This window comes from Muribaculum sp. An289 (assembly GCF_002159555.1).
Taxonomy (GTDB): domain Bacteria; phylum Bacteroidota; class Bacteroidia; order Bacteroidales; family UBA932; genus Merdivivens; species Merdivivens faecigallinarum.
This window is the reverse complement of record NZ_NFIV01000006.1, coordinates 1-57,671: the sequence shown is the minus strand read 5'-3', so window position 1 is coordinate 57,671 and position 57,671 is coordinate 1. Positions and strand designations below refer to the sequence as shown.

Here is a 57,671-nt window from a genome sequence, read left to right as displayed (position 1 = left end):
GGGCGCCGAATCCGAATTACATAATCTTGTCAATATTCACAGGCCTTTGTGGTAAAAAAACGGCAATTATCTTTATCTTTGCACATAAAGAATCTAACATTCAGACAACCGAAATGAACGACAAATATTCACTGCCCAAGGACGGAGGACTTATCACAAAGGACATTCCCGAAGACCTGCTTCACAGATATGAGAAAATCCCGGTGACAATCTTCGAACACGAGCAATCGGCGATGCTTTACGTGGCCGACATCGTCTGCGAATCCATAAAGGCACACGAAAACGAGTACAAAGGTTCCAGGCCTTTCGTTTTGGGCCTCAGTACCGGCAAGACCCCCATAGGCCTTTACAGGGAACTTGTAAACCGCTATGAAAGAGGGGAAATCGATTTCAGAAACGTTGTCGTATATTCTCTGGACGAGTTTTATCCGATACAGAAAGAATCTATGCAATGCCGCAACTACTATATAAGGTATGAGTTCCTGAACCTGGTGAACATCAAACCGGAAAACATCCATATACCGGACGGCGGCATCAGGCCGGGCGATGTGACGAAATACTGCGAACGATTCGACAAGTCCTGCAATATCGATTTGATGCTCATGGGTACAGGGCAGAACGGCCAGATAGGCTTCAACGAGCCCGGCGCCTACGAGAAATCGAGGACAAGGCTCGTACAGCTGTCGCACAATACCAAAAAGACACAGTCCATTTTCTTTTCCGGCATGGACCGGACACCGGACATGGCCATAACCATGGGCATAGAGACCATACTCCGCTCGCAGAGAATCATACTGATGGCCTGGGGCGAAGAAAAGACCGACATAACTAAAAGCATTGTGGAAGGCGATGCCACCAACCAGAAACCTGCCACCCTGCTCCAGCGGCACGACAACATAGAAGTAGTTGTCGATGAAAACGCCGCCGGAAAACTGACACGCATCGCCACACCGTGGCTTGTCGGGAAATGCGACTGGACTCCGAAATTCATGCGCAGGGCAGTAGTCTGGCTCTGCGGCGAAGTGCAGAAACCGATACTCAAACTCACGCACAACGACTACATCGAGCATTCCCTGGGGGATTTGCTTGAAGCCAAAGGCCCTTACGACAAAATCAACATAGACGTATTCAACGACCTCCAGCACACAATAACAGGCTGGCCGGGAGGCAAACCGAACGTCAACGACCCTTTCAGGCCCGTACCGTCCACCCCATTCCCGAAAACGGTACTCATTTTCTCGCCGCATCCGGACGATGACGTGATATCCATGGGAGGCACATTCATCAGGCTCGTGGAACACAAGCACAACGTACACGTAGCATACGAGACCTCGGGAGACCTCGCCGTTACGGACGACGTAGTGCTCCAGCACCTTGACACCGTAAGGGAAATCGGCCTCGGCGACAGGTACGACGAAGTGAAAAACATAATCGCCTCAAAGAAAAAGGGGGATTCCGAGCCGCGGGCGCTCCTCGACCTGAAGGCCGGAATCAGACGTGCGGAAGCCAAGGCCGCCGTAAGGTCATTCGGCCTTGACGAAAGCCATGTGCATTTCCTGAACCTGCCGTTCTATGAAACGGGAAGCATAAAGAAGGGCGCACTTACCGATGCCGACATTGAGATAATAGTCAACATCCTGCGGGAAATCAAGCCGCATCAGATATACGCCGCCGGAGACCTGGCTGACCCTCACGGGACACACAGGATATGTATAGAAGCCGTCCTTGCTGCCTTGAACATAGTAAAGGACGACGAATGGCTTAAAGAATGCCACATGTGGCTTTACCGCGGGGCATGGATGGAATGGGATTTGGGAATGGTGGACATGGCCGTTCCGCTCTCTCCGGATGAAATGCTCAAAAAGAGATACGCCATCTACAGGCACCTTTCGCAGAAAGACATAGTGCCATTCCCGGGAAGCGACAACAGGGAGTTCTGGCAAAGGGCCGAAGAACGGACACAGAACACGGCCCGGCTGTACGACAAATTGGGTATGGCCGAATACCAGGCCCTGGAAGTATTTGTTAAAATGTTTTAAAAAAACCAGTATATGAGACTAATCATCAAGAACGACCAGAAAGAAGTCGCCGTATGGGCGGCTTCGCACATCGTAAAGAGAATCAAGGAAAAAGCGGCAACGACAGATGCACCCTTCGTCCTCGGACTTCCTACCGGCTCGACCCCTATAGGGACATACGAAGAACTGATACGCATGCACAAGGAAGGGGCCGTCTCATTCAGGAATGTGATTACCTTCAATATGGATGAATACGTAGGCCTTCCCGAAAGCCATCCGGAAAGCTACCATTCATTCATGCACAGGTATTTCTTCGACCATATCGACATACCGGCCGAAAACATCAACATACTCGACGGAAATGCAAAGGACCTTGCGGAAGAATGCGCCCGCTATGAAGAAAAAATCGTCAGGGCCGGAGGCATCGACCTGTTCATGGGCGGAATCGGCGAAGACGGACACATAGCCTTCAACGAACCGTTCTCGTCATTGAACTCCCGCACAAGGGTGAAAACGCTGACACAGGACACAATCATCGTAAATTCGAGATTCTTCGGAGGGGACATCACGGCCGTGCCGAAGCAGGCCCTTACCGTAGGGGTGGGCACTATAATGGATGCCCGTGAAGTGCTGATACTCGCCCTCGGCCACAAAAAGGCCGTTGCCGTACAGCATGCTGTAGAAGGACAGTACAACCACGTATGGACGGTTTCAGCCCTACAGATACACCCGCACGGCATACTGGTGTGCGACGAACCTGCCGTAGGGGAACTGAAAGTGAACACATACAGGTACTTCAAGGACATAGAGTCCGGCAAATAGTCCCGGGCCGGCATAACCGGACCGGCATAACCGGGCCGAAGCCAAGGCCCTGCATGACAAAAAAAACCGGAGCCGCACAAGCCATTATGGCTATAAGCGGCTCCGTTTTTTTTTCGTAACCCTATTATTCTTCCTTGTTTGCCTTGACCTTTATCTTGTCGAAGCCCTTTCCGTATACACCCATAACAGTTCCGGCGGAAAGGAAAGCCTCCGGATCTATCGATTTGATCATACGCAGTATCGTATTGAGTTCCGCCTTGCGTGCCATCACCATGAGGACTTTGTTGTTTGTCTTGGTATACCATCCCTCCGCATCCATCACGGAAACCCCGCGGTGCATATTTTCCGAAATCCTGTCGGCGATTTCATCGTATTTTTTAGAGAAGATGAATATCTGCACCGACTGTTTGGAACCGGACAGGTACAAATCCACCGTATAGCTGCAACATGCTATCAGTACGAAACCGTAGGTCACAACGGCTATCTTTTCGCCCCAGGTCATAGGATTTCCCTCGGAGTTCGTCATAGGGACAATCAACGATGACAGGACGATGAACACATCTATCGCAAGAATCATCTTGCCAGTAGAAATATTGTGGTATTTTGCAACCATAAGCGCGACTATGTCCGTACCTGCCGTACTTCCGCCCTGCGAAATGGCAAGCCCTATACCGAAGCCGGACATCACGCCGCCGATTACCGTAGCCACGAGTTTTCCGTTCGACTTGCCTATCAGGTCTATGATTTCCGACGGGATGATTTCCGGAAAGAACTGGAACATCAGTGTCGTGATGATAACCGCATAGACCGTCTTTACACCGAAACTCGGTCCGAGGACTTTCAGAGCAATGGCAAGCAGGACGAAATTGACTACGAAGAACGTATACGAAACTTTGATAAGTCCGCCTGTAGCATACTGGATTACCGCACCTATACCGGAAACCCCTCCGCCGACAAGGTTGTTAGGAATGAGGAAGACCGTCCAGCCGAGCACATAGACCAACAGGCCTAAAGCTATCAGAAGGTATTCTTTTACACCTTTCAGGATTTTTTGTCTGCTTTTTTCCATATTTTCTTAACTCCTGTCTTGACTTCTTCGAAACCCTGGCCGAACACTTCCGTAGCCGAACATACGGAAATGAACACATGCTCGTCCAGTTCCTTTACCTTACGTGTTATCTCGGGCATCTGGTTTTTCTTGACCACTACTATCAGCACCTTGCCGTCCTGCTTGGAATACCAGCCTACCGAAGGTACCGCCGTGACACCCCTGCCCATTCCGAGCAGCATGTCCGCGATTTCATCGGCACGCTTTGAAAACACGAGTATCTGTACAGTAGACCTCGAACCGACCATGATGTAATCCAGAGCCGTAGAGAATGCGATTATCGTAAGGTAACCGTAAACCATTTCCTGGAGTCCCTTCCCCGGAACAAGTATTATGGAAGATATGATGAGCAACTCCACTATCAGGTATACCTTGCCTTCGGTTATGTTGAAATATTTCCTTATGACCAGGGCCACGATATCCGTTCCTCCGGTGCTGCCTCCAACCAGGAAGGTCAGGGCTATGCCCGCACCGCTTATCGCACCCCCTATCAGCGCATTGAGAAAATCCTCCTGTATAGGGCTAACCCAAACGCCTTCAAAGACTTTAAGGAATATGGAGGCCATGATGATTGCATAAATCGTCTTGAAACCGAATTTTGTCCCAAGTACGAAAAATCCCACGCCTAACAAAAGGATGTTAAGCACCAGATAGGTAGCCGGGATAGGTATGCCGCCCGTCACCCCATCGCCTCCGGTAGCGAAATTCAGCACCGTCGCTATACCCGTAACGCCGCCACTGAAAAAACCTTTCGGAATCATGAATGCCTGCCACGCAAAAGTATACATGGCAATGCCAAGGGTAATCACAAAATACTCAAAGAGAGTTTTCAGGATTTTAGACTGTTTCATCTTATTTACAATAATTTTAATTTTTCCACATCAGCAGACTATGTTCACTATCTTGTCCGGAACAACTATTATTTTCTTGACACTGGCATCTCCGAGATATTTGGCGAAATCGGCGCTGGCCTTGACGGCTTCCTCCACCTCTTCCTTCGGCAATCCCTTGGCAAGGGATATCTCGAATCTGCGTTTTCCGTTGAAAGACACCGGATAAGTCACATTGTTCTCTACAGTATATTTTTCCACATACTCCGGGAACTGCGCGAACGAGATGCTTTCACCATGTCCGAGACAGCTCCAGAGTTCCTCCGAAATATGAGGGGCAAAAGGAGACAGGACGATGATGAAAGGTTCCAGAATGCTCCTCTTGCGGCATTTCAGCTCGGATAATTCGTTCAGGGCTATCATGAAGGCGCTGACCGAGGTATTGAAGGAAAATGCTTCGATGTCCGACTGCACCTTGCCTATCAGCCGGTGCAGGGCCTTGAGCTCGGCAGCCGAAGGGGCCTCATCGGTCACGGCCAGGGCATCACCGTCGAAGAAAAGCCTCCAAAGTTTCTTCAGGAATCTGTGGACACCGTCTATTCCCTTGGTATCCCATGGCTTGGACTGCTCCAGAGGACCGAGGAACATCTCATACAGACGGAGTGTGTCCGCCCCGTACGTATCGCAGACCACATCCGGATTTACGACATTGTACATGGACTTGCTCATCTTCTCTATCGCATGGCCGCATATATACTCGCCGTTTTCGAGAATGAACTCCGCATCGGCAAAATCCGGCATCCAGTGCCTGAAAGCCTCCGTATCGAGCCTGTCGTTCCTTACGATATTGACATCCACATGGATTTCGGTAGTGTCATACGAATCTTTCAGATTGTAGGATACGAAAGTATTCGTGCCCTTTATCCTGTAGACGAAATTCGAGCGTCCCTGGATCATTCCCTGGTTCACAAGCTTCCTGAACGGCTCCTTCTCGCAGACATATCCCAAATCGTACAGGAACTTGTTCCAGAACCTCGAATAAATCAGATGGCCCGTAGCATGTTCCGTCCCGCCTATGTACAAATCAACGTTACGCCAGTATTCATCCGCCTCACGGCTTACCAACGCATCCCCGTTGTGCGGGTCCATGTATCTGAGATAATATGCGCTGCTACCTGCAAAACCGGGCATAGTGCTCAGTTCGAGCGGATAACCTTCATAAGTCCAGTCCTTTGCCCTTCCCAAAGGCGGTTCACCGGTCTCGGTAGGACGGAAACTGTCTATTTCGGGAAGTTCCAGAGGAAGCCTGTCCTCAGGCAAAGGAGTTGCAATCCCGTCCTTGAAATAAATCGGGAAAGGCTCTCCCCAGTATCTCTGACGTGAAAATATGGCATCACGCAGACGGTAATTGACCTTCGCCTTGCCTATTCCGTGTTTTTCCACATATTCGATGGCCGCCGGGATTGCATCCTTGACATCCATGCCGTTCAGAAAACCGGAATTGCACATCTTTCCTTCCTTGGCATCGAAACTGGACTCCGACACATCGCAGCCCTCTATCAGAGGTACTACCGGAAGCCCGAAAGCCTTTGCGAAGGCATAATCCCTGCTGTCATGCGCCGGAACGGCCATGATGGCCCCCGTCCCGTATCCTGCAAGCACATAGTCCGACACCCACACGGGCACCTTCTCCCCGGTAAGCGGATTTATCGCATAGGACCCGGTGAAAACGCCGGTAACCTTCCTCGTCTCGGAAATCCTCTCCCTCTCAGTCCTTTTCTTTACGGCATCCAGATACTCCGACACCGCGGCCTTGTTTTCAGGCGTAGTCAGCAACTGCACCCAATCGCTTTCAGGCGCAAGGACCATGAAGGTAACACCGAAAACGGTATCCGCCCGGGTGGTAAAAATGACCATGTCATATTCCTGTACGCCGTTGGAAACACGGAAAACGAGTTCAGCACCCTTGCTGCGCCCTATCCAGTTGCGCTGCATGTCCTTGAGCGAATCCGTCCACTCCAAGGAATCGAGGTCGTCCAAAAGCCTTTCGGCATAGGCCGAAACCCTCAGCTGCCACTGCTTCATCTTCCTCTGCTCCACAGGGAAACCTCCCCTCACGGAATATCCGTCCTTCACCTCATCATTGGCAAGCACCGTACACAGGCCCGGACACCAGTTCACCGATGTCTCGCCCTGATAGGCTATCCTGTATTCCATCAGTATGTCCGCACGTTCCTTCTCCGAAAATCCGCGCCATTGCTCTGCCGTAAAAATCTCTACACGGCCGCAGGCGGCATCTACACCGGCATTCCCTTCGGTTTCGAAGATATGTTCGAGTTCGGAAATCGGACGTGCGCGGCCCGCCCCCTTGTCATACCAGTGTGAAAACATTTTAAGGAAGGCCCACTGGGTCCATTTGTAGTATTCGGGGTCGCATGTACGTATCTCGCGCGACCAGTCGTAGGAAAATCCTATCCTGTCCAGCTGGCTGCGGTAACGCTCTATGTTGCGCACGGTAGTCAGGGCCGGATGCTGTCCCGTCTGTATGGCATATTGTTCAGCCGGAAGCCCGAATGCGTCATAACCCATCGGGTGCAGGACATTGAAGCCGCGCAAACGTTTGTAACGGCTATAGATATCGCTTGCTATGTATCCCAAGGGGTGTCCGACATGCAGGCCCGCCCCGGAAGGGTACGGGAACATATCCAACACATAGAATTTGGGCTTCGAGGCATCTTCCTTCACCTTGAAGGTTCCGTGCTCCGCCCAATATGACTGCCATTTGCGTTCGATTTCCTTAAAATTGTACTCCATTTACGTAAGATGTAAGGGTTTCGGCCGCAAATGTAGCAAAAAAATCAAACAGTTTTTCAAAAACCGAAGCGCCCCTCGTTTCCTTTACTGAGTCTGAATTCCACCGGAATAGTAATCTTCGTGCGTACCTTCGTCCCTTTTATAGTACCGGCCTTCCATTTAGGGGACACGGACACGACCTTCACGGCCTCATCGTCCAGCAGAGGGTCCACTCCCTTTTCGACCGTGACATTGGTAAGCTCCCCGTTTTTCTCTATGATGAAACTGATTGTGACAACGCCCTGTATGCCTTTGTCGACAGCCTCCGAAGGGTATTTGAGATAAGCATATACCCATTCGTTCATGAATTTCGCCAAATCGGTATTGTTGAAAAATTTGGGCGGCACATCGCAGTCGGACATCCTGTACACCCTCTCATCGCTGTCGGGAAGGTTGAACCTGAACGGTTTTTCCCTGTTGGCAGCCGAAAGCACGAAATCGTAAATATAGTCCGAAGCATAGGACATTGTCCTGTAATCTATGAGGTTCTCCGTATCGCGCACCGTATTGTACTCGGGATGCGGACCGGTAGTGAACAGCACGGACGGGATTCCGTCATGCAGGAAAACCCGGTGGTCCCCAGTATAGAAATCCTGGGTTATCAATTCGGGATGCAGCGGCTTCAGCTTCCGGGACTGGTCCTCGATGAATGCTTCCACATCGCTGTTGGATGCCGCATAGACATAAAATCCGTTTCCGTCCCGCGCCCCCATGCCAAGCATGTCGAGATTCACCATAAGGTCTATCCTGTCCTTGTCGGGAAAAGACATATTGAGAAAATACCAGGCTCCGGCATGCATCTGCTCGGAGGCCCCGAAAGCGACGAAAACCAGGCTGCGCCTGAACATGAAATCATTTTCGGAGACGATACGGGCCAGTTCCACAAGCATGGCGACCCCGGAAGCGTTGTCATCCGCTCCCGGATAAATCTGCCGCACCTCCTTCCCGTCAACAGTCAGCACATTCTCGCCGATGTTGTCCAGATGGGCACCTATTACTATATAACGGTCCTTCAGTTCCGGGTCGTATCCTGGAACGATTCCGACTATATTTCGCGAAACGAGCCGTCCGTCGGGAAGATCCAACGAAAACTCGTCCCCTTCTACACCGTCCTGCATTTCAAGGCCGGAACTCTCGAAAGCATTCCACACGTATGCCGCTGCGGCCTTTTCGTACTCGGACCCGGAAGCCCTCCCGTGCAAAGAGTCGGAAGAAAGGTAGACGACATGTTTCCTCAGAGCCCCGTCGATATTGAAATCCTGTGCGGACAGAGAAAAAACAGTGAGTGCAGCCGTGGCCGCACCCACCATGAATATTCTTAACGTATTTTCAAGCATGACAAACTAAATTATCCGTTTTCCACGCTTCAAAATGCAGGCCAGTTTCAGAAACCGCCCTGTCCCCATCTTTTTCATCCTTATTTCTTATAGAAAGGAGGCCTTACCACTACGGCTTTCAGCATCCGTCCCCTTACATTTATGAAAATCTCGGAGCCCTGCTTGTGGAGAGGAGCCGCAACGTACGCCATTCCTATTGCCTTGTTGAGATACGGAGCCATGCTACCGGAAGTCACGTGCCCTATTTCCTTGCCCTCGGCATTGCATACAGGATAACCGTGACGGGCTATTCCTTTGTCAACGAGCTCGAAACCTACGAGACGGCGCACTACAGGCGCTTCCTTCTGTGCCAGAAGAAGTTCCCTGTCGAGGAAATCGCCTTTCGTGTCGGCAAATTTGGTTATCCATCCGAGAGAAGCCTCTATAGGGGAAGTCGTATCGTCTATATCGTTGCCGTAGAGGCAGAAACCCATTTCGAGCCTGAGGGTATCCCTGGCACCGAGTCCTATAGGCTTGATTCCTTCAGGTTCCCCGGCCTTGAATATGGCGTCCCAAAGCTGCATGCCGTAAGCGTTGAGGGCATAGACCTCGCATCCGCCCGAACCGGTATAACCGGTGGTGGACAGGATTACGTCAGGAATACCGGCTACTTCCAATACCTTGAAAGTGTAGTATTCCATATCCATGATGTTCTCCTTGCAGAGCTTCTGCATCACCTCCATGGCCTTAGGACCCTGTATAGCAAGCTGGCAGATTTCATCGGAAGCGTTCCTGAGCTCCTTTCCAGGAGTCAGACCGAACCTTTCGCTGAAAGAGCAGAGGTGGTTCCAGTCCTTTTCCACATTCGCCGCATTCACGACAAGCATGAATTTTTCATTGTTGAAGCAATAAACGATTACATCGTCCACGATTCCGCCTTTCCCGTTAGGAAAACATGAATACTGGGCCTTTCCGGGATACAATGCGGACACATCGTTGGATGTAAGATATTGCAGGAAAGCGAGCGCATTCGGTCCTTCCACAAAGATTTCCCCCATGTGGGACACATCGAAAACGCCGACTTTCTCGCGCACCGTCTTGTGCTCCGGAATGATTCCTTCATATTCGACCGGCATATTGTACCCTGCGAAAGGAACCATTTTCGCGCCGAGCGAAATGTGTTTTTCAGTAAATACTGTTGTCTTCATTTTGAGTTATTTTTATAATTAATTGTATTTTTGAGTATTCCATACTATCCAGAAATCAGGGGGAAAATAGTCCTTTCCCCTCACCTCATCGATTTTCCCGAGGATTTCCGCGGCACTCGAAGACGGGAAAAGGGCCACGCCGGTAGCGCCGCTTTCAAAAGGCACGAGCATCGGGGAGTGTCCGTCAGAGGATATCCTCGCAAACAGCCTTTCCGCATTGGCCCTGTTGTTGAAATATCCCATCATCAGGCAGAAACGGCAGTCGGGAACCTCGGAAGGGCGCACCTTCAAATCGGAAATCCGCTTGAAGACGGCTCGTCCGGACTCCATCGCCTCACGGACACATACCGAATCCGACACCCACGCTTCCGCCAGCCCGGCACGCCTGACCGAATCGTCCTGCTGAGCGAGCCTTTCGGCTTCGAGCCGTTCAAGGGCGGCCTCGCGCTTAGCCGACAGTTCGCCGAGTTCATCCCCGGTCGGCCTTCCGGCAAGGACACGGAAAAAGTCGCATCCCGACAGAAGCAGGAGCGCTCCGGCGGCAAACAACGCCTTGAAGATTATGGTAGATGTCGTTTTCATCCATTGCATTTACGGTTCCGCAAAAGTAGCCATATTTACGTTCTTTTCAAAAAAATCATTTATCTTTGGGGATATTAATGCACAAAAGGGAAAAGTGAACAGGTTCAAGGCATATATCCAGAGATTGACGAACATTTCGGATCACACGGACATTCCGGCTGCGGTCTCCAACATCAAGGGCAACATCAATTTCCGCGGCCCGAACGTCTGGATTCTCGTATTTTCCATCATTATCGCATCCGTAGGCCTCAACGTGAACTCCATTCCGGTAATCATAGGAGCAATGCTCATATCCCCGCTCATGGGGCCTATTTTCGGATTGGGTCTCGGCCTCGGCACCAACGACACGGCGCTGATCAGGGATTCGCTGAAGAATCTCGTGATAATGATTGTAATAAGTGTCATCGCATCCTGCCTGTATTTCCTCATTTCCCCTCTGGACCTGGACAAGCCGACGGAACTTCTGGCGAGGACCAACCCGACAATATACGACGTGCTCATAGCGCTTTTCGGAGGATTCGCCGGCATCTTTGAAATATCGCGCCGCGAAAAGGGGACGGTAATGTCCGGGGTAGCGATAGCCACGGCCCTCATGCCTCCGCTCTGTACTGCCGGATACGGGATAGCAAGTGGCAAAGTGCTGTATTTCATAGGAGCCTCCTACCTGTTTTTCATCAACTGCGCCTTCATAATCCTCGCCACGTATTTTTCCGTAAGATACATGAAATTCCCATCGGTAAAATTCGCTGACCCGAGGTCGATGAAACGCACCAAACGCCTGATAAGTGCCGTCGTGGTGATACTCATCGTACCGAGCGTGCTTTCCGCGGTTTCGGTCATCAGGCAGAACAATTTCGACATAGCTGCCGACGATTTTCTCAAGGAAACCGTATCGATAGGCGACAACTATATCTACAATCACAACATAGAACACCACAAAGGCTCAAAACTCGAAATTTTCATGGCCGGACCGCCGCTCACTACCGAAAAGAAGGAAAGCCTGTATGAAAGGGCGGCTGGATTCGGAATCGGGCGGGACCAGCTTGTCATAACCGAAAGCACGGGCAGCGCCGGCGGGAACGACATGAACGAAGAGTTCCTGAAAAGCCTTTACGACATAACCAATGACGAAATCCAGAAACGCGAAAATCTGATTGCGGAACTGGAGGCCGAATTGCGGAAGGTCGAAGACAGCGAAATCCCATACGGGCAGATTGCAAGGGAAATCGCCACACAGATACCCGGCATCACTTCGCTCGCCATACTGAAAGGCGCGAGCGTAGACATGGGGGACGACTACACTACTGAAGACAGAACATACGTTCTCATAAGCTGTGGAAACGACAGTGCGCCCAATATGGAACGGCTGCGCGAATGGCTGTCCGTCAGACTGAACGAGGAGAACCTGTATGTCATGAAAGTCGACAGGAACGTTATCGACGGCATAAAGGAGAAGGATTCGAAATGATGATTGCCGGATTGTTCCTATTGCTGTCCCTGCTTCCCTTCCATCCTCCTTGCACCCTGTCTTACAAGCCGGAAGTACAGCACTGCGACAGCATCAGGCCTTTCGTACAGATAGACCACGCCCGTCCGGACACCGTAGACATCACATTCCTCGGGGACGTGATGATGCACGAAGCCCAGATAGAGTCCGCATACAGGGACGGCGGATATGATTTCAGCGGATATTTCGACAACATCGGCGGCCTTGTTTCCGGTTCCGACCTCACTGTGGCCAACATGGAATTTCCCGTAGGCGTGGAACCTTATACCGGTTATCCGTGTTTTTCCGCCCCTTACGGGATACTTGAAGAAGCCGCATCGCAGGGGATAGACATAATGCTGTCTGCCAACAACCATATATGCGACAAGGGAGCCAAAGGAATAAAATCCACATTGGACAGTTTCCGGAAACTGAACGCAGAATACGGGACGTTGAACACCGGGGTGTACAGAGACCGGGAGGCACAGGAGAAAGCATATCCGCTAATCATAGAAAAAAACGGCATCAGGATAGCCTTGCTGAATTTCACATACGGCACGAACGGGATTCCGGTACCTGCTCCGTACAGGGTGAACGATACGGACACCCTCGAACTCAAGGCTGCATTGGAAAGGGCCGCATCCGACTCTGCGGACATAATAATAGCCCTGCCCCATTGGGGTACGGAATACAGTCCGGTGCATGACCGGCATCAGGAAAGGCTCGCCTCCTGGCTCATGAAAAACGGGGCCGACGCAATCATAGGCACGCACCCTCACACTCCGCAGGACTGCTCTCTGATCGACGGCAAGCCTGTCATATATTCGCTCGGGAACTATATCTCCAACATGTCCCTGAGCGGCACGCAGATAGGGCTTGCCGCCACAGTCAGGATTGTCAGGAGGCACGGGCATGAAGCGGCAATAAAATCGGTTTCGCTCGAATATCTGTGGAGCAGCCGCGCCGGCTTCAAGGAAAAAGGCTTCACTACCGTAATCATCGACGAAATGGAGGGAAAGCGCGACGAGTGGCTCAACACCCATGATTACGACAGGATGATGTCGGCACGCAAGAAAGCGGAGAAAACGGCGGGAACGGCGGAAAACATTTTATTAAAATTATAAGGAAACAAACAACACGGAAAATAAATGGCCGAAACAAAAAAAATCATTCTGAAAGAAATCGACCCAGTGGAAATATACGGGGCGAACAACAAAATACTCGAAACCGTATGCTCATATTTTCCGGAGCTCAAAGTAGTCGCCCGGGGCGATGAAATCATGCTCGACGGAAAAGCCGAAGACATTTCCGGTTTTGAGGGTGCAATCCGGCATCTGATTGAAAAACGGCTTGTAAAACGGAGCCTCACTGCCTATGATGCGGAAGAATACCTCGATTCTCCGGAGGGAGGAGGCAAACCGGAGATACTTCCGGCGGACTCCGTAATAGTATACGGCAATGACGGCAAAGCCATAAAGGCAAGGACTCCGAACCAGATAAAAATGGTGGAAGCATTCTATGCCAACGACTTGATTTTCGCCCTCGGCCCGGCAGGTACGGGAAAGACCTACGTTGCCATAGCCCTTGCCGTAAGGGCGCTGAAAAACAGGGAAATCAGGCGCATCGTACTCACCAGGCCCGCAGTGGAGGCCGGTGAAAGGCTCGGCTTCCTCCCGGGAGACCTGAAAGAAAAACTCGACCCTTACCTGCTTCCGCTTTACGATGCCCTCAAAGACATCATACCCGCAAAGCGCCTTCAGGAATTCATCGAAGACGGCACGATTGAAATAGCCCCCCTCGCCTACATGAGGGGACGCACCCTCGACAGGGCCTGTGTGATTCTCGACGAGGCTCAGAACACCAGCCTCGGGCAGCTCAAAATGTTTCTCACAAGAATGGGGAACGATGCAAAGTTCATCGTAACCGGAGACGCCACACAAATAGACCTCCCTCAAAAAGACTCATCAGGGCTTCTCAAAGGAGTCGGGCTTGTTGAAAAAATCAAGGGAGTCAGCATAATCAGATTCGACCACAGGGATATCGTAAGACATCCGCTCGTAGCGAAAATCGTCAAGGCCTTCGAAAAACACGGTGCCACCGAATCATCGGCTTTGGGCGAATCACCAGCTTCCGCCGGCACCTCCACCTCCGAAGCTGCCTCCGCCGAAGCCTCCGAAACCGCCTGAACCGAAGCCACCGGAACCGCCTCCGAAACCTCCGAAGCCGCCGAAGAAAATCGGTCCTCCCGAAGAACGTCCTCCTCCTGTAAAGGTATCGGAACCTCCGCCGTGCCGTCTGGAGGAAAACGCCCCTCCGAAAATGACAATCATCAGTATCAGGAAGACAAGAGCCCCGATGATGCCCGCTCCGGAATCATCGCCATCCCTGTCAATGTCCGAAACCGATATCTCACCGGATGCCAGCTTCATCAGAATGGTTACGGCTTCGCAAACCCCGCCGTAATAATCGTTTTCCCTGAAATGCGGAATCATCGCATTATCGACGATTCTGCGTGCCGCCGCATCTGGAATCGCCCCTTCAAGCCCGTAGCCTATGGAAATGAAGGCCTCCCCCCTCCCGTTCCCGGTCTTGGGTTTGACGACCACCACTATCCCATTGTCGTATTCCGCACTGCCGACACCCCACTCCTCACCGACTTCTATCGCATACGAAGCTATGTCCAGACCTCCCAGGTTGTTTACGAAAAGGACGGCTATCTGATTGGAAGTACTGTCATTGAAGGCCACGAGCGCCTTCTCTAGAGTATTCCTCTGCTCGGGCGACAGGACAGAAGCGAAATCGTTCACTAACCGCTGGGGCTCAGGACGGGCCGGAATCTGTGCATACAACGGGAAAACCGCGGCCATCACCAATATGGCGGCCGCCACGGCAACAATACGGCTTCCCTGCCTACTTCCCGAAAGAAACCTCATCGCTCTGTTCATTTATATCGTTACTACGGTAAGGGAAAAATTCCTTGAGATTGTCCCCTGTCGAGATTATTGCCCCTACAAGGCCGCCGGTAAAATCTCCCGCCCTGAACCTTTCGGCCATAAAGCGGTAAGTATCATCCCAGAAACCTTTCGGGACGACGGCATCGATGCCGGTGTCACCCACGATTGCAACCTTATGGGACTTTATCGCCAGATATATCAGCACGCCGTTACGGGCAGCCGTCCGGTACATTTTCAGTTTTCCGAATACCTCGACAGCACGCTCATAAGGGTCTCCCTTGCATACGGACTCGATATGCACCCGTATTTCACCGGAAGTATTCAGCTCGGCCTTCTTTATGGCCTCGACTATGCTATCGCACTGTTCCTTTGTCAGAAATCCGGCAGCCGACATCTCGTGGAAGATTAAAATTCAACCTGAGGAGCGACTTCCGCGCCTTCCACCGCCTTGAAATAACCCTTCTCTTCAAATCCGAAGATATTGGCTATGATATTGCTCGGGAAACGCCTTATCATCGTATTGTAGGACTGCACCACCTCATTGAACTTCTTGCGTTCCACGGTTATGCGGTTCTCAGTACCTTCGAGCTGTGCCTGAAGGTCGAGAAAATTCTGGTTCGCCTTCAGGTCGGGATACTTTTCCACTACCACCATCAGACGTCCGAGAGCGGAACCGAGGGCCGTCTGGGATTCCTGGAACTGCTCTATGCTTGCAGCATCGAGCCTGTTCGGGTCTACGGTAACCTGGGTCGCCTTCGCCCTTGCCTCTACAACTTCCTGAAGCGTGCTGCCTTCATATTCCGCATACCCTTTGACCGTAGCCACAAGGTTAGGAATCAGGTCGGACCTGCGCTGATATACGTTTTCAACCTGCGACCACGCGCTCGACGTAGCCTCATCGGCCGTAACAATCGAATTGTACGAATTTTTCACCCACAAAAAGACGGCAAGTACGATGACCGCCACAATAATCCACGGAAGAGCCTTTTTCATGTTCCTTCTTATTTTTTAAAAATTTTCAATCACTAAAATTTTTCAATCATTAAAATTTCCAATCATTTTATCCTGTCCGTCGGAATCCGTCGGGACATCATCAGTTGCCGCTGTTCCTGACACACCTTACATTAGCACGGAAATCGCCGGTGCCGTAACTGATTTTCAAGTCGGAATCGGTATAATAAATATAATGGTACAGTCCTCCGTTTTCATACGCATCAGCAGACCAGAAGACCGCATATTCACTGAATCCTATGAATTCGCCCATGCTATGATAGCCACCCGGAAGTGCGCTGAAACCGCTTTCATTGCCCGGTTCGCAATCCGGAGAATATTCCCAGATTTTCTCCCCGCAGAAAAGCGCATCGGCCATCAGGGCTGAAGAAACTCCGAAATATTCCTTGCCGGAATCCTCTCCGCCGGTTTCCGAAGTGAACGACAGCGCCAGGGTGGCCCAATCCTCCTCTGTCGGAACATGCCAGCCCTCAGGGCAAATCGCCCCTCCTTCATATTCCGAAGACATGATTTCATCATAAGTATAATAACCTCCTAAGACCGACCACATTACGGAATTTTCAAGATATGACAGTCCGGCGCCCTTGTATGCAAGGTTTGTAATGAACCAATCGGTCCCGCCTACCGTCACATACCTGTATTCCCTTCCGTCCCTTGGGTCGATAAATACCTGCATGCCTGGAATCTCGCCTATATAAAGCGAGGTATTGAACAGCGTATCGATGACATTCACATATTTCGTAGTCGGATTGTCGTAATATCCCTCGCAGAACGCCGTGCACCTCAGCCTGTATTTTCCTGTCTCGTCTCCGAATTTGAAACGGAACACATCCGTAGTATCGTTCTCGTCCACAATGCCTTTCAATGTCCAGAAATATCCGAGACCTTCTTCAGGCTCGGTAACCCCGCCGGCTTCGAGGGCCCACTCCGAGCCAATAGCCACATAATCGTCTATGTCTATTATCGGGTCGCCCTCCATCATGAGGTCTACATCCGACAGGTCATCCTTCTTGCACCCCGCCAGGACCGACAGGGAAAGCAAAAATATAATAATATGTCTCAGATTCATCTCTTTGTAAAATCCTTGTCCTTAGTTCATATATCCGTCGCCGGGCATCCGCCGTTCCGACATCCCCCGGACACCCGTCCGGTCCAACATCCCCGGGCACCTGTCCTGTTCGACATCCCCGGGCACTGTCCGGCCAATACAATGCAAAGTTCTAAAAAATTCCGTTCCGCACAAAAAAAACCGTATATTTGTTTGTTCATGGATGTACGGCACGGCTGTTTTCAGTTTTCATGCAGGCCATCGCATACGAAAATCATGCCTCCGTACGATATAAAAACTTTGTAATACGATATAAAGACTTTGTAAATGAAGAATATATTTGCATTCCTGGCAATTTTGGCCATAACAGTCTCCTGCGGGGGAAACGAGGACTACTACAACATTGAAGGATACGCCCAGGGAGGCACATACAGGATTACCCTGCGGAGCGACCTGAAAAAATGCAAGGAATTGCAGGAGGGCGTGGAACGGATACTTGCCGACATAGACAACTCCATCTCGGGCTACAACCCTTCTTCCGCACTGTCCATGTTCAACGGAAATTTCAACGGGAACAATGAGGGACCTTGCCACACATCTGACAGCGGAGTGGCCGGCAGCGGGATGTCCGGCAGCGAAGTGCCCGGCCGGAATCCGATACTTACAGACATATTCGCATTGTCGGAAAGAATCTACCGTGAATGCGGAGGATATTTCGATGTATCTTCCGGAGCACTTTTCGATGCCTGGGGTTTCGGCTTCAAAGAGGGGACATTCCCGGACATGGCAGACATAGATTCGATAATGGATTTTACCGGAATGGATAAAATCATATTCCGGGACGGCCGCCTCGTAAAGACCGACCCGAGGGTAACGCTCAATTTCAACGCGATAGCCCAGGGCTACACCTGTGACATCATTGCCGGATATCTTGCCGGGGAAGGCATAACCGACATGCTCGTAAACGTCGGAGGCGAAATCTTCTGCCGGGGCGTGAATCCGTCGGGAAAGGAATGGACCATAGGCATCGATGCGCCCATAGACGGAAACATGGTAGCGGGAGAAAAACTCCAGACCGTCATAGAGATACCCGTCTCGGAAAACGGGACAGGAGTCGTAACTTCCGGGAATTACAGAAAATTCTACATCAAGGACGGAAAAAAATATTCGCACACCGTCAATCCGAAAACAGGCCTGCCCGTAGAACACAACCTGCTGAGTGCAACCGTGATTTCGGACAACGCTTCGGCTGAAGCCATTCTGGCTCTGGCGGACGGCCCTGGAATTACTGACGGCACCGAAGTTACTGACAGTACCGGAATGGCTGATGGCACCGGAAAAGCCACGGATGCCGGAATCGGGAAATGTACCGCCCTCGCCGACGCACTTGCTACCTACATGATGGTGGTGGGAGTGGAGGAAAGCATCGCTTACGTGCAGAATCACCCGGGCATCGAAGCCGTCCTGATTTATGAAGAGGACGGAGCCATAAAAACATGGATGAGCGAGGGGGTAATTGTCTCCGGAGAAAAATAGAGAGCGGCTGTATGTAAGGACATGCAGCGAAGTGGAACGGACGGGACACTTTTTTCCACCCCATAGCCAGCCACTATTCTTATAAAGTGCTGATAATAAACAATTTATAAAAATCACATCTGCGCTTGGGTACTTTCTGAGGCACCCAAAGACAGCCTGCGTTTTTGTAAGTCATTGATTATCAATTATTCCAAAAGAAGCCAAATGGCTGTGGGGTGAAAAATAATACGACAAATTCCCATTTTTCCTCCTCATTCCGCGCCTTCGGCTTTGCAAGCGAGCTTGAAGCCGAAAGACCCGCCGCGCTCCCTCATCGGGATTGTGCTCGCCCGGGAGGGCTGCGCATTCCCCTACCGCTCGCCGCGGGGCCCTTGCAACAAGGAGGAACGGCTGGGACAAAACGGCTGATATGCGGAGCATATCATGGCTTTTCCGCGCCTTCGGCTTTGCAAGCGAGCTTGAAGCCGAAAGACCTGCCACGCTCCCCCATCGGGATTGTGCTCGCCCTGAAGGGCTGCGCATTCCCGTATCGCTCGCCGCGGGGCCCTTGCAACAAGGAGGAACGGCTGGGACAAAACGGCTGATATGCGGAGCATATCGTGGCTTTTCCGCGCCTTCGGCTTTGCAAGCGAGCTTGAAGCCGGAGGACCCGCCGCGCTCCCTCATCGGGATTGTGCTCGCCCGGGAGGGCTGCGCATTCCCCTACCGCTCGCCGCGGGGCCCTTGCAACAAGGAGGAACGGCTGGGACAAAACGGCTGATATGCGGAGCATATCATGGCTTTTTTTTGCACCTCCGGCTTTGCAAGCGAGCTTGAAGCCGGAGGTGCAAAAAAAAGCCGCATTCCAAAGGAATGCAGCCGTTTTTTCGTTGCGGAGAGATCGGGATTCGAACCCGAGATACGATTTTGTCGTATACACGCTTTCCAGGCGTGCCTCTTAAGCCACTCGAGCATCTCTCCTGAATGGGAGTGCAAATATACGGAGAGTTTTTGTATTTTTTCAACTTTAAAAAATTGTTTTGATTTTTTTGCCGGATTTTCACTGGAAAATCGCAGGATTTTTCATTGGAACATCGCCTGTTTTTCCGCGTGATTTTCGGGAAACAGACGAAAACGTAATCGAAATGGCTGTCGGTGTGATCATCGGCGGCGCATTCGGAAAAATCGTAACTTCATTGGTATCCGATGTGGTAATGCCCCCGATAGGGCTGCTCATCGGCGGACTCAATTTCAGCGACCTGAAATGGACCATGAAACAAGCCGTCACCGATGCAAGCGGAGCCGTAATAAGCCCTGCCGTGACACTGAACTGGGGCAACTTCATCCAGGTGACAGTGGATTTCCTGATAATCGCAATCGTTATTTTCGCGGCAATCAAATTCATCAACCAGCTCACGAAAAAGAAAGCCGAGGAGAAGCCGGCACCGGCTCCTGCACCTGAACCGGACGATGTGAAGCTGCTCGAAGAAATCCGCGATCTCCTGAAAGAGAAAAAATAACAGCAAAGAAAATAACGGCCGGCCTGCACGGCAGGTCAGCAGTGTCGCCTTGCAGGCGGGCATACAAAAAGGAAAACCAGCGAAGCCAGGACACCTATGAGCCCGCCTGCATATCCTATTGCTGAAACCGAGAAATGCGAGCATACAAGTCCTCCTATCAAGGCCCCGGCGCCTATGCCCACATTGTATATCCCGGAATAAATCGACATGGCCACGGCCGCCCCGCTGGAAGGGGAACACCGGATTACTTCCGACTGGAAGACAAGGTTGAGGAACGATATGGCCAGCCCCCAGAAGAGGCAAAGGGCAATCATCGACACGGCATCGTACGAAGCCGCACCGAGCAAAAGCAGGAAAACACAGATGCCCATAACGGCATAGCCCATGAAGAACGAAGGCCGGGAAGCGTAATAACGGGCAAACAGGACACTGCCGGCAATGCCCATAAGCCCGAAAAGCATCAGCACCACGGTTATCCAAGCCTCCCCGAAACCGGCCGTACCCGCAAGGAACGGCTCTATATAGCTGTATCCTGTAAAATGGGCGGTCACCGCAAGGACGGTCAGCAGGTATATGTTGCGCAATGAAACGGACTTAAAAAGGGACGGCACCTGTTTCCAGGAAAACCCCTGCGAACCGGAAAGTCTGGGAAGCAAAACGGCAAGCAGAACCAGGACGGCGGCGGCAATCAGGGCTATCGCCGCAAAAGTCATGCGCCAGCCGAGATATATTCCCACGGTCCTGCCCAAAGGCAGGCCGACAATCATGGCTACGGAACTTCCGGACACAATCATGCCCAAAGCCTTTGAATCATGCCCGGGCGGGGCTATCCTGACAGCGAGCGGAGTCACTATGGACCAGAAAATCGCATGCGAACAGGCCACCACTACACGCGAGGCCATAAGCATCCAATAGCCGGAAGACAATGCGGACATTGCCTGCCCCAGCATGAAGCACCCCACGACACAGAGCATGAGCTTCCGTGCCCCGATTCCGGATGCAGCCACCATCAGAGGCAGCGAAGCGGCCGCCACGACCCACGCATAGGCGGTAATCAGCATGCCCGCCTTGGACTCGGTTATGGAAAAATCCTCCGCAATCCCGCTAAGCAGGCCTATCGGCACAAACTCGGAAGTATTGAAAATAAAGGCCGCAAAGGTAAGACCCAACACCGGCAGCCAATCCCGCGCGGGATTTCCCGCAGCACACAACCGTACCCCCATACAAAATCCATTTTCAAAAAAACGCGCAAAATTAGCACATAATTTGCGATAAAATTTTCTTTGGCTGTCGGATTTTACAGACACCACATAAAAAGTTTCAAATAAAAATCAAATCGGAGATGGAAAATTTTATTGAAAACCTTATGGGAAAAGCCGGGAAAGCCATCCGTCACTGGTGGCTTCTGCTGATTTCCGGAATACTTACAATAGCGGCAGGCATTGTGGTATTCTGCTTTCCGGCCGAAAGCTACATCACGCTGAGCATCATGTTCGGCATACTGATGCTCGTAAACGGAGTTACCGAGCTGGCCGTTTCATTAAGCAGCCGGAATTATTTCATGATGAGAGGTTATGCGATTGTCGGGGGAATCCTGGACCTGATACTCGGTATCTTCCTGTGCGTTTACCCGCAAATCACCCTCGTCCTGCTGCCGGTCATCCTCGGAATCTGGACCCTTTACCACAGCCTCATGGCCATCGGATTCGGAGCCGACCTTAATACATTCAAGGTAAAAGGCTCGGGCTGGGCCATTGCTGGAGGCATACTGCTCATGCTCTTCGCCCTTCTGATACTCCTGATGCCGTCGACAATAGGTGTCGCGACAGTAATCGTACTCACGGGTTGCGCCCTTATCGCCTCGGGAGCGATAATGATTGCCGTATCACTGAGACTCAGGAAGATACACAATTATTTCCACTACAAGGACGTAGAATAAAGACAGGAAGGACATGGAATGAAAACAAGGGACTGTGTCAAAATGAATTTTGGCGCAGTCTCTTTCGGTGTGTAAGAATTGATAAAATGCAAGGCATTGAGGGTGAGGGCGACAGGAGTTTACTTCCGTAAATGACTTAGCCCGAATCCCGATAATAACGCAGCAGTTTGCAATTCTTACACACCGCCTTATTTTTTCGAACAATCCTTACACAACCCCTTGACTATATAATTGGCCGAAACCGTCACGAAACCTTCGGGAAGCTCTACCGGAGGAATCGGAATAGAGGACAGACAGATTGTCTTATGGCATTTTTCACAGAAAAAATGGACATGCATGTCATCCACGGAACATTCGTCCTCACCAGTACAGACCTCGTACTTCAGCGACCCGCTTCCATCATCTATGACATGCACCAGATGATGGGCGAGAAAGAGGTTTAAAGTACGGAAAATGCTGGATTTGTCCACCGTCCCGAGTATCGCTTCGAGGTCGGCGAGTGAAACAGGGGACGAAGACGACATGACCGCTTCCAGAACCAGCAGACGGTTTGGCGTAGACTTTATATCGCGGCTCTTCAATTTTTTTACGACTCTTTCTGACATAATTTCCATTCCTTTTCTGACATGATTTCATCCTTACTCAATCCGTTTTCATACGGTACCGTCACCGGTTGCCACCGCAACAATCGCAGTGCATGTCATGGCATGGAGTCCCTTCGAACTCGACTTCCAGAGTGGCATGCGCGATGCCCAATCCGGAAAGACGGCTTTTCACCCGCTCCTTTACCGCTTCCATGTCGGTTCCCGGACGTAAGACTATATGCGCGGTAAGAGCTATTTCCGTAGTACTGATGGCCCATACATGGACATGGTGCATGCCCGCGACATCCTTGTCGGAGACAATGGCCTGTCTTACCACATCCATATCCACCGACTCTGGAATGCCGTCAAGCGACAGCCTTACGCTCTGCGAAAGCAGTTTCCACGTAGAGACAAGAATCACCGCCGCTATGATGATGCTTATGACAGGGTCTATCAGGTAAAATCCGGTAAACATCATTACAAGGCCCGAAATGACAACGCCGACAGACACAAGGGTATCGGCCGCCATGTGCAGAAAAGCCCCTTTCACATTCAAATCCTTCTTCTGGCTCTTCATCAGAAGCCACGCCGTAAGGCCGTTTACCACGATGCCGGCTCCGGCGGTCCATGAGACGGCGGCTCCGTTGACAGCCTCCGGATGGGTGAATTTATGTATGCTCTCCACGACTATGGCCCCTACGGCCACAAGCAGTATGATTGCATTCAGCAGGGATATCAAGACGGTACTCTTTTTATAACCGTAGGTATATTTTTCGGAGGAATGCACCCTGGCCAGCTTGAAGGCCACAAGGGCCAAAAGCAGGCTGAATACATCACCGAGATTGTGCCCGGCATCCGAAAGCAGGCCGAGCGAATTCTGCGTGAAACCCACCAGGGCTTCTATTGCCACGAAAAGAAGGTTCAGGACTATCGATATTATGAATATCGAATCCAGGGACTTTATCTCATGGACATGCTCATGCGGATGATTTTCCATAATTTTTTTTTAATTTTAAAAACCTTCAACGGGCCGTGAAGCGGCCTTTCGGATGCAAAGTTAAACCATTTGGATTTGCAAACGTATTGCAAATTCGAGAAAGGACGCCACGGATTCGGAAACCGAACTGCCAATTCGAAAACCTGGCTACGGCTTCCCATAACCGAAGACCTCCCCTATCCTTCCGCTTTCAACCATAGCGGCCACAGACATGAACTCCAGCCTTCCCCCATCGAGAAGCATGGCAAAATCGCACATCCCGAGCGCAATCTCGAGCTCATGGGTAGAGCAGAGCACTGTCTTGCCCTCATCATGGGCAAGGCCGGCAAGCAGCGAGCACAAATCCCGGCGGTTTGGATAATCGAGAAAAGATGTCGGCTCATCCAAAAGAATCACCGGCGTATCCTGCGCAAGGGCCCTCGCTATCATGACACGCTGGCACTCCCCGTCGGACATCCTTTCCATCCGCCTGTGCGCGAATCCCTCCATTCCCGTCAATTCGAGGGCATGCAGGACAATCTCCCTGTCCTTATCGGAAAGCCTGCCGTCCCAGCCTGTATACGGGGCTCTGCCGAGAGACACGAGCTCAAGACAGGTCATGCCGGGAACCCTGACACGCTCGGTGGAGACATAACTTACCGCCGATGCCAGCCTGTACTGTGGAACACTCCCCACATCCACGGAGTCCGCATATATTTTACCGGAATAATCCCTTTTCGCACCGCAGATGGCCGAAAGCAAAGTGCTCTTGCCGGAACCGTTGCGCCCGAGCAGGGCCGTAAAGGAACCGTCGGGTATCTCCGCACACGCATCACGGACAAGCAGCCTGTCCCCGTAACCTATCGAAAGCGACTCGAACCGTATCATCTGAAAATATTTTTATTCCTCACAACCACCCACACGACTATCGGAATCCCGAGCAGGGAAGTTATCGTATTCACAGGAAAATTCATGGTTTTCGATATGAGGTCGCAGACAAGCATGGCCGCCGCGCCTACAAGTGTCGTGGCAGGGACGAGGATACGGTGATCCGAAGACGAGAAAACATATCTCGCCACGTGCGGCACCGCAAGTCCGATAAAACCTATCGGGCCGCAAAAGGCTGTGACCGACCCGGCAAGAAGTGTCGTGGACAGGAAAACCATTGTCCTGCTACGTTTTACATTCAATCCCATCGTCCGCGCATACTTCTCCCCCAACAAAAGGAGGTTGAGAGGCTTGACTGCCGCCACGGCCAATACCATGCCCGCAAGAAAGACAGGGGCGAGCAAGGCCAGCTGCGTGTAAGTGACATCCCCCAATGCCCCCATCGTCCATATCACGAACGACTTCAGAGCGGATTCATTGCTGACATACTGCAACACCTGCACTATGGCGCTGACTCCCGAAGAAAACATCATTCCGAGAATCAGTATCACCATTATGTCCTTGATTCTGCGGCTGACGGCGACTATTACCGCCATGACGGCGGCCGCACCGAGCCACGCCGCACCGGCAACTCCGAAAGAAGAAAGCACCGGAGACATGCCTCCCGCCACTGGCAGGCCTATGATGAGCAGGGCTGCGCCGAGGCTCGCCCCAGAAGTCACGCCCAAAACGGAGGGTCCGGCAAGGGGATTCTGGAAAAGTGTCTGCATCTGAAGTCCGCTCACCGAAAGTGCGGCCCCGGCAATCACGGCCACTATGGCCTTGACAAGACGGATGTCGATGATTATACGCTCGTTGACAGACCCGTCCCCTCCTCCGGTCAAAACTGCCGCAATCTCTGCCGGGCTTACCTTTACACTCCCGAACATGAGGTCGGCAATGAAAAGTGCGAGTGTCAGCAGCGAAAAGACTACGAAAAGTATTTTTACCCTTGCGGACATGCTTATCTTATTCAAATTTTCCTATTCGATTTTCCTATTCGATTTTCCGATAATAATACAACGGACCCGACTGCGCAAGCAAGCCCGGATGGAAGATGTTTATCAGGTCTTCAAGGATAATGTCCGGATGCATTATCCCGGACTCCCAGAAGTCATCGCCACCATGTTCATTGAGCCTGAGGTTGTTGTTGTAAACCCGGCCTTCCTTAATGCACGGCACATCCGCAAACTTGGGAAGTTCCGCCAACAGGGCGGCCTTGGAAGCCACGCGACCGGTGTTTATCCAATAATCGCACTCGTTTACAAGCCTGTAGGCCTCCTCGATATCTATCGTGCGTGAAACCTCGGTCGTATCTCCGGGATAAATGTAATCCGCACCGGCATCAGTTATCAGCCTGCCTACATAGCTTTTCGGAGGGGACATTATCCATGCGTCCCCGTAAGGTATGTTCACCATGACCTTAGGCCTGTATGCCGTTTCGGAGGCAACGGCCTTCAGGCTGTCATACCGCTTCGGAATACGGTTGAACACTTCGATGCCTTTCTCCCTGCAACCGATTATTTCAGCCACAGGGATGCACCATTCGGCCTTTCCGAGAGGGGATTCCTCCATATATTCCCCTATGTACATGAACGGAATGCCCAACTCTTTCAGTTTTCCTTCCATTCCGCTCGCTCCGGTAATCCCGTACAGAAGCACTATGTCGGGAGCCGATGCAAGAAGCATTTCATAATCGGTGTTGCCGTCATAACCTACATCCGTTATCCTGTCCCTGTTGGCCTGTATATACGGATTGGTTATGAAATCCATTCCCGAAACCGCACTCACCCTGCCGACCTCCCCGAGGGCATCGAGCATGGCAATGTATGAGGAAGACAGACAGACTATCCTTTCCGCATCGCCCTCAAGCACCTGTCCTTTGAAACCTTCCGGGGCCTTCTCTCCATTGCGCGCTATGAAAAGCGACCGCGTTTCCCCTCCGGCACCCTGCCACGGGGTGAAAGTAGTGATTATCACGCTTTCCTTCCCCTCAGCCGCGGATATTCTGAAGCCTCTGGCATATTCAGGGACATAGACGGTTTCGTTCCACTGCGACAGGCCGCTTCCCCCGGCACAAGAGACGAGGGCACCTACAACAACGGTAGCGGCAACGGCGGCAAGGAAAAATATTATTTTCTTAAACATATTTTCATAAAAATTTACGGCAAAAGTAGTAAAAATTGTGCTCGATAGTACTACCGCGCACATCAATCAGCCCCACAACGCATTCTGACGGGCATCCGTGTGCTCGGTGGTAATCACACCGCACAAAAAAACGACACGAAAAACGGCACGCAGAAATCAATGACTGCGCCGTGCAGGACTGCCACGAAAGCCCACTGTCTGCCACTGGCCGAGGTTATCGAAGGAAGCAAAACGTCCATCGAGGCCGCGCCGCCCACGCAAATCGGAGCGAACGGGCCGGCAAGCCTTGTCATCAGAGGGGCACCGACAAGAACGGCTATTTCCTTGAACAAATTGGTAAGCAGGGCTACCGTACCGAGCCAGGCGGCGGCAGCGGCCCCGACCAACGGTGCCTTCAGCTGGGTAATCAGGACGGAGGACAGCGAATAATAAGTAAAACCGCTGCCTACCGCCAGGCCGTCCGGCACGGACAGGCCACCGGTCACGCAAGCGGGCATACCACAGGGCATGCCAGCAGCCATGCCCGACAGGCCTATCAGCCATGCCGCCAGGGCGGAAAACGAGAGTGTCCCGACAATGGTGGCAAGCGGGATAAGTAGCAGTTTCGGGCGCATGGTTCTGATTATCTCGGAAAAACGGCTGTCGCTTCCTACGCTGAGGCCTACAAAGAACAGCAGCAGATACAGAGCCCATTTAGACACTTCCCCGACCGGGAAAGACTCAGGAAAAAACTTCAGGATTCCAGCCGCCAGGCCTGCCGCAAAAAAGACTATTATCACGAAACTGCCTTTCAGGCCTCCCTTGGCCCGCTCTCCCCCGCTTGAGCCTTCAGTCTCACGGCTTTTGAAAAACAGCCTGTAGACCGCCCAGGCGGCAATCATCGCCCCTGCCGTACCGAAGAAAGCAAAGATGAAGGCCACTAAGCCTACCTGCGCAAAGCCATACACTATGTCGTCATTCATGCCGGCCGAAAGCCCGAGCACGAACAAGAGAAACCACACCATATATTTTATGGCGCTACCGCAACGATGCACAGCTTCCACCTTCCGCAACAGGAAACCTGCAACAGCGGCAATCAGCATTATGGTTATCGGAACGAACATCTGCCCCTGCATTCATAAAATCCGGCCGCAAAATTAAAAAAAACGCGCCAGATGCAAAAGGATGCCGGAACTGTCATGGCACTGCCCGGTATAAATCAAACACCCGACTTTACATTTTGGGTGTAAAATCGGGTGTTGAATTTGCAAATCCCTGATTCTCAAGATTCATTGCGGAGAGACAGGGATTCGAACCCTGGGAACAGTTACCCGTTCACCGCATTTCGAGTGCGGCCCGATCGACCACTCCGGCATCTCTCCTTGACAAGCAGCCTTGTTTTCAAGGCGCAAATATACGACTAATTATCAAATAATGTCCATTTATCAAAAGATAATTGCCATAAAAACCGATTAAGCCGTTTCCCGGTCGGACTGAATCTCGCCAGGCAGTTGCAATGGATACCGCATGGACCGGTTCCGGATTGGCAAAAAACGGAGCCGGTCACGAGTCTGTTGCGACTACACGGGCCGGCTCCTTTCTATAAATTGAATATCAGTGCATTACTGCCAATTTTAAGGAATAGGCTTTTTACGTACCGCGCGGACATGATGGTATACATTACGTTTTTCGACTGAAGTCGACCCTCCGGCAGTATATATATATGCATTCTCATTATGCTCATCTTCAGCAACATAATTTGTAGAAGTCCAATAGATACCGTCCAAAGCATATTCGCCTGTATCCTGCATCCTCGACGCCTCGTTTTTTGAAGGGAGATACCAAACAAGGTCTTCTTCAGCAAGAACCGGCACCTCTATTGTTTCACTCCCTAGTCCACTTGATTCTATCGTTACACCAAACTTATTCTTCATAACACAGGCACGGGCGGCGAATTCTTCAGGATTCAAAGGCAGGACATCGGTTGTCGTCCCGCCCCAATCTTCAAGGATACTCATCAGCGTAGCCACATCGCTTATTCCATTGAAGTTATAGAGTTCATCCGTATTTCTCTTCCCATCATCTTCACTTGTAGCTACAAGCACCTGAGGGACTGCGTCGAAATTAATAGTGACTGATGTAATAGACAGTGCCCAGGTTTCTTTTGTAACAAAATTGTTATAATCCGTAAACCATGAGAGGTATGCATTAAGAAGTGCATTCTTTATTAAATCAAGCAAGCCTGCATTACGCATATTATAAGTTATCTTCATTCCATCCGGCCACATGAATCCCCAAGGATAGTCGGCGTCCTCGATTCGCTCGCAGCCGAGGTCACCGTTCCAGCTCGGGCAGAGTTGGGAGATTGTGAATATACGAGGAATGGCATTCGGCATGTTCGTAGGACGAAGTTCGAGATTGACTTCACGGGTAGTCTCGCCCACGTTCTCCTCAAGAAAAGCCAATACGGTAATATTGTCGCCTACGGCAGTACTGCTTATGGAGGCCCCTCCCCTGTCGCGCTCAATCCAAAAACCACGACGGGTAAGGACTGTATGTTCAGTACGGAGGGTTACCGAAGGGTCTGTAGAAGTCAGAGTCCAGCCACCCGGTATATTACCGGCCTTGATATTGATAGGATAAATCACATAGTGAGCATCCTGGATTTCCGGCTCCGAAGTAAATTCAAGGTCATACTCCGGCGTAATGGAGAGTTTGTAGGTTACGGTCATGCCCTGGGGCCAGCGGGAGCCCGCAATGGAAACCGTCATCGGTTCGCGCTCCTGGCCGGTCACGCCGTCAACGAAAACCACCTCGACTTCGGCACCGTCAGGCAGGGTCTGAGGAACCATCATGAAAGTGCCTTCAGGCTTGGTAAGAGGGCTGTCGTCGGGCTCATTGCCGGTAGTGGGAAGCCCCAAATCCTGCTTGAAAGAGGCTACGCCGTCATTCAGAGCCCATGTATCCGAGGCCATATCGTAAGACCCCGCATATTTTACATTCTTTAATTCCACGCTCTTTATAGTCCCTGGCTGCATCTCGCGGCCGAATTCGAATCTGATTGCGCTGCAAATATGCCTGAAACCAAGAGGCACTTCGGTATTGCTGTTTCCGGGTATATCGGAAGTCACGGCCACAACCACATCCTTCTGGTCGGCCACAGCCTGCGGAACTTCATAGCCCAGCACGGTATTTTCCGGGGATTCGGGAACGGAAGTAAAGGCCGCATCGACAGGAGCCCAAGCGAAGAAACGCAGAGTACGGTCCTCACCCGGCCAATAGTACACATTCCGGGTACTCCAGACACCCGCGTTCAGATTGTCCGCCACATCGTCCATATAGAAAACACCGACAGGCACGCCGGCATCGGTACAATGCGCCTGCACCCTGAAAGAGCCGTAAGTCTCAAGTGAAACGACCTGAGCCGAACGTGTCTCCGGAGCATCATTCCCGAAAGCCGATACCGATATTCCATCAGTAACCGTTGCACGGAGGCAAAGCGTATCGGAACTGTTTTCCGCACGCAGGACATAATACTCCGTATCCTTCACACTGGCCGCCCCTGTACCGGCAGAGGCTTTCGTCCAGTCCTCATCAGCCGGGGAAATCCCGAAACAGATATTGTCGCTGTGCTTCCCGACCCTGTCCTTGCTGCTTTCGATAATATCATCGCTGCACGACAACACGAGCAGGCATGAAAACAGTACCGCGGCCATGCCCGATATCGGAAAACGATGAAAACCTTTAAACCCTTTCATATTCTTTCGAATTTTGAATTCAACTGAAAATGAGGCAAAAACGCATCTTCTGCCATTTGCAGGTATAAGGGGACATTCAACCCCTTATACCCTATTATTTGTGGTTTTTTAATGGTATTCTGGAATTTACATTCCGGAACATGTATTATTCGCCATCCTCGGAATCAGGAATTTTGATATCATCACCGAATTCTCCCCAATCCTCAACACTTGCTTTGAACTCGATAGGGCAGAGCTGAGTGTCAGGGTTTACGTTAGCAGCACTGATGGTTGCGTTGAAGGAGTAGCTGCTGCCTGCTTCCCATGTAACAGCCGGAAGATTTACGATATGATTGTACTCATCGGTAACTCCACTGTGAACACGGGTGATTTTGAAGGAAAGCTGATATGTCTGACCCTCTGACATCACAGGAATCATATACTTGTGATCTGTCGCCTTGGTCTCGCCAGAAGCAAAATTCACAGCTTCCTCATCCAGGATTACATTGCCGAAAGCAAGTTCGGTCACGGCATTGTCACCAGCCAAAGCCCAGGTAGCCGTTTCACCAAGAGTTGCAACAGCCTTGTTGTTCGCATTGAGTACCTTCACATCCGTAACGTTGAGTGTAGAGTTATCGGCCATTGAGTTGGTGAATGTAAACCTTACGCGTGACAACAGGTGGTTGAACGTAAAGCTGATAGCCGCAGGGCACTGGTTCTCTGAAAGTTCTACAGGAGAAACAGCGTATGTACCGTCAACGTCATAAATCAAATCGGTAGTACCTTCACCGTTTGTAAAGTTGATTGATCCCCAAGTACCTACAGTTTCAGGAGCGTTCAGTGTCCATGCTTCGCTATTGGATGGAGCGACAGCTACGAAACTGTACTTGTAACCGTTTTCCCAGTATACAGGAGTGTCATAACTCCAAGAATTACCGTCTGCGCTTTTTACTTCAGTTCCTACGAACGGAGTACCTGTCTGGCCGTCTTTCTCCATCAGACCCCAAACCTGGAAGGAACGGAAAGTCTCGGAAGTAAGGTCGTCAGCAGCACCTTTTGTGCTGAGATTCACGAAACTGTCGAATGAAATAGCCTGCTTGCCGGCCACTTCAATTGTCTCGTCCTTGCTGCAACTTGCCAACACGGCTACGGCAGCCAAACCAATAAAAAAGATTTTTTTCATCTTAAAAAAATTAAAAGGTTAAAAATATGAGTAATAAAATTAATTGTCCTGTTTTCCTTTATTCGTATTTTTCCGGTTATTAAAACGGTATCTCTACGTCTTCGTATTCGCCCCAGTCATCGATATCCACGTCGAAACCAGAACCGCCCGACCAGCCTTCTTCATCCGATATCTCGATGCCGTCCACTATGATGACACCTCCCTGAGGCTGCAAAGCCACCTGATCCGTGACATCGAAATCGAAGGACTTGATATTGCCGTTTCTGAGCCTTACTTCCAGGTTCAGGGCGTAGGTATGCGGAGCCTTCACCGAATAATGCTCGTTAGGAAAATCCGGAACTCCGAATGAACGTACAAGAGCCTGTGTCCCGAAATCCTCAATCGTACAGTCGTACAATATGGTAGCCGGTTCTTCGGAGGTATGCCCGCTGTTCAGCCAGACCGATTCCGCCATGCCGGACAGCGCTCCGCGCGCCAGGGCCACATACTCCAGACCGTGGCTGAACTCGTAGCGCACGAGATATGTGAATACCAACGGATGCATGGTGACAGGCATTATGTCGGGTTCCATCGTAAGCTCGGCGACATATGACTCCTCATAATTGCCGTAAAGCATATCAGGGGCATTTACGGTATTTTCATTATATTCCTCCTCCGCAAACGGATTGCCCATGTAGGACGAGCGGGTACGTGTCCTCGTCGTAGCGCGTGCCGAAACGAAAGACTGCATGTCATCGAAGACTATGTATTCGGTATCATTATTATAGAACAACATCGAATGTTCCCCTGGTATCATCCTTACGGTTTCGCCTTCGGGGGCAATGTTAAGCATGTTGTTCGTACCATCGGAGTTATATACTACCACACGCAGGCCGCTCGGAATCTCCGGGCGCAGCGAATCGTAAGTCATTCCGAAATCCTGCCTCCAGCCGGAATAGGCCTCCCAATCCGTACCGCCTTCGTAGGTATACTGCCATTCCCTTTCGTACTCGGCCTCTATGGTCACCTCGGATTTAGGGGCGTGAGGCTCATGATCGAAGCACAATTCCTTATGCACGCAGGAAGAAAGCAGGGCTGGCGTTCCCGCAAGCGCGGCCACCAATAGTATTTTCATCGATTTTCTCATTTCGCGCCTCCCTTCATGTTGTTGACATTGCCGCGGCCGAGCAGCCATACGAGAGAGATTTCCGCCTTTGTCGGACCGAACCAGTGGCGGTTCTTCGTCGCCTCCCACACATAATGGCCGTCATGAGGTGTGTAGACGTAATATCTTCCTCCCCAGTAGCCTAAACCTATAGTAAAATCTATATTGAGCCTCCGGGCTATCGGAAGCGAGTAGCCGTATTCGATACCTACCGCATAATTAGGCGTGTCCCACAGCATTTTGCCAGGCGCACCTCCCATATATCCTTTGCCGCCCCATTCGAAGTCGTACGTGAACACCTGTCCGTAAACACCGAGATGATGGCCTGTAAGAGGCTTTTCATCAGCCTTTTTGCCGAACCACTTGCGTACACCGAGCTCGCCGCCGTAAATACGCCAGAACCTGTGATGCCTGTCGGAGTTCCACCAGCCGTACATCCAGTTGCCGGTTATGGACCAGTTCTTTCCAAGGTAGAACTCCACTCCGACATTAGGGACGGCAGCCACATCGTAAAGCATGTTCGTCTTTACTGCCATGTAGAAAGGCTTTTCGGGTCCCTGCGCTACCTGAGGCCTCTGCTGGATTGCGCCGGCAAGGAAGGCCGGTCTCTGCTCCTCAAGGGTCTCCATCGCCTGAAGCCCTTCCGGTTTCTCTACAGGCGGCTCCTTTTTGATAATGAATACGACACTGGCATTACGGATATGCGGATAGAAATGCTTCAGCATATATTGCCATGCACGGCCTCCCTGCAAATCCATCAAATGCTTCTTGCGGCTGTCCGTTATGGCGCCGTTATTATTATAGGTGTATTCGGGCACATTGAGCAATATGTTCAGCACCTCGTCTTTGTCCTGCATGTCGGATTCTTCCACCAGCCGTATCAGACGGTCCCATGCGAAAACGTCCTTGCACCTGACTATGATACTGTCCGGCAAAGAAATATGGCTGCGGACATATTCTTCCAGAGCCTTGCTGCGCTCCCCGGACAACCTCCTGTTGATGGCGATGGTTCCCTCCGGCGAAGCGGAGCCGCAGAACGAAACCTCTATCATATCAAAGGCCGAATCGCTTTTGAATTCCTCCAAAAACGATATTACCTCGGACAAACGCTCGGCATTGTCCATGTATGTCGTGTCCAGTGTTCCTTTGTTGATACGGAAATCCAAGAAAATTTCCTTACGGATTTCCTGACTGAACGCCTGTCCGCATCCAAACAAAATGAACACGGACAACATGAAAATCTTAATACGCATCTCCTATTCCTATTAAATCCCTCTCTTACCAAGAGAGGGATTTACCGCGCAAAAGTATTATATAAAAACTAAAAAACCAAAAATTTCGTTCAAAAAAAATTCAAAAAAAATTCAAACTGTTCTGCGAAACGGCATATTTGCATAACAGTCTGAATATAAAATTACTGATTATCAACACTCTTCTTTTTTCTGCCTTTCTCTTGGTAAGAGGGGACCTTCTCTTGGTAAAAGATATCGCGCCGCCCACATTCAATGCAGTTTTTTCAAAATCAGTCCGTTAGCATTGTCGATGGAAGCGTTGTCCAGAGAGGCGAGATAAATCTGTGTCGTGGTTTCCGAATCATGGCCCATTCCCTCGCTTATTATGGACAAGGGGATATTCTGGCTGCGGGCTATGCTGGCCCATGAATGCCGGCTGACATACATCGTAAGATTTATCTGAATGTCCGCCATGATTGCCACCATCTTCAGATTGTTGTTTACAAGCCGCAGGGTGTTCCTGTACTGCCGCCGCTCATTACCGGGCCTCTTAATAATCGGCAGCAGGTACTCCGTATTGTTTTCCGCATATTTTCCGACGATATCCTGCATGCATTTTTCCCATCTGATGTACAGGCGCTGGCCGGTCTTCCTCCGGCAATACGAAAGTACCCCGTTCTTAAGATCCGTTTTCCTGGCATAGGCCATGTCGACGAAAGACATTCCCCTGGTATAGAATGAAAACAGGAACATGTTCCTCGCAAAGTCCAGCGATGAATCAGGCGGCAGGCTGAGCTCCTTAATCCTCCTTATAGCCTCCAGGGGGATGGCACGCTTCACGGTCTTGCAGACCCCGGTGTACACATGCCTGAAAGGATAACGCTGTACCGCCAGATCCTTTTCCACGGCTCTGTTGTATACAGCCCGGAGAATCCTGTTATAGAAAGAAATCGTGTTCAGGGACACATGCCGGGACTTGAGATAGGCCTGGTACTCCATGATAAGTTCCGAGTCCATTTCATTCAGATACACATCTTCGCCGTTTCTGAAATGCATGAAACTTCTGAGCGCAGTAGTATAGGTCTCTGACGTCCTCTCCCGCCCAAGATGCTTGAGATGGGTTATCACATCTTCCATGAACCTGAAAAGGGACGGATTAGTGTCCGACTCATAAAAACACCTCACCACATCATCCGTGGTAAAATCCGTTTCAGTGTGGTTCAGTCTGTCAATCACCTCATTGAGATGCTCCATGTCATTGCTAAGCCTGTGTGCCACGGACAGGATCGCATTAGTGCGTTCCTTATGGGCAAGTACTACCTTCGATTGCCTTTCGTCCCATTCTTCCGGGAAAACCTTGCAATCGCTCGTGATTTGGCGCACGACCCTGTGGCGAGTTACGAGATAAATGATGCTGCCGGGACGGTTTACAACTGTCGACGGGCGGAATTTTACTTTAACCGTTGTCATAATTTTTTTGTTTAAAAATTGGTGTCTGATTTTTTCAGAAAATTTAAGAAACAGTTTAGAATTTCCTGCCCGAATCTACATTTGCGAAAGGGTTTGAGAATATAATCCACGGCGAAAGGCATGAAGACAATCCAGACGAAGGGCATGAAGACCGGACGAAGGGCATGAAGACCGAACGAAGGGTTTGAAGACAATCCAGGCGCACGGTCCGATTCAGCCATCCCTCGCATAATTCACTGTAAATCAATAAGTAATAAGACAAATTCCCAAAAACGGCTGTGGATTCTGAAGGGTTTTGAACACCCCGAAATCCACAGTCAGAAACTTTTACAACAGCATTAATTAACTGATTATCAGTACATATCAATACATTTGGGTTAAGTCGGGGTGTGCTCTGAACTAATATAAAAAACACCCGGCTTTACATTTTTGGGTGTAAAATCGGGTGCTGATTTTGGACCAGCGGATAATTCCGGTCGGAATCTTCCGTGGATTCATTTCTCGCCCGTGACCCGAACAAAATCAACTTTTTCTACCCCATAGCCATCCATTATTCTTGTAAAGAGTTGATAATAAGTAATTTATAAAAACCACATCTGTACTTGGGTACTTTCTGAGGCACCCATAGCCAGCCTGCGTTTTTGTAAGTTATTGATTATCAATCATTACAAAAGAAGTCTGATGGCTGTAGGGTGGAAAATGACATGACAAATTCCTATTTTCCCTCCTCATCCCACTTCCATCCCTTTTCCCAGCGAAGTCCACGTGAATGCCGCTCTGAACAAGGATAATTTACTATACTCTCATAAAATATTGCAAATCAATGAATTACATAGATATAACCAAAATTGACCTGTTCCCGGTTGTGCAAAATTATCCGCCGGTCCGCTTTTCCCTGCATGCCCGCTTGCAAGCAAGCTTGCGGAGCACATGCACAAAAAAAAGCCGCATTCCTACGGAATGCAGCCGTTATCATTGCGGAGAGGGAGGGATTCGAACCCCCGGAGCCTTTCAGCTCAACAGTTTTCAAGACTGCCGTAATCGACCACTCTACCACCTCTCCTGTGATTCCAACAAAACTAATCAAACCTTATCGGAACATGCTGTTCCAAAATTGGAGTGCAAAGGTAACATTATTTTTTCAAACTACAAAAATACTTTAAGGTACCGAGCGGAATCCGGCCTAAAACCGGACTAAAGCATACCCGTTTTCCCCGGATCCGTTTGGAATTTCAATGCCATTTATTAAATTTGTCACAGCGTAAACTGCCACAGCGTAAACAAGCAGATTGAAATATCGGGAATCATAAGAAAGGTGTCCTTCCGAAGAAATCGCCAAATTTCAAGTTATACGGGACACGTCGGCTCTCCCCTCCAAAAGGGGCGGGCCGCCATTCACTCCGGAAGGCATCGCCAAACGCCCGTTATACGTAAATGACGGCCCGCCTTTCTTTTTCAGAAGATGTTTAATGTATAACGTCCTAAGGCTGCCGGGGAACAAAAAACTCAAACTTTTATGAAATCATCATTTTTCATTGCCTCGTCGGCCATGCTTGCCCTTTGCCTGGCAGGGTGCAAACCGGACGAGCCGGTAAAACCGGAACTTGAAAGCCTGGCTTTCGGGAAAGCGGAAGTGGAACTCAATGTCGGGGACGTAGTCCTGCTCGAAGTGTCGGCGACCCCGGAAAATGCGAATTACGAACTCGTATGGAGCAGTTCCGATGAACAGGTCGCCGTAGTGGAGGACGGCGAAGTGACGGCGCTTTCGGCGGGGAAAGCCGAAATCACGGCAGGCTGCGGTGACATTTCGGCCACATGCACGGTCACGGTAACGGACGGGCAGGGAACAGTGCCCGGGACGAGTGTGGAAAATGTGATTGTCGAACCTACGGAAGCCGAAGTGCAAATCGGGGAGACATTGGAGCTCACTGTAAGGGTCGAGCCGGAGGATGCGGAATATGAAAGCATCGAATGGGCTTCTTCCGACACCGGCGTGGCAACTGTGGATTCAGAAGGCGTGGTTACCGGAGTTGCAATCGGGACTGCGGAGATTACTGCCATGGTAGACGGAAAGGCCGCTTCCAGCCGGATTTCGGTGACAGGCATTCCGGTAGAATCCGTAACCCTCGAACCTACGGAACTCAGGCTCAATGAAGGGGAAACCCATACGCTGACGGAGACTGTCCTGCCTGAAGATGCTACAGACAAAGGAATCAAATGGTCATCAGCCGATACGGGCATAGCCACCGTAGACGGGACAGGCCTTGTTACGGCCGTGTCGGCAGGCGAGACGACTATCACGGTAACCACCGACGATGGAGGCAAAACAGCCACATGCATGGTGACGGTAAGCAAAGGGCACGATTCGGTAGACCTCGGGCTCAGCGTAAAATGGGCCACCTGCAACATAGGCGCTGAAAACCCATGGGAATATGGAGATTATTTCGCATGGGGCGAAACCGAGCCTAAAGAAGAATACAGTATGGCAAACAATACGACTTTCGAAAAGACGATATCGGACATATCCGGCAATCCGGAATATGATGCCGCTGCCGCAAACTGGGGAGGCACCTGGAGAATGCCTACAAAGGCGGAAATGCAGGAACTTATAGACGAATGCGAATGGGAGTGGACGGAACTTGAAGGAGAGGCTGGTTACAACTTCACCGGACCGAGCGGACAATCCATCTTCATGCCGGCTTCGGGTTACATCAACAGCAAGACGTCCTACGATACGGAACGTTACGGTTATTATTGGACCTCCAATCCTGACGAATATAGCACTACGATGTCTTCTTATCTGAGTTTCAGCAGTTTCGGCCACCGCATAGACTTAGTCGGCCGCTACTTCGGGCTTTCCATACGGCCTGTTTCCGAATAGAAGACGGAGTTACAGGGAAATTGTAAAAAAGGCATGTGAAATGAGAAGCAGTTTAAAAGCCGCAATCACTTCACATGTCATTTTTCTTCATTGTCCGAAACCGTTGTCGTCCGAAACCGTCACTTCCTTCCGGCAAAATAACTGTACTGGAAGAATATCAGGTACAATGCTCCGCAGGTCACACAGCTGTCGGCAAAATTGAATATGGCCGTGAAAAACCTGAAAGGATGGCCTCCGATTACCGGCAGCCATTGCGGGAAAGTCGTGTCTATGATAGGAAAATAGAACATGTCCACCACCCTTCCGAGCATGAACGGCGCCTCTCCCCAAATCACTCCGTAGAAAAGGCAGTCGATGATATTTCCCACGGCTCCCGCAAGAATCATCGACAGTCCTACAAGCACTCCCGTAGGCACCGGACGATGCCCTTCCACGGGATTCCTGTCCGACTTCACCAGATGTGAAATCCACCAGATAAGGGCTCCGGCAATGACAAGACGGAAAGTGGTAAGGACATATTTTCCGGCCACTCCGCCGAGTTTCATTCCGAAAGCGAATCCCTCGTTCTCGACATAACAGATTTTGAACCAGTCGCCGAAAACATCGATGCTCTCGCCTATCGACATGTTCGTCTTGACCACGACTTTGATTATCTGGTCAATGACGAGCAACAAGATTACAAGGAGAGGAATCCACGTCCCGCGCGAAATACCTTTAGCACCCATCCAAAGCCTTATTTGTTCATTTTTTCCTTGGCTTCCACGCACAAGGTAGCATGAGGGACGAGCCTTAAACGCTCCTTAGGAATGAGTTTCCCCGTCTCGCGGCATATACCGTATGTCTTGTTTTCAATCCTTACAAGCGCGGCTTCAAGATTCTGTATGAACTTGTATTGCCTCTGGGCAAGCCTGCTCGCCTCTTCTTTCGTAAGGGACGACGCCCCCTCTTCCATGATTTTGAAAGTAGGGGAAGTATCTTCCACTCCGTTACTGTTGGTTACCGAAGCCCTGAGAGACTCATAATCCTCACGAGCGCTCTTCAGCATATCGAGGATGATGGTTTTGAACTCCTGGAGTTCCTCATCACTGTACCTGACTTTTTCCGGTGCAGGCGCATTACCATTTGTCTCATTAGCTGCCATAGTAAAAATCTTTAAATGTTTTTGACCTTTGTTACTTTTATCTTAATAAAACCTTCGCCCCATTCGGTTTCTGCCGCTCCGTCAAGCCCTGAAACCGCCGATATGGACAAAGCGAGTGTCTGAGCACATATATAGTCGGAAAAATCCGCGAGCGAGTCCGAAATCTCAGCCGCATATTTTCCTCCGTCTATTAAGACATTTATCTTGTCCGTAACCTCGAAACCGCTGTCTTTCCGGAGGTTCTGGATACGGTTTATCAATTCGCGGGCCGTCCCCTCACGGCGCAACCCGTCAGTAATGGTTATGTCGAGGGCTATCGTCAGGGTACCTTCGGAAGCGACGAGCCATCCCGGCATGTCCTCGGAGGTGACTTCATAGTCCCCCGGTTCAAGGACCGCATCCCCTGAAGCCAAGGCAAGCGTATACGTCCCGCCGGAAAGGCCTGCCGACTCGATAGCGGCTATGTCCTGCTGCGAAAGGCCGGCCATGAACGCCGCAATCTCCTTCATCTGCTTGCCGTAACGTTTTCCGAGTGTCTTGAAATTAGGCTTGATTTTCTTCGTAATCAGCCCTGCCGTATCGGTAATGAACTCTACCTCCTTCACATTCACCTCTCCCAATACTATGTCCCTGACCTTCTCGAAACGCTCCTGCATCTTCGGGTCTATGATAGGCACGACTATTTTCGCCAGAGGCTGGCGCACCTTGATGTTCACCTTGCGCCTCAACGCCAGTATCATCGAAGAAGCCCTCTGGGCAAGGGCCATCCTTTCCTCCAGTTCCGTATCGATGAGAGAAGCATCCGGCTCCGGCATCAGAGTGAAATGCACGGATTTTGCCTCCGGCTTCAAATCGAGATAAAGCCTTTCCATAAAGAACGGGGCAATCGGGGCGGCAAGTACCGCAACCGTCGTCAGCGCGGAATACAATGTCTGGTAAGCCGCTAACTTGTCATCGTCCATCTCCCCTCCCCAGAAACGTTTCCTGTTCAGGCGCACATACCAGTTGCTCAGATGGTCGCATACGAAATCCTGAATCATCCGGCCTGCCGCCGTTATGTCATAATCCTCGTATGCCGCCCTGACATCCTTTATAAGGGTGTTCATCAGAGAGATAATCCATCTGTCCGTCTCCGCACGCGAAGCTACCGGGACCTGCGGCACCGAAGGGTCGAACGAATCCACATTGGCATAGAGGGCGAAGAAAGAATACGTATTGTACAGGGTACCGAAAAATTTCCTGCGCACTTCATCCACTCCCGCCTCATCGAATTTCAGATTGTCCCACGGCTGCGAATTGGTCAGCATGTACCAGCGCAGGGCATCGGCGCCGTATTTGTCGAGCACCGCAAACGGATCGACCGCATTGCCGAGCCTCTTGCTCATCTTGTTGCCCTCCTTGTCAAGGACAAGTCCGTTGGAAATCACGCACTTGAAGGCAGGCGTGCCGCTTACCATGGTATGTATCGCATGAAGGGTATAGAACCATCCCCTCGTCTGGTCCACTCCTTCCGCTATAAAATCCGCCGTCGCCCCGAAAGAGTCCTTTCCGAGATTCCTCAGGCCTTCCTGAGCGTATGGCATCGCGCCAGAATCGAACCACACGTCTATCAGATCGCTTTCGCGTTTCATTTTCTTGCCGGAAGCGGAAACGAGGAAAATATTGTCCACATACGGACGGTGGAGATCTATCCTGTTATAATTTTCAAGCGACATATCATCCGGATTGAATCCTCTGTCCTTTAACGGATTGGACTCCATATATCCGGCCGCTACGGATTTTTCTATCTCATCGTAAAGTTCCCTGACGGAACCTATGCATTTTTCTTCCTTCCCGTCCTCGCTGCGCCATACCGGAAGCGGCGTGCCCCAATAACGGCTCCTCGACAGATTCCAGTCCTGGATGTTTTCCAGCCATTTTCCGAAACGTCCCGAGCCGGTGGATTCGGGCTTCCATACAATGGTGTTGTTCAGCTTTATCATCTCGTCCCTCACGGCCGTGGTCCTTATGAACCATGAATCAAGAGGATAATACAGGACCGGCTTGTCGGTACGCCAGCAATGAGGATAGGTATGCACATGTTTTTCTATCTTGAACGCCTTCCCCTGCTGCTTCAGCATGACACACAAATCCACATCGAGCGTAGGGGCATCGGCCGGAAGCGAAGAATCGTATGCGTTTTTCACATAACGCCCTGCAAACTGCCTGTACGAATCGTCCACAGACGAACGCACGAAATCTTCGGACAGGTCTTCGACACAGTAAAAACGTCCTTTCCTGTCTACCATGGCCTGTTTCTGCCCGTTCCTGTCCGTCATCAGCATCGGAGGAATCCCGCTTGCCTTTGCGACCCTGTCGTCATCGGCACCGAATGTCGGAGCGATGTGTACTATTCCGGTAGTCCCCTCGTCAGTAGTGACATAATCCCCGCAGATTACCCTGAAGGCCCCTTCGCCCGGATTCACCCACGGTATCAGCTGATGGTACGAAATGCCGGCGAGCTCCGACCCTTTGAAAACTCCGTCAAGCACCTTGTACGGGACGAGCTTGTCCCCCGGCCTGTAATCCTCGAGAGGGATTTCGGCCGCCTTAGGGTTGAAATGACAGGAAACCAAAGCCTTGGCCACTACATAAATGCCCGGTTCGCCGCTATATGGGTTGAAGGACATCACCCTGACATAATCTATGTCGGGGCCGACACACAAGGCAGTATTCGAAGGAAGTGTCCACGGGGTCGTGGTCCACGCGATGAAGAACACCGGAAGAGTCTCGCAGCCGTAAAGTTTCTGAGACTTTTCATTCTTGATTACCTCGAACTGCACGACTGCCGTGGTATCCTTGACATCGCGGTAACAGCCCGGCTGGTTAAGCTCATGGGTGCTGAGCCCTGTTCCCGCAGCCGGAGAATAAGGCTGTATCGAATAGCCTTTGTACAAAAGGCCCTTTTCATATATCTTCTTCAGCAGGTACCAGAGGGTTTCGATATAACGGTTGTCGTAAGTTATATAAGGGTCGTCCATATCCACCCAATAGCCGATTCTTTGGGTAAGGGACTCCCACTCCTCGGTATATTTCATCACCTCCTTGCGGCAGGTATCGTTGTATTCTTCTACGGAAATCTTTGAGCCGATATCCTCCTTGGTGATACCCAGCTTCTTTTCCACGCCGAGCTCCACAGGAAGCCCGTGGGTATCCCAGCCGGCCCTTCTCTCCACCCTGTAACCGCTCTGTGTCTTGAAACGGCACACGGCATCCTTTATCGAGCGTGCCATCACATGATGTATTCCCGGCATGCCGTTGGCGGAAGGAGGCCCTTCGAAAAATATGAAACGGGGCGCGCCTTCACGCTCCTTCATCGACTGCCCGAAACACTTTTCCCTGTTCCATTTTTCCAGAATCTCGTTATTTATCGCGACAGGATCCAGCCCTTTGTATTCCTTGAACCTCATATTTCCAAACATTTTAAAAACAAGTCACAAAGATACTACTTTTCAACGACGTAGAAAAACCGCGGCAATAAAAAAGCGCGGGACAAGCCCGCGCCTTTGCAATATTTTCCCCAATACTCCTTAAAAATATGCCGGAAACTATGCAGCCTGAGGCAATGCTTCCGCCTCGGATGTTTCAGGAGCCGCAGCCTCGGCAGCAGCCGCCGGAATCATCACGAGTTCGATGAAATTAGGCTGGGAAAGTATCTTCTCTGCGAGATTGCGCACATCCTCGCGGGTCACACTTTCAATCAGCCCGGCCTCGTCAGTGGCCTCGTCAAAACCGTATTTCATAGTAAACCTGGTCTGGTTCATCCACCACCTGTTGCTGAGCCTGTCCTCGGAAAGCTCTTTAAGGAAGTTTTCCTTCGACATGTTGAACTGCTCCTCGGTAGGACCGTTGGCGGCGATATCCTTCAGACCGTCCATAACTTTGGAGACAAGTTTTTCGGCCATATCAGGGTTCATCTGCCACTGAATCTGGAGAAGGAACATATCCTCCGGTTCCAAAGTAAGCAGTCCGGAAACGCCCACACCGTAAGTGCCGCCTTCCTCTTCCCTGATAGTCTGCGTATAAAGGATGTTCATGCAATTTTCGAGATAGCGCATTACCATGTTTTCCTTAGGGCTGTACGGAATCTCGTTGTTCCAAATCATCACGGCCGTTGCCATCGGAGTCTCCATAGCGACTTCATAGTATTCCTCGGTAGTGCCAGGAACTATGTTAATATCCCTTTCAATCGTCTCTATAGGCTTCTTGGCCGTAGGCAGGGAACCAATGTATTTCTCAACCAACGGTTTGATGGTTGCAAGATCCACATCTCCGAAAATATAAAGTTTCGCTCCCTTGAAATTGCCGAATATGTTGCGGTAGTTCTTCTCCATCACTGAAAGGTCGGCATTCTCAAGAAGGTCAAGGGTCATGGTGTGTACACGAGGATTTCCGCCATAGGCAATCTCGGTAAACCTCTGCTGGAACTTGAACATAGGCTGGTTGACCATGTTGGCAATCATCGGGCTGTACCTTCCGATAACGGCATCGTATTCTTCCTGATTGAAGCGAGGGTCGGTACCATAGAGATACATCAGCTGCAAAGCGGTCTCGAAATCCTTCTTTGTCGAATTTCCGCTTATCGATGCGCTGCGTGTGTTGATTCCTGCGCTTACCGATACGTTTTTGCCCGCCAGCATCTTGCTCAGATCCGAATTGGAGAATTTGGATACTCCTTGTTCTGCCGAATACAGCCCGTAAACATCCATGGAAGCGGTTTCCTCATCAGGAACAAGGGACAGACCGCCGTCCACATCGAGCCTCATGATTATCTCGTCCTTATTTTCGGACGAAGGCCTTACAATGACATCGATACCGTTCTTCAATGTCCAGACGGTAGTTCCGAATATCCCTTCCGAAGTCTTCTTGACTTTCGAACCCTTCAAAGCGGAAGCGTCCAGAAGAGGCTCGTTCATTACGATATCTTCGTTAGGCTGGATGTCCGAAGCCTTAACCTCCGCCATTGCGGCGAGGAAATCCTCGGAAGTAGGATGCACGAGGCCTTCCCTTTCAGGGGCCTTGTATATTATCGAAAGGTTTTCTTCCGAAATCATTTCAGGAGCCAGCTGGCTTATGACCTGGGCATTGAGCGAACTCAAAATTGCATTCACTACCTCATACTCGACCTTAGGGTCCATATATGGATAGTGGAAGAAGAAATTGTTGATGTACGAATCCACGAAATCGGCATTCTGACGGCTGTCCGCGCTCTCGGCAGCCTTTTCATAATGAGCCAGTATCTCGGCTTTCGCACGCTCGAATTCGCCGTCCGTAAAGCCGTATTTCCTTGCTTTTTCTATTTCCGTCATCACCGCCTTGAAAGCATTGATTGCATCTCCGTCCTTGCATGTAATCGATGTATAGAAAGCATCGCAAAGTTCGGTAAGGGAAGTATTTGCCGAAAATGCATTCAGGAACGGAGCATTCGGCTGCATGGCTATATCGTTGTACCTTTCCGAGAACATGTAGTAAATCAGATTCTCTACCAAGTCTGCCATCAAACCTTCCATAAACGCATTGTATTCGGCAGGAAGAGCGTCGTAACGGCTCAGGATGGTAATATTCGTAGAAGTTGCCTCAGGGTCGGTAATGATGCCGACAAGCGGTTCCGGATTGGCCGGAATAGAAGGCATCACCTTGTCGAGAGGGGTCTCAGGAGCAGGGACGTCAGCCCACATATCCTTTATTTTCTGCTCGATTTCGTCCACATCTATATCACCGACAACGATTACCGCCTGAAGATCAGGGCGATACCATGTCTTATAAAAATTCCAGAGAGATTCAGGCTTGAAGTTGAGAAGATTCTCCTCGGAACCAATAAGGGTGCAGGTGGCATATTTCGAATCACCGTACATATAAGGAAGGGCTTTTTCATGCATCCTCCAGTCCGCCGTCCTGCGGCTGCGGCGCTCTTCGACTATCACTCCCCTTTCGGCATCGATTTCGGCCGGGTCGTTTGTCACGAAGTGCGAATAGTCATGGATAACCATCAGGCAGGTGTCGATAATGCCCTCACGCACGACAGGAATATTGTTAAGCATATATGTGGTCTGCTCGACTCCGGTGGCTGCGTTGATGTTGTAGCCGAAATTCGCCCCTATGCTCTGGAGATAGTCCAGCAAAGCCTTTCCAGGGAAATTCTTGGTACCGTTAAAGCACATGTGCTCGAGGAAGTGCGCGAGACCGTCCTGGTCAGGGGTTTCCTGGATTGCACCGACATGCGTTGCCAAATAGAATTCAGCCCTCTGTGCCGGCTTGTCATTATGTTTGATGTAATAAGTCAAACCATTGTCGAGCTTGCCTACGCGGACAGTGGTGTCGTTAGGCAGCAATTGCTGGGCATTCGCGGAAAACGCGAAGGACACGGCAAAAATTGCGGCCAATGCTAAAAAAATCCTTTTCATTTTAACTTTTATATTAGAAATTATAATTTTTTCTCCAACAAAGACACAAATATATAACAAAATTCCTTTATCGGCACGCCCCTACAGCAAAAAAGTTGCCAAAAACATATTGGCAACTTTCGCACCTCGCAAAACGAGATAATTATGAAACCATTAAAACCTCTCTAAGCTATTGTCATCACTCTTCTTCGGCAACAACTTCGAATCTTACTGTACCTTTGATGTCACGGTAGCATTTTACCGTAGCCTCATAGCTTCCAAGCTCCTTAATCGGCTCAAGCTCGATATCCTTGCGGTCCACTTCGACACCTGCCGCTGCAAGCGCCTCAGCTACCTGGATATTTCCTACGGAACCGAATATTTTGCCGTTCTCGCTCGCCTTTGCAGCGATTCTGAGCTGGAGCTCGGCAAGTCTGGCTGCAAGGGCCTCTGCATCCTGGCGGATCCTGGCTTCCTTGTGCGCGCGCTGACGGAGATTCTCCGCATGCACCTTCTTTGCCGACGGCGTAGCCATTATGGCAAAGCCCTGAGGGATAAGATAATTGAGCGCATAACCGTTTTTAACTTCGACTATGTCGTCTTTCAGGCCAAGGTTGGCCACGTCCTGTTTAAGTATAATCTCAACCATTTCTCTATCCTCCAACTATTTCAAAAGGTCAGTCACATAAGGGAGCAAAGCAAGGTGTCTTGCCCTCTTTATCGCCTGGGACACTTTCTTCTGATATTTCAGAGAAGTACCGGTAAGACGGCGAGGAAGAATCTTTCCCTGCTCGTTAAGGAATTTTTTCAGGAATTCCGCATCCTTGTAATCGATGTATTTTATGCCCGCTTTCTTGAAACGGCAATATTTCTTCTTTCTGACCTCGACCGTAGGAGGGTTCAGATAACGAATTTCATTGTTTGTTGCTGCCATGATCTATTCCTCCTTTTTCTCTTTGTTGGCCCTTCTCTTCTCTGCGTATGCTATGGCGTGCTTGTCCATGGCGAAAGTAAGGAACCTGATAATCCTTTCGTCACGACGGTACTGTGTCTCAAGGACGTCTATAAATTTAGGTTCTGCACGGAATTCAATCAGATAATAGAATCCCGTAGTTTTTTTCTGAATCGGGTATGCCAGCTTTCTAAGCCCCCAATCCTCCTGGTACACCACCTCACCGCCGTTTTCGGTGATAAGGGACGTGTACTTGGCAACCGCTTCCTTCATCTGGGCATCAGACAAAACGGGAGTTGCAATGAAAACGGTTTCGTACTGTTTGATCATCTCTCTTTAAATTAATTAATAAACCTATAAAACTCAGCCCTTTCCGGAACAAAATACCGAAAAGGGCTGCAAAGATAGTTATAAAAATCGTTTTTACAAAAATTATTTCACAGGAATCTCTTCAAGGACTTTCCTTATGAAATCCCACCATTTACCTACGGTGGCGATGTTCACCCTCTCGTCCGGAGAATGAGGGCTCTTGATGGTAGGGCCGCATGAAATCATGTCCCAGTTAGGATAAGTGCCGCCGAGGATTCCGCATTCGAGGCCGGCGTGGATGGCCATGACGGCCGGCTCATTGCCATAAAGCCCCTTGTAGATGTGTTTCATGGTAGCGAGTATCGGGGAGTCCATCTTAGGAGCCCAGCCGCTGTACCCGCCCGAGAAGGTTATCCTTGCACCGGCAAGTTCGAAGAGGCATCTGATATCCTCGGCATACGCATCCTTGGCGCTGTCAACGGAACTGCGCATCAGAGTAAGGACGGAAGCCTTGCCGCCGGCAGTCCTGATTACCGCCATGTTGTTGGAGGTCTCAACCAGGCCCGGCATCGCATCGCTCATCCTCTCCACTCCGTTAGGGCAACAGTGTACCGCCCTGATATACCTTAGAGCGGCTTTTTCTTCGATATAGACAGCCGGTGCTGCGGTATCTTCGAGGAACACTTCGCCGTCCGGATCCGCTATGGAATATTCCTCCTTAATCTCTCGGGCCGCCTTTGCGACACTCGACCTGACAGCCTCCACATTTGCCGAAGGTACGAGAATCACCGCAAATGCCTCGCGAGGGATGGCGTTGCGGAGCGTACCGCCTTCGACACTGCAAAGCAGAGCCCCCATATCCCTCATCAGAGGAAGCAGCACCCTTGCCATCAGTTTGTTGGCATTTGCCCTACCGAGGATGATGTCCATCCCGGAGTGCCCGCCTTTGAAACCTTTGACATTCAGTTTGAACGGCACGTATCCGGAAGCCGGTGCGGCACATTCCTCATAATCCATTACCGCCTCGACGTCAAGCCCGCCGGCACAGCCGACATAGAGTTCCCCCTCCGTCTCGGAATCGAGGTTTATCAGGATGTCCCCTTTCAGAAGCCCCGGTTTCAGTTCCCGAGCACCTGTCATTCCGGTTTCCTCGTCTATGGTGATGAGGACCTCCACAGGGCCGTGTACGAGGTCTTTGGATTCGAGGACAGACAGAGCCACGGCCACGCCCATACCGTTGTCGGCTCCGAGAGTGGTTCCGTTTGCGCGCACCCATTCCCCGTCGACATAGGCCTCGATAGGGTCTTTCTCGAAATCATGCACCTTGTCGGCATTTTTCTGAGGCACCATGTCCATGTGAGCCTGAAGTATCACGCCCATGCGGTTCTCCATCCCAGGAGTAGCCGGCTTGCGGATTATGATATTGCCGATTTCGTCCTTATAGGTTTCGAGCCCGAGCCCCTTTCCGAAATTATAAAGGAACTCCACCGCCTTTCCTTCTTTCTTCGAAGGACGCGGGATCTGTGTCATCGCATAAAAATTCTTCCACACTATCTGTGGATTGAGATCTTTGATTGTCATAATTTTATAAATTTTAATAGACTTCCGTCATGTTTTAATTACAAAAATAAACTCCAGTGATTACAACTCCGTTGCAATTCATCGTTTTTCAAGCCTTACCGGCATCGACAAGGTGGTTCCGAGCTGGTAGAACTGCACGCGGCTGCATGAAAGCAGCTTCGTCCCGTCCGAAACGGCTACCTCGGCAACGGCCGGCACCCTGTAATATATCAACGGCTCCACCTGTTTTCCCTTTTCGGCAGTTTCGGTCACTTCGGCCTGCGAAAGCCTCTCTACGTTCTTAAGGACGGCCAGCACAGGTCTTCCCGACATGTCGTCGGCAGGTACTAACCCGTTTTCATCCGATATCCTGAATACCACATACACCTGTTCGTCGGGGACCGGCGTAAAATCGAAATTCATTTTCTGGACCGAATAATCCGTATAACCGAGGAAGAGGGTCATATACTGTTCTTCCAGCCTCGTTATCTCCGCCACAGCCGCACCGAGGGCTTCCCCGTCAAAGGTGGCATCGGTGTCGCCGGTAATAATCTGCTCCCTTTTTTCCCTCAAACGGAAAATCGCGGAAGCGGTTTCAGCGGCTTTCTGCTCGACACTTTTCGCAACTACCTGGTTCTGGCGGACGGATATGCGCTCGTACACGCCGTCGTTTTCCGACAAAGTGTAAAGTTCAACCGTTTCGGAAGAAAAATTGCTCCCCGCTCCGGTCCCGTCAAACCGTCCGGAATCCATGTAGGACGGGAAACGCCAGGTTTCGGAACGTCCGCTGAAATCCCCAGGGATTGAAACGAGCCCCTGGGAAGTGAGTTTCAGGAGATCCGGGGAGGCTATCGAATACTGTCCGACGTCCAGCACATGGGCGGCAGACGGATCGGCCTCGACGAAAGGGGTCATCCTCAACGATTTGACTACATACGACCTGCTGTCTTCGGTACGCGCATCGATACCGAGATATTTCCGGGCGAATTCCGCATAAGGCCCGGCGTGAAAATTCTCGCAGACGGCCTCTGCCTCTATCACGACAGTCGTGGACGGCAGGTTGTAAAAAATTTTTCCGGGAGGGGTTTTCCCGCTTGCGCAAATGCCCGACAGGGCAATCGCCGCTACCGATAAGATTATTTTTCCGTACATTCTTTTCATTTTTTCTTCTTTTTCTTCTTTTTCATTTTTACCGGAGGGTAAAGGCCCTCTATGTTTTTCCATCTTTTATGGCTCCACAGCCAATTGGACGGGTTCTCCCTGACATCTTTCTCCAAAATGGCAAAATAGCGTCTCATCAACGCCTCCGCCCCCATTTCAGAGGCATCGTCACAGATTTTTTCCGGCCTCAGCACATATTTTCCCCTTGCCTCCCTGATGTTATGCAGGTAAACCACGGGCATGGAAAAACGCTCGGCCAGATTGGCGGCGCCCATTATCACGTCGGTCGGAAGCCCGAGAAACTCCCCTATATAATAAGGTGTCCCTGTCCCATACGGGTATTGGTCCACGAGGAAATGATAAATCTTGCCCTCATCCCTGTGTTTTATCATATAACGCAAAACAGAGCGACTGTCTATGAACTGTGAGGGCGAGCACTTTCCGTATGTTCGCGCCTTGATTGTGACCTCCTCCCAAAAATCGTTCACCAGCCGTTTGTATGTCGTGGCGAAATCCGATTTGCGGAACTCTCCCTGCGAAACATACAAATCGACGGCCGCCGGAAGCATCTCCCAATTGCCCGAATGGCTGCACAGGCACATGACCCCATGGCCCTTCTTATGCAACCCTTCGAGTATGCCGGCCTGCTCAAGACGGACAAAGCCTTTGCGTTCGAGCGTGTTCCCGTCCTTGCCTATGCACCATACGAATTCGGCTATCAGGTCGGCTATGTTACGGTAATACTCCCTGATGACCGCAGCCCTTCCCTTTTCTCCGAGAGAAGGCATGGCGGCCTTCAGGTTCGCCTCAAGCACGGCGCGCCTGTAGCCTATCACATTGCCGATAAGCCACGAAACTCCCCTGGCGAAGAAATAATGCACGCCGAGAGGCAGAAAAGAGAGCCCGTGCATCAGCGAAAAGAGCATATTTGGCCAAATTTTCCTCATGATTTGACAAAGATACAATAAATTCGTATTTTTGCCCTCGCTTCCTTTCAGTTTGCAACAATGTTTAAACAAATTATAACAATTTTAACTAAAAAACTGATTTATGTTCAAAGGACAACCTAAAGGGCTATACGCTTTGGCCCTCGCCAACACCGGGGAACGCTTCGGCTACTACACGATGCTTGCGATTTTCACCTTGTTCCTGCAGGCAAAGTTCGGATTCTCCGGAACCGTAACATCCAACATCTACGCAGGCTTCCTCGCATTAGTCTATTTCCTGCCTATACTCGGAGGCTGGCTCGCTGACAAATTCGGATACGGCAAGATGGTCACCACCGGCATCGTCGTGATGTTTGCCGGATACGCCTGCCTTGCCATACCTACGGGGAGCAGCACCGGGGCCATAGTGCTCATGGTAGCCGCCCTGGTCATGATTGCCTTGGGAACAGGACTGTTCAAAGGCAACCTGCAAGTAATGGTCGGAAACCTCTACGATGACCCGAAATATTCGGCAAAGAGGGACTCTGCCTTCTCCATCTTCTACATGGCAATCAACATCGGTGCCCTCTTCGCTCCGACGATGGCATCCAAGATAACCGATTACTTTATGGGAAAACAGGGGCTTACCTACAATTCGGACATACCGGCCCTCGCCCATCAGTACATTGACAATATGAACGGTGTCGCCACTATGGCACCGGACGCACTCGCAAAGTTCCAGTCGCTTGCACAGGCACAGGGCTTCTCCGATCCTGCACAACTCGGAACTTTCTCCCAGCATTACATCGACACCCTTGCAGGGGCATACCACTGGGGTTTTGCAGTAGCCTGCGTTTCCCTGATTGTATCCATGCTGATTTACGTATGCTTCAAACGCACCTTCAAACATGCCGACGTCACTGCAAAACAGCTCTCGGCAGAGAATAAAGAAGTCGTCGAGCTTACTCCTGCACAGACAAAGTCCCGTATCACCGCACTCGTACTCGTATTCATCGTTGTGATATTCTTCTGGATGGCGTTCCACCAGAACGGACTTACACTCACCTTCTTCGCAAGGGACTACACGGCCCAGACCGCAAGCGGCATAACCAGCATGGAATTCAACGTTGTCAACCTGCTGCTGATAATCGTAGCCGTATACTCGCTCTTCTCCGTATTCCAGTCCGAAAAAGGCTCCAGCAAGGCTATTTCCGGCATTATTGCCGTACTCGCCCTCGGCGGCCTCGTATGGAAATATTTCCAGCTGGACGGAAGCTCGATAAATGTGCTGCCTCAGATGTTCCAGCAGTTCAATCCGTTCTTCGTCGTGGCCCTCACTCCTGTATCGATGGCCGTATTCGGCGCCCTGGCAAAGAAAGGCAAAGAACCTTCTGCTCCGCGCAAAATCGGTATCGGTATGGCAATTGCGGCTGTAGGATTCCTTATCATGGCAATCTGCTCCATCGGCCTTCCTGTGCCTAACGACCTTGCCACTACGACAACGGACTACAGGGTTTCACCGAATGTCCTCGTTTCGACTTACCTTGTCCTGACATTCGCAGAGCTCTTCCTCAGCCCTATGGGCATATCTTTCGTATCCAAAGTTGCGCCTCCTAAGTACAAGGGAGCCATGATGGGACTCTGGTTCGGAGCTACCGCTGTCGGAAACTACATGACAATGATTATCGGAACACTTTGGGGCGGACTCCCATTGTGGATACTCTGGACAATCCTCATCGCACTTTGCGTAATATCATGTGTCTTCATATTCTCGATGATGAAGAGACTTGAAAGCGCTACGAAATAAGGTAAAACACTGATAAAAAAATTCGCCCTTGATCGGGGCGATTTTTTTTGTTTCTACGTGGAGAGGGAGGGAAATTTGTTTGCGATTACTCGACGATAAACGCAACTACGAATAAACGCCACCATGAATAAACGCAACTATGTCCTTGTCGCAAAGGTCGGAGCGAGTAAAATATTTACAAATAATTGACAATCAATGATTTAACAAAATGTAACTCGCTCCAAACTTTGTCCGGAAGGTCAGGTGACCTGCATCTCCGGTGCGGTGAAACTTTTTCTGGCGGCCAGAGAACCGTATTTTGCCGGAATTACGAGGATTTTTCGGAAATTTTTCACCCCATGTCCATCTATCATTTTTGCAACACATTAATAATCAACTCTTTATCAAAATCGCTCCTGCGCTTGGGTACCTCAGAAACCACCCAAAGCCAGCCTATGTTTCTATAAGTCACTGATTATCAATTATTTCAAAAGAAGCCGGATGGATATGGGGTGGAAAATTTACCGGCAGAATCCGGTTTTCCTTCCTTGTCCTCTTCCAGAAAGGGTCATCACGCCCTCGCCACAAATGTAGCGCGCAAAAAGAGGGCGGTCCGTTTTTGAACCGCCCTCCTGCACTTGCAATCCTGCTTTATCAGGCAAATCCAGACACTTGCCGGCAAGCCGGAAGAAGCTGCCCGAAGCTTGCTTAATTATGAGCCTGGCTAATATTGTCTATGGACTCGTAACCCTCAAAATCGGCATGCTCTGCCGAATTTTCCATCTTGAAATTCACGGATTCGCGATAAACCTTGGAATTGTTGTTTTCCTGGTCTACGGCAAAACCGATAAGGGTATAGGCTTTTTCAAAGTCGAGCACAAAGAGGGTCGAAGGTTTGTCCACAACGGCTGCCTCATCAGCATTCAGCTTGGCTATGGCATCTTCATCGCTAAGTTCCGATGCGCCCAGGCTTCCCTCATAGAGGGCATAACGATAAGACGAGGCATTACCGAAAATCACATTGTCCACAGGCAGGACAGCCTTTGTCGAATCATTTGCAAACTGGGTATATCCCAAAATGTAAAGGGAATCGCTGCGGAAGAAGTCACCATAGGACAAATCGGTGGAAGCGCCCTCCTGGCTCACGGTAAAGTCCCCCGTGAACTCCATGTAAGCCACATGTACGTTGGCGGTACGCGGAGCTCCGGTCTCATTGAGAAGGGCCGTAACCGAAATCTCATAAGCAGTGCGGTCGTTAAAGTCGGTCAGCCAGGAAGCATCGGATGTAATCGCGATTTTCTCACCGGCAACAGGCCAGTCCAATGTGAAAGTAGCCGAACCTGTGGATTTCCAAGCTGGCAACACCTCGCTTATCTCGGTATCTACCATGCTGAAAGCGGTTTCCCCAGTCTCGACTTTCTCCTGGCACGAAACGAAAGCGAGAGCCGCTATAAGGCTTGAAACAACAGCCAGATTTCTAAAAATATTTTTCATAACGATTGTTTATTTACGCGGTTATATTAAAAGAAGTAACGGAGGCTGATCAACATCTGCCAAGTGCTGAAGGTAGATGAAACCTTGCCCCATGTAGGAGCTTCGAATTCATACTTCCCTTTCGAATAAGTAAGAACCTGGTCACCGCTCATCCTGTCGGTAAGGCCCCAATTCGGATTGAGAAGGTTTGCAATATTGTTGATATCGAAACCTATCTGGAAGGTGTTGGTCTTTCCGGCCACCTTGAAGTGGATGTCCTGGGTGAACTTGAAGTTGAAACGGCTCTGCCATGGAGCTATTGCGCCTCCCCTTTCGGAGTACTCGCCCCTGTGACGGCTGAGATACCTGTCGGAAGCTATGAATTCTTCGTATGCGTCCCTGTTGGCATCGCTGACAAACGGCATCCCGGCAAGTTCTTCGCTCGTAGGGATATAGATAAGGTTGTTCGCGCCATAGTCTCCGGTCACATTATTCATGGTGTAGGAGTAACGGGTATAAGAATAATTGCCTACATACATGTGGTTGTAACCTTCATAGAAGAGACCGAAGGTAGTGGTACCTTTGTCGCCCTCCTTTATACGGTAACTTATGTTTGCAATGAAACGGTGAGGAGATACGTATGTCGCATATCCGAGTTCAGGCGTATTGGAACCGTTCACATTGTATGTCATAGTATTGTAAGCCGAAGTAATCTGGTCTCCGATAGCATCGGACACGGTCTTCGACCCGCTGTGGGTATAGGCCGCCATCAACGACAGACCGAAATCGAAGTCCTTCTGGAGCTGTGCGGTTATAGAGTAATAATAACCGTTTACAGGGCTGTTGGTTATATAGTAAGGGTTCACGAGGCTTCCCATCGAGTTGGTGAAGTTCTCAAGCTCCCAATAGTTGCGCGCCATCGGCTCGCCCGGAAGCGTTATTCCCTCTTCGGTCTTCTGCATACCGAGCAGGTTCACATTGACAGATGTCAGTTCGTGGCTGTAAATACCTTCCAAAGAAGCCTCGATGCCTCCCGGGATACGGCCGTCCAATGCAAGGGAGGTCTTCCATGTCGTAGGCATTATGAGGTTCTTGTCAAGAATGGTAGGATTTGCAGGAGCCGCCAGATCCTGGGATTTGAACTCTCCTTTGTAGATATCCTCGAGGATGTCGCTGACATTGGTATGGAAATTAGGCGTATTGGCACCTGTTCCGGTAGCGTCCACATACTGGGCCTGGAGGCAGTTGCTGTTTCCGGCTGCGGATACAATCCACACGAATGGCAGACGTCCCGTAAAGATACCTGTACCTCCGCGGAGCACGAGGGAACGGTCACCGAGGATATCCCAGTTGAAGCCGACACGCGGAGAAACGTTCAGACGTGCCTTTGGCATGTCGGAAGTCGAAAGCCCGTATATCGAAGATTCCGGATGGGTATTGGCCAGCATAAGGAACTCCTTGTTGGTATTGCCTTCAATCGAAGGATAGAAAGGCATCTCGAAACGGAGACCGACGGTCAGTTTGAACCTGTCGTTAAAATTGAGCTCGTCCTGAACGTATGCCGAAGCCTGCATGTACTGGAAGCTCGGATAAACCTGCTGTAGGTCATCCCTGTTGGAATGGGTTATGGCGAATGCCACAGGTTTTCCTGCCGCAACGAAACTCTCCCATGAATCATATACGTAATATCCGAGGCCGCCCTGCATGAAACCGTTCTTGGTATCGTTCCACTCGAACTGGAGTCCGGCCTTGATATTGTTGATTCCCTTGACGATGCTTACTTCATCCGTAACCACTACGGTCTGCACGTCACGAAGGTTTCCGTAAGTGAAAGGATCGGGACCGAAGGAAGTCAGAACCGCCCTTTCCCCGTTATCCGCCGGATAAAGGATATCCACGGTAGGGAAGTTGTCTCCCACGAAGCTGCGTGGCTCGTTCTGGTGGGACCATGTGATACGGAACATATTGTTCACCATACCGTCGAGGAAACGGGAGTTAAGCTCGGCAGCGAGCGAAGTGAAGTTCTGCTCCTGGAAATACCTTGAGCTCTCGAAATACATCGCATAGTCGGAAGTACGTCCGTATACGTTTCTGTTGTATGGGTTAGGAACTATAGGGTTTACCGAAGAAGAAGGGTCGGAAGAATATTTGTTGTCAGTGTGGCTGAAACGGATATTGAACCTGTGGTCATTATTGATGTTCCAGTCGATACGCGCCATCAGCTTCCAGTCAGGAGTGCTCAGCGAATATCCCTGATACCTTCCAGGGTCGTATCCGTAGGTATCCATCAGATAAGACCTTACTTCATCGAGGAAAGTGGCGGTAGGACGGGCAACATTCGTTCCCGGTTTCCAGTTCTCGCCGACTTTGCCATCGCCTTTGCTGGCAATCATGTCCGAGCCCGGAACATTGTCGGCCGAATACTCGAAGTTGACGAAGAAGAAGAGTTTGTTCTTGATGATAGGGCCTCCGATGCTCACACCGGTGGTATTGTTGAGAGACTGGCTGTTCGTCAATTGGATATCTCCGACACGGTCTCCCTGCAACTGGTCATTGGTAAAGTAGTTGTACAGCGAGAATGTCCATTCGTTGGAACCGCTCTTGGTCACCGCATTGATGGCACCTCCCGTAAAACCGGACTGGCTGACATCGAAAGGAGTGATGTTCACCGACATCTGCTCAAGGGCGTCCAGGGAAATAGGAGCTCCGCCGGCAGGAAGGTTGGACCCGATACCGAAAGCGTTGTTGAATGCAGCACCGTCGACAGTCACGTATGAAGAACGGTAGTTACCGCCTCCGACAGCAAGACCGTTGGATGTAACGGATGCCTGAGGAGTGAGGCGCATGATATCGTTCATGCTTCTGCTTACCGTTGGAAGGGCTTCCATTGTCCTCCCGCTTACAGCAGTACCGGCACCTGCCCTGTCGACATTCATGTTCGAATTGATAGCATCGGCATAAGTCACGGCGGCTTCAAGGCCGATAGCCTCTATCTCCATGTCGAAATTCACCAGAACGTTTTCACCCACCGGAGCATAAAGACCAACTGTCTCCGCGGTACGGTAGCCGAGTATCTCGGCCGTAATGGTGTAAGGTCCGCCAGGGGTAACACCGTTAAGACGGAAATTACCGTTCTTGTCGGAAATGGCGTTATACTGCGTACCCGAAGGGGTATGGACAGCGATTACGGCAACGCCCGGAAGCGGTCCTGACTCGTCTGCGACACGGCCGCTAAAGGAAGCGGTAGTAACCTGCGCATGCATGGCTACCGAGGCGAAAATGCCTATCATCGCCGCAGCAAAACACTTAAATGCTTGTTTCATAATAACTTTTGAATTAATTAGATTATGTTAGTGGGACAAAGGTATAATAAAACGGAAAATTATAAAATTAAATCAATGTGAAATTTTTGTGAAAACGGAAAAACACTGATTGTTGGAAAAATATCTTGATTTTCCCGTAAAAATATT

General features: G+C 50.5%; 44 protein-coding genes and 3 tRNA genes. 10 read left to right on the top strand and 37 right to left on the bottom strand.

Translation table 11 applies throughout. The annotated features are described in order from the left end of the window. The first annotated feature begins 113 nt into the window (after positions 1-113). Together B5F83_RS06245 and nagB are read left to right on the top strand one after the other, a co-directional pair. Positions 114-2,039 carry a PIG-L family deacetylase gene (locus B5F83_RS06245; RefSeq protein ID WP_087278035.1) on the top strand — a complete coding sequence of 642 codons (1,926 nt, stop codon included), beginning with the start codon at positions 114-116 and terminating at the stop codon, positions 2,037-2,039. Between the two features lie 12 nt (positions 2,040-2,051). Further along, a complete protein-coding gene (nagB, locus tag B5F83_RS06240) occupies positions 2,052-2,840 on the top strand; it encodes a glucosamine-6-phosphate deaminase (protein WP_087278038.1) in 789 nt (262 codons plus the stop codon). Between the two features lie 124 nt (positions 2,841-2,964). Here the strand turns inward: nagB and B5F83_RS06235 are convergent, their stop codons facing one another. The 6 genes from B5F83_RS06235 to B5F83_RS06210 all read right to left on the bottom strand — a co-directional run bounded on the left by B5F83_RS06235 (position 2,965) and on the right by B5F83_RS06210 (position 10,737). Then, positions 2,965-3,909: a YitT family protein gene (locus B5F83_RS06235; RefSeq protein ID WP_087278042.1), complete on the bottom strand. Its 945-nt coding sequence runs from the start codon at positions 3,907-3,909 to the stop codon at positions 2,965-2,967. Further along, entirely contained in the window at positions 3,882-4,799 is a 918-nt protein-coding gene (locus B5F83_RS06230; RefSeq protein WP_087278045.1) for a YitT family protein, read from the bottom strand. The genes B5F83_RS06235 and B5F83_RS06230 overlap by 28 nt, the downstream gene beginning before the upstream one ends. 30 nt (positions 4,800-4,829) lie before the next feature. Further along, positions 4,830-7,592 (bottom strand): leucine--tRNA ligase, encoded by a 2,763-nt coding sequence (gene leuS, locus B5F83_RS06225; protein ID WP_087278048.1) that lies wholly within the window; start codon positions 7,590-7,592, stop codon positions 4,830-4,832. A 56-nt stretch (positions 7,593-7,648) separates the two neighbouring features. Then, positions 7,649-8,968, bottom strand: coding sequence for a TonB family protein (locus B5F83_RS06220; protein WP_087278051.1), 1,320 nt, complete (start codon positions 8,966-8,968; stop codon positions 7,649-7,651). A gap of 80 nt (positions 8,969-9,048) precedes the next feature. Further along, positions 9,049-10,155 carry a glycine cleavage system aminomethyltransferase GcvT gene (gene gcvT, locus B5F83_RS06215; protein WP_087278054.1) on the bottom strand — a complete coding sequence of 369 codons (1,107 nt, stop codon included), beginning with the start codon at positions 10,153-10,155 and terminating at the stop codon, positions 9,049-9,051. 18 nt (positions 10,156-10,173) lie between these two features. After that, entirely contained in the window at positions 10,174-10,737 is a 564-nt protein-coding gene (locus B5F83_RS06210) for an SPOR domain-containing protein (RefSeq protein WP_143822483.1), read from the bottom strand. A 94-nt stretch (positions 10,738-10,831) separates the two neighbouring features. Here B5F83_RS06210 and B5F83_RS06205 point away from each other — a divergent pair, with 94 nt between their 5' ends. The 3 genes from B5F83_RS06205 to B5F83_RS06195 are packed head-to-tail and all read left to right on the top strand — an operon-like array spanning position 10,832 to position 14,409. Beyond that, on the top strand, positions 10,832-12,205 hold the full coding sequence (locus tag B5F83_RS06205) for a DUF389 domain-containing protein (protein ID WP_158094172.1): 1,374 nt from the start codon (positions 10,832-10,834) through the stop codon (positions 12,203-12,205). Then, a complete protein-coding gene (locus B5F83_RS06200; protein ID WP_158094171.1) occupies positions 12,202-13,347 on the top strand; it encodes a CapA family protein in 1,146 nt (381 codons plus the stop codon). Before B5F83_RS06205 ends, B5F83_RS06200 begins: the two co-directional genes overlap by 4 nt. 24 nt (positions 13,348-13,371) lie before the next feature. Beyond that, positions 13,372-14,409 (top strand): PhoH family protein, encoded by a 1,038-nt coding sequence (locus B5F83_RS06195; protein WP_087278066.1) that lies wholly within the window; start codon positions 13,372-13,374, stop codon positions 14,407-14,409. Here B5F83_RS06195 and B5F83_RS06190 read toward each other — a convergent pair. The 4 genes from B5F83_RS06190 to B5F83_RS06175 all read right to left on the bottom strand — a co-directional run bounded on the left by B5F83_RS06190 (position 14,344) and on the right by B5F83_RS06175 (position 17,257). Continuing rightward, positions 14,344-15,168, bottom strand: coding sequence for a TPM domain-containing protein (locus B5F83_RS06190; protein WP_239383836.1), 825 nt, complete (start codon positions 15,166-15,168; stop codon positions 14,344-14,346). The two genes, B5F83_RS06195 and B5F83_RS06190, sit on opposite strands and share 66 nt — an antisense overlap. Continuing rightward, entirely contained in the window at positions 15,134-15,571 is a 438-nt protein-coding gene (locus tag B5F83_RS06185) for a TPM domain-containing protein (protein WP_087278069.1), read from the bottom strand. Before B5F83_RS06185 ends, B5F83_RS06190 begins: the two co-directional genes overlap by 35 nt. Before the next feature lie 11 nt (positions 15,572-15,582). Then, a complete protein-coding gene (locus B5F83_RS06180; RefSeq protein WP_087278072.1) occupies positions 15,583-16,170 on the bottom strand; it encodes a LemA family protein in 588 nt (195 codons plus the stop codon). A 100-nt stretch (positions 16,171-16,270) separates the two neighbouring features. Next, positions 16,271-17,257, bottom strand: a complete 987-nt coding sequence (locus B5F83_RS06175; RefSeq protein ID WP_087278075.1) for an FISUMP domain-containing protein — start codon at positions 17,255-17,257, stop codon at positions 16,271-16,273. Positions 17,258-17,563: 306 nt separating this feature from the next. Here B5F83_RS06175 and B5F83_RS06170 point away from each other — a divergent pair, with 306 nt between their 5' ends. Further along, positions 17,564-18,772 (top strand): FAD:protein FMN transferase, encoded by a 1,209-nt coding sequence (locus tag B5F83_RS06170; RefSeq protein WP_087278078.1) that lies wholly within the window; start codon positions 17,564-17,566, stop codon positions 18,770-18,772. Positions 18,773-19,644: 872 nt separating this feature from the next. Here B5F83_RS06170 and B5F83_RS06165 read toward each other — a convergent pair. Next, positions 19,645-19,732 (bottom strand) — tRNA-Ser (locus tag B5F83_RS06165). Between the two features lie 104 nt (positions 19,733-19,836). On the opposite strand from B5F83_RS06165, the gene mscL reads away from it, so the two are divergent. Beyond that, positions 19,837-20,271: a large-conductance mechanosensitive channel protein MscL gene (gene mscL, locus B5F83_RS06160; protein ID WP_255376118.1), complete on the top strand. Its 435-nt coding sequence runs from the start codon at positions 19,837-19,839 to the stop codon at positions 20,269-20,271. A gap of 35 nt (positions 20,272-20,306) precedes the next feature. Here mscL and B5F83_RS06155 read toward each other — a convergent pair whose 3' ends face one another. Continuing rightward, a complete protein-coding gene (locus B5F83_RS06155; RefSeq protein ID WP_087278081.1) occupies positions 20,307-21,494 on the bottom strand; it encodes a sugar transporter in 1,188 nt (395 codons plus the stop codon). Positions 21,495-21,613: 119 nt separating this feature from the next. Here B5F83_RS06155 and B5F83_RS06150 point away from each other — a divergent pair, with 119 nt between their 5' ends. After that, positions 21,614-22,210, top strand: coding sequence for a DUF308 domain-containing protein (locus tag B5F83_RS06150; protein ID WP_087278084.1), 597 nt, complete (start codon positions 21,614-21,616; stop codon positions 22,208-22,210). Between the two features lie 188 nt (positions 22,211-22,398). Here B5F83_RS06150 and B5F83_RS06145 read toward each other — a convergent pair whose 3' ends face one another. The 13 genes from B5F83_RS06145 to B5F83_RS06080 form a co-directional block, all read right to left on the bottom strand. After that, the gene (locus B5F83_RS06145) at positions 22,399-22,815 is read right to left on the bottom strand and encodes a Fur family transcriptional regulator (protein ID WP_087278413.1); all 417 of its coding nucleotides are present in this window, start codon (positions 22,813-22,815) and stop codon (positions 22,399-22,401) included. A gap of 61 nt (positions 22,816-22,876) precedes the next feature. Further along, positions 22,877-23,791 carry a cation diffusion facilitator family transporter gene (locus B5F83_RS06140; RefSeq protein WP_087278087.1) on the bottom strand — a complete coding sequence of 305 codons (915 nt, stop codon included), beginning with the start codon at positions 23,789-23,791 and terminating at the stop codon, positions 22,877-22,879. Positions 23,792-23,938: 147 nt separating this feature from the next. Then, positions 23,939-24,658, bottom strand: coding sequence for an ABC transporter ATP-binding protein (locus tag B5F83_RS06135; protein ID WP_087278090.1), 720 nt, complete (start codon positions 24,656-24,658; stop codon positions 23,939-23,941). Then, positions 24,655-25,659 (bottom strand): iron ABC transporter permease, encoded by a 1,005-nt coding sequence (locus B5F83_RS06130; RefSeq protein ID WP_087278093.1) that lies wholly within the window; start codon positions 25,657-25,659, stop codon positions 24,655-24,657. The genes B5F83_RS06135 and B5F83_RS06130 overlap by 4 nt, the downstream gene beginning before the upstream one ends. Before the next feature lie 34 nt (positions 25,660-25,693). Next, positions 25,694-26,845: an ABC transporter substrate-binding protein gene (locus tag B5F83_RS06125; RefSeq protein WP_087278096.1), complete on the bottom strand. Its 1,152-nt coding sequence runs from the start codon at positions 26,843-26,845 to the stop codon at positions 25,694-25,696. Positions 26,846-26,958: 113 nt separating this feature from the next. Beyond that, positions 26,959-27,948 (bottom strand): lysine exporter LysO family protein, encoded by a 990-nt coding sequence (locus B5F83_RS06120; protein WP_239383835.1) that lies wholly within the window; start codon positions 27,946-27,948, stop codon positions 26,959-26,961. A 171-nt stretch (positions 27,949-28,119) separates the two neighbouring features. Next, a tRNA-Ser gene (locus B5F83_RS06115) sits at positions 28,120-28,206 on the bottom strand. Positions 28,207-28,458: 252 nt separating this feature from the next. Continuing rightward, complete coding sequence (locus tag B5F83_RS06110) at positions 28,459-30,582, bottom strand: fimbrillin family protein (RefSeq protein WP_087278099.1); 2,124 nt, start codon at positions 30,580-30,582, stop codon at positions 28,459-28,461. A 145-nt stretch (positions 30,583-30,727) separates the two neighbouring features. Continuing rightward, a complete protein-coding gene (locus tag B5F83_RS06105; protein ID WP_087278102.1) occupies positions 30,728-31,744 on the bottom strand; it encodes a fimbrillin family protein in 1,017 nt (338 codons plus the stop codon). 79 nt (positions 31,745-31,823) lie between these two features. Then, positions 31,824-32,870 carry a DUF5119 domain-containing protein gene (locus B5F83_RS06100; RefSeq protein WP_087278104.1) on the bottom strand — a complete coding sequence of 349 codons (1,047 nt, stop codon included), beginning with the start codon at positions 32,868-32,870 and terminating at the stop codon, positions 31,824-31,826. Beyond that, positions 32,867-34,141, bottom strand: coding sequence for a DUF3575 domain-containing protein (locus B5F83_RS06095; RefSeq protein ID WP_087278107.1), 1,275 nt, complete (start codon positions 34,139-34,141; stop codon positions 32,867-32,869). Before B5F83_RS06095 ends, B5F83_RS06100 begins: the two co-directional genes overlap by 4 nt. 249 nt (positions 34,142-34,390) lie before the next feature. Continuing rightward, the gene (locus B5F83_RS06090; RefSeq protein WP_087278112.1) at positions 34,391-35,590 is read right to left on the bottom strand and encodes a site-specific integrase; all 1,200 of its coding nucleotides are present in this window, start codon (positions 35,588-35,590) and stop codon (positions 34,391-34,393) included. Positions 35,591-36,568: 978 nt separating this feature from the next. Then, positions 36,569-36,653: transfer RNA gene (locus B5F83_RS06080), tRNA-Ser, on the bottom strand. A 453-nt stretch (positions 36,654-37,106) separates the two neighbouring features. Between B5F83_RS06080 and B5F83_RS06075 the strand changes: the two genes are divergently transcribed. Continuing rightward, positions 37,107-38,471: an Ig-like domain-containing protein gene (locus tag B5F83_RS06075; RefSeq protein WP_087278363.1), complete on the top strand. Its 1,365-nt coding sequence runs from the start codon at positions 37,107-37,109 to the stop codon at positions 38,469-38,471. A gap of 119 nt (positions 38,472-38,590) precedes the next feature. On the opposite strand, the gene B5F83_RS06070 is transcribed toward B5F83_RS06075, so the two are convergent. The 10 genes from B5F83_RS06070 to B5F83_RS06025 form a co-directional block, all read right to left on the bottom strand. Further along, the gene (locus B5F83_RS06070; RefSeq protein WP_087278366.1) at positions 38,591-39,196 is read right to left on the bottom strand and encodes a signal peptidase II; all 606 of its coding nucleotides are present in this window, start codon (positions 39,194-39,196) and stop codon (positions 38,591-38,593) included. An 8-nt stretch (positions 39,197-39,204) separates the two neighbouring features. Beyond that, a complete protein-coding gene (locus tag B5F83_RS06065; RefSeq protein WP_087278369.1) occupies positions 39,205-39,612 on the bottom strand; it encodes a TraR/DksA family transcriptional regulator in 408 nt (135 codons plus the stop codon). A gap of 11 nt (positions 39,613-39,623) precedes the next feature. Next, entirely contained in the window at positions 39,624-43,061 is a 3,438-nt protein-coding gene (ileS, locus tag B5F83_RS06060; RefSeq protein WP_087278373.1) for an isoleucine--tRNA ligase, read from the bottom strand. A 138-nt stretch (positions 43,062-43,199) separates the two neighbouring features. Further along, positions 43,200-46,055 (bottom strand): M16 family metallopeptidase, encoded by a 2,856-nt coding sequence (locus B5F83_RS06055; protein ID WP_087278376.1) that lies wholly within the window; start codon positions 46,053-46,055, stop codon positions 43,200-43,202. 178 nt (positions 46,056-46,233) lie between these two features. Further along, on the bottom strand, positions 46,234-46,683 hold the full coding sequence (rplI, locus tag B5F83_RS06050) for a 50S ribosomal protein L9 (RefSeq protein ID WP_087278379.1): 450 nt from the start codon (positions 46,681-46,683) through the stop codon (positions 46,234-46,236). Positions 46,684-46,698: 15 nt separating this feature from the next. After that, positions 46,699-46,968, bottom strand: a complete 270-nt coding sequence (gene rpsR / locus B5F83_RS06045) for a 30S ribosomal protein S18 (RefSeq protein WP_087278382.1) — start codon at positions 46,966-46,968, stop codon at positions 46,699-46,701. A 3-nt stretch (positions 46,969-46,971) separates the two neighbouring features. Beyond that, on the bottom strand, positions 46,972-47,313 hold the full coding sequence (rpsF, locus tag B5F83_RS06040) for a 30S ribosomal protein S6 (protein WP_087278427.1): 342 nt from the start codon (positions 47,311-47,313) through the stop codon (positions 46,972-46,974). Positions 47,314-47,418: 105 nt separating this feature from the next. Further along, on the bottom strand, positions 47,419-48,879 hold the full coding sequence (locus tag B5F83_RS06035) for an aminoacyl-histidine dipeptidase (protein ID WP_087278386.1): 1,461 nt from the start codon (positions 48,877-48,879) through the stop codon (positions 47,419-47,421). Positions 48,880-48,954: 75 nt separating this feature from the next. Further along, positions 48,955-50,016 (bottom strand): DUF4831 family protein, encoded by a 1,062-nt coding sequence (locus B5F83_RS06030; RefSeq protein WP_158094170.1) that lies wholly within the window; start codon positions 50,014-50,016, stop codon positions 48,955-48,957. Beyond that, complete coding sequence (locus B5F83_RS06025; protein ID WP_087278392.1) at positions 50,013-50,963, bottom strand: hypothetical protein; 951 nt, start codon at positions 50,961-50,963, stop codon at positions 50,013-50,015. Before B5F83_RS06025 ends, B5F83_RS06030 begins: the two co-directional genes overlap by 4 nt. A 103-nt stretch (positions 50,964-51,066) precedes the next feature. Between B5F83_RS06025 and B5F83_RS06020 the strand changes: the two genes are divergently transcribed. Beyond that, positions 51,067-52,749: a peptide MFS transporter gene (locus B5F83_RS06020; protein ID WP_087278397.1), complete on the top strand. Its 1,683-nt coding sequence runs from the start codon at positions 51,067-51,069 to the stop codon at positions 52,747-52,749. Positions 52,750-53,436: 687 nt separating this feature from the next. Here the strand turns inward: B5F83_RS06020 and B5F83_RS06015 are convergent. Together B5F83_RS06015 and B5F83_RS06010 are read right to left on the bottom strand one after the other, a co-directional pair. Continuing rightward, on the bottom strand, positions 53,437-54,222 hold the full coding sequence (locus tag B5F83_RS06015) for a BACON domain-containing carbohydrate-binding protein (protein ID WP_087278400.1): 786 nt from the start codon (positions 54,220-54,222) through the stop codon (positions 53,437-53,439). 26 nt (positions 54,223-54,248) lie between these two features. Beyond that, positions 54,249-57,524, bottom strand: a complete 3,276-nt coding sequence (locus B5F83_RS06010; RefSeq protein ID WP_239383834.1) for a TonB-dependent receptor — start codon at positions 57,522-57,524, stop codon at positions 54,249-54,251. Positions 57,525-57,671: the final 147 nt, after the last annotated feature.

Excerpts from the sequence above, each read along its gene's own strand:
- B5F83_RS06245 (WP_087278035.1), top strand. The coding sequence starts at position 114 with ATGAACGACAAATATTCACTGCCCAAGGACGGAGGACTTATCACAAAG.
- nagB (WP_087278038.1), top strand. The coding sequence starts at position 2,052 with ATGAGACTAATCATCAAGAACGACCAGAAAGAAGTCGCCGTATGGGCG.
- B5F83_RS06235 (WP_087278042.1), bottom strand. The coding sequence starts at position 3,909 with ATGGAAAAAAGCAGACAAAAAATCCTGAAAGGTGTAAAAGAATACCTT.
- B5F83_RS06230 (WP_087278045.1), bottom strand. The coding sequence starts at position 4,799 with ATGAAACAGTCTAAAATCCTGAAAACTCTCTTTGAGTATTTTGTGATT.
- leuS (WP_087278048.1), bottom strand. The coding sequence starts at position 7,592 with ATGGAGTACAATTTTAAGGAAATCGAACGCAAATGGCAGTCATATTGG.
- B5F83_RS06220 (WP_087278051.1), bottom strand. The coding sequence starts at position 8,968 with ATGCTTGAAAATACGTTAAGAATATTCATGGTGGGTGCGGCCACGGCT.
- gcvT (WP_087278054.1), bottom strand. The coding sequence starts at position 10,155 with ATGAAGACAACAGTATTTACTGAAAAACACATTTCGCTCGGCGCGAAA.
- B5F83_RS06210 (WP_143822483.1), bottom strand. The coding sequence starts at position 10,737 with ATGAAAACGACATCTACCATAATCTTCAAGGCGTTGTTTGCCGCCGGA.
- B5F83_RS06200 (WP_158094171.1), top strand. The coding sequence starts at position 12,202 with ATGATGATTGCCGGATTGTTCCTATTGCTGTCCCTGCTTCCCTTCCAT.
- B5F83_RS06195 (WP_087278066.1), top strand. The coding sequence starts at position 13,372 with ATGGCCGAAACAAAAAAAATCATTCTGAAAGAAATCGACCCAGTGGAA.
- B5F83_RS06190 (WP_239383836.1), bottom strand. The coding sequence starts at position 15,168 with ATGAACAGAGCGATGAGGTTTCTTTCGGGAAGTAGGCAGGGAAGCCGT.
- B5F83_RS06185 (WP_087278069.1), bottom strand. The coding sequence starts at position 15,571 with ATGTCGGCTGCCGGATTTCTGACAAAGGAACAGTGCGATAGCATAGTC.
- B5F83_RS06180 (WP_087278072.1), bottom strand. The coding sequence starts at position 16,170 with ATGAAAAAGGCTCTTCCGTGGATTATTGTGGCGGTCATCGTACTTGCC.
- B5F83_RS06175 (WP_087278075.1), bottom strand. The coding sequence starts at position 17,257 with ATGAATCTGAGACATATTATTATATTTTTGCTTTCCCTGTCGGTCCTG.
- B5F83_RS06170 (WP_087278078.1), top strand. The coding sequence starts at position 17,564 with ATGAAGAATATATTTGCATTCCTGGCAATTTTGGCCATAACAGTCTCC.
- B5F83_RS06155 (WP_087278081.1), bottom strand. The coding sequence starts at position 21,494 with ATGGGGGTACGGTTGTGTGCTGCGGGAAATCCCGCGCGGGATTGGCTG.
- B5F83_RS06150 (WP_087278084.1), top strand. The coding sequence starts at position 21,614 with ATGGAAAATTTTATTGAAAACCTTATGGGAAAAGCCGGGAAAGCCATC.
- B5F83_RS06145 (WP_087278413.1), bottom strand. The coding sequence starts at position 22,815 with ATGTCAGAAAGAGTCGTAAAAAAATTGAAGAGCCGCGATATAAAGTCT.
- B5F83_RS06140 (WP_087278087.1), bottom strand. The coding sequence starts at position 23,791 with ATGGAAAATCATCCGCATGAGCATGTCCATGAGATAAAGTCCCTGGAT.
- B5F83_RS06135 (WP_087278090.1), bottom strand. The coding sequence starts at position 24,658 with ATGATACGGTTCGAGTCGCTTTCGATAGGTTACGGGGACAGGCTGCTT.
- B5F83_RS06130 (WP_087278093.1), bottom strand. The coding sequence starts at position 25,659 with ATGTCCGCAAGGGTAAAAATACTTTTCGTAGTCTTTTCGCTGCTGACA.
- B5F83_RS06125 (WP_087278096.1), bottom strand. The coding sequence starts at position 26,845 with ATGTTTAAGAAAATAATATTTTTCCTTGCCGCCGTTGCCGCTACCGTT.
- B5F83_RS06120 (WP_239383835.1), bottom strand. The coding sequence starts at position 27,948 with ATGTTCGTTCCGATAACCATAATGCTGATTGCCGCTGTTGCAGGTTTC.
- B5F83_RS06110 (WP_087278099.1), bottom strand. The coding sequence starts at position 30,582 with ATGAAAGGGTTTAAAGGTTTTCATCGTTTTCCGATATCGGGCATGGCC.
- B5F83_RS06105 (WP_087278102.1), bottom strand. The coding sequence starts at position 31,744 with ATGAAAAAAATCTTTTTTATTGGTTTGGCTGCCGTAGCCGTGTTGGCA.
- B5F83_RS06100 (WP_087278104.1), bottom strand. The coding sequence starts at position 32,870 with ATGAGAAAATCGATGAAAATACTATTGGTGGCCGCGCTTGCGGGAACG.
- B5F83_RS06095 (WP_087278107.1), bottom strand. The coding sequence starts at position 34,141 with ATGCGTATTAAGATTTTCATGTTGTCCGTGTTCATTTTGTTTGGATGC.
- B5F83_RS06090 (WP_087278112.1), bottom strand. The coding sequence starts at position 35,590 with ATGACAACGGTTAAAGTAAAATTCCGCCCGTCGACAGTTGTAAACCGT.
- B5F83_RS06075 (WP_087278363.1), top strand. The coding sequence starts at position 37,107 with ATGAAATCATCATTTTTCATTGCCTCGTCGGCCATGCTTGCCCTTTGC.
- B5F83_RS06070 (WP_087278366.1), bottom strand. The coding sequence starts at position 39,196 with ATGGGTGCTAAAGGTATTTCGCGCGGGACGTGGATTCCTCTCCTTGTA.
- B5F83_RS06065 (WP_087278369.1), bottom strand. The coding sequence starts at position 39,612 with ATGGCAGCTAATGAGACAAATGGTAATGCGCCTGCACCGGAAAAAGTC.
- ileS (WP_087278373.1), bottom strand. The coding sequence starts at position 43,061 with ATGAGGTTCAAGGAATACAAAGGGCTGGATCCTGTCGCGATAAATAAC.
- B5F83_RS06055 (WP_087278376.1), bottom strand. The coding sequence starts at position 46,055 with ATGAAAAGGATTTTTTTAGCATTGGCCGCAATTTTTGCCGTGTCCTTC.
- rplI (WP_087278379.1), bottom strand. The coding sequence starts at position 46,683 with ATGGTTGAGATTATACTTAAACAGGACGTGGCCAACCTTGGCCTGAAA.
- rpsR (WP_087278382.1), bottom strand. The coding sequence starts at position 46,968 with ATGGCAGCAACAAACAATGAAATTCGTTATCTGAACCCTCCTACGGTC.
- B5F83_RS06030 (WP_158094170.1), bottom strand. The coding sequence starts at position 50,016 with ATGAAAAGAATGTACGGAAAAATAATCTTATCGGTAGCGGCGATTGCC.
- B5F83_RS06025 (WP_087278392.1), bottom strand. The coding sequence starts at position 50,963 with ATGAGGAAAATTTGGCCAAATATGCTCTTTTCGCTGATGCACGGGCTC.
- B5F83_RS06020 (WP_087278397.1), top strand. The coding sequence starts at position 51,067 with ATGTTCAAAGGACAACCTAAAGGGCTATACGCTTTGGCCCTCGCCAAC.
- B5F83_RS06015 (WP_087278400.1), bottom strand. The coding sequence starts at position 54,222 with ATGAAAAATATTTTTAGAAATCTGGCTGTTGTTTCAAGCCTTATAGCG.
- B5F83_RS06010 (WP_239383834.1), bottom strand. The coding sequence starts at position 57,524 with ATGAAACAAGCATTTAAGTGTTTTGCTGCGGCGATGATAGGCATTTTC.